The following is a 57,336-nucleotide window of genomic DNA, read 5'->3' as shown; positions in this document are numbered from 1 at the left end:
GTTGTAGGATTCCAGCGGATCACGCGGGTCAGGATTGGCCACGGTGGCACAGCCCGAAAGCAGCGCACCGGCCAACAGCAGCGCCGAACCGCCCAGCGCACGTGGCAAGCCCTGCTGCTTGGAGCCGGTGGGCAGGGTGGTTGTTTCAAAGTTCTTCATTTCTTGTCACCTGCCCCTGCGGGCTTACCGCCGTCTTCGGCTTTGCTGTAGAGAAACTGTCCAATGAGGTTTTCGAGCACCACGGCAGACTGGGTCGCGGTGACCATGTCGCCCGCAACAAGGTTCTTCTCGTCCGCCCCGGCCTCAATACCGATGTACTGCTCACCCAACAGGCCGCTGGTGAGAATCTTGAGTGAGCTGTCCTTCGGGAAAGCGTAGCGGTTTTCCATCGCCAGCGTCACCCGCGCCTGGTAGGTCTTGTCGTCGAACGTGATGGACTCCACACGCCCGACCACCACGCCCGCACCGCGCACCGCAGCCTGGGGCTTGAGCCCGCCGATGTTGTCAAAACGCGCCGTGATGCGGTAGCCGGACTGGAAATTCAGGCTCAGCAAATTGGCGGACTGGAGCGCCAGAAACACCAGCGCCACGGCCCCCAGCATCACGAACAGCCCAACCCAGAGATCGTTTTTGGAGCGTTGCATTGTTTATTTCCTCTTCACTGCCAGCATCGCCAGCCTCAGATACTGAACATCAGGGCCGTGAGGACGAAGTCGAGCCCCAGCACGGCCAGGCACGCCATCACCACGGTGCGCGTGGTGGCACGCGACACGCCCTCGGGCGTGGGCTTGGCAGTAAAGCCCTGCAGCAGTGCCACAAAGGTGACGGCAACACCGAACACCACGCTTTTGAGCACCCCATTGCCCACGTCTTTCCAAACGTCCACGCCGCCCTGCGTCTGGCTCCAGAAAGCGCCGGGATCGATGCCGATCATGAGCACGCCCACGCTCCAGCCACCAATCACCCCCACCGCACTGAACACCGCCGCCAGCAGGGGCATGGTGATCACGCCGGCCCAGAAGCGGGGCGCCAGAATGCGCTGGACGGGGTCCACCGCCATCATTTCCATCGCGCTGAGCTGCTCGCCAGCACGCATCAAACCAATCTCGGCCGTCAGCGACGTGCCCGCCCGCCCTGCAAACAGCAAGGCGGTGACCACGGGCCCCAGCTCCCGCACCAGCGACAGCGTGACCAGAAGACCCAGCGCTTCTGCTGAACCGTAGCGCTGCAGCGTGTAATACCCCTGCAGCCCCAGCACCAGCCCTACAAACAGGCCGGACACTGCGATGATGGCCAGCGAGTAGTTGCCCAGAAAATGCACCTGGTCGCGCACCAGCGAAGGCCGCATGAAGGTGGCACCCACCATCCGCACCAGCCGTACAAAAAGACGCGCGCCCATGCCAATGTCGGCCAGCTTTTGGCGCACGGCAAAACCGACATCGGAGGGGTTGTACCAGCTCACCGTGCACGCCCTCCCACAGGTCCGAAGTCCTGCACCTCGTCAGGGCCAGGGTAATGAAAGGGTACCGGACCTGTGGGCAAGGCATTGACAAACTGGTGGACCAGGGGGTCCGTGCTGGCACGCACCTCATCTGGCGTGCCCTGAGCAGCCACCACGCCAGCCCCGAGGATGATCACGTGGTCTGCCAGCCGGAAGGTTTCCTCCAGGTCGTGCGAGACCACGATGCTCGTGAGGCCCATTGCATCATTGAGCTGGCGGATCAGCTGCGCCGCCGTACCCAGGGAAATGGGGTCCAGCCCCGCAAAAGGCTCGTCATACATGACCAGCTCCGGGTCCAGCGCAATGGCACGGGCCAGAGCCACCCGCCGGGCCATTCCCCCCGAAATCTCGCTGGGCATGAGATCACGTGCGCCGCGCAGGCCCACGGCATGCAGTTTCATGAGGACCACGTCGCGGATCAGCGCTTCGGAAAGGTCGGTGTGCTCCCTGAGCGGAAAGGCCACATTCTCGAAAACACTCAGGTCAGTGAACAACGCCCCGAACTGGAACAGCATCCCCATCCGGCGACGGACGGCGTACAAGCCAGACGCATCAAGGCGACCCACGTCCTGCCCATCAAACAGGACTTCACCGCCCGAAGCCCGCTGCTGCCCCCCTATCAGGCGCAGCACCGTGGTCTTGCCCCCACCGGAGGCACCCATCAGCGCCGTGACCTTGCCACGCGGCACGGTCAGCGAAACGTCGCGCAGGATGTCGCGGTCTCCGTAGGAGAACGTGACATTGCGCAGTTCGGCAAGGAGGGAGGGGTCAGGCATGCAAAAAAGATTCAGGATTCCGGGTCATCAGTCACCACACAGTGATTCCTCGGGCCGCAGGAAGCCGCGATGGTAGCTCAAGATGCAAACATACATACATGTATGTTTGCATCTTGAAGCATCTGCATCATGAGATGGATGGTGGCTCAGACGCCATACAACCCCGGATTGACAGAACCCTCGATTGTGCCAATAAAGATGCGCAGACGTGGAAGGCGGGGCCATCCACCTGGACTGGCGGGCGCGCGCCGGGTCCAGTCGGTGGCCTCGCCCAATAATGCGTCCGCAGCCCCTCCCCTCCCAACTTCCAGCGGCATATCCACCGATCGCCTTACGCCCTGACCAACCCGCCATGAAAAACGGCGCCGCAGCGCCGTTTCGATTGCATGTTCCGCAGCCGATCAGCGTGGCAGATCTGAGTAGCCCATGAGGAACTCATCGACTGCACGCGCGGCCTGGCGGCCTTCGCGGATGGCCCAGACGACCAGCGACTGACCACGCCGAATGTCGCCAGCTGCGAACACCTTGGGCACGTTGGTGGCATAACCGCCATCGAAGTCGGTCGTGGCGCGGGCATTGCCCCGGGCATCCTTGTCCACGCCAAAAGCTTCCAGCACGGCAGCCACCGGGCTCACGAAGCCCATGGCCAGCAGCACCAGATCGGCCTTCAGGATCTTCTCAGACCCAGCCACCTCGACCATCTTGCCGTCCTTGAACTCCACGCGCACGGTCTTGAGGCCGGTGACCTTGCCCTTTTCGCCGATGAACTCCTTGGTGGAGATGGCGAACTCGCGCTCGCAGCCCTCTTCGTGGCTGGAGCTGGTGCGCAGCTTGATCGGCCAGTAAGGCCAGGTCAGCGGGCGGTTTTCCTCTTCGGGCGGCTGGGGCATCAACTCAAACTGGGTGACGCTCACGGCGCCATGGCGGTTGCTGGTACCCACGCAGTCGCTGCCGGTGTCGCCGCCACCAATCACAATGACGTGTTTGCCATCGGCGCGCAACTGGCCCTTGAGCTTGTCGCCCGCGTTGACCTTGTTCTGCTGCGGCAAGAACTCCATCGCGAAGTGGATGCCATCGAGATCACGGCCCGGCACGGGCAGATCGCGCGATTGCTCAGCGCCACCGGTCAGCAACACGGCATCGAACTCCTTGTTCAACTGCTCGGGCGTGACGGTTTCCTTGGCCCAGTTGGTGACCTTGGAATCTTTGCCCAGTCCGTCCTTGGCGGCGCCCACGAACACGCCGGTGCGAAACACCACGCCTTCGGCTTCCATCTGCTTGACGCGGCGGTCAATGTGCGACTTCTCCATCTTGAAGTCCGGAATGCCGTAACGCAGCAGCCCGCCCACACGGTCGTTCTTTTCAAACAGCGTGACGCTGTGGCCAGCGCGCGCGAGTTGCTGTGCTGCCGCCATACCTGCGGGGCCAGAGCCCACCACGGCCACCTTCTTGCCCGTTTTGTGCTTGGCAACGCGTGGCTGTACCCAGCCCTCCTCCCACGCACGGTCAATGATCGCGTGCTCGATGGACTTGATGCCCACGGCGTCGTCGTTCACATTGAGCACGCAGGCGGCCTCGCAGGGTGCGGGGCAGATGCGGCCGGTGAACTCGGGGAAGTTGTTGGTGCTGTGCAGCACCTCAATCGCGCTCTTCCAGTCCGCGTGGTACACCAAATCGTTGAAGTCCGGAATGATGTTGTTTACCGGGCAGCCGTTGTTGCAGAACGGCGTGCCGCAGTCCATGCAGCGCGCGCCTTGCACCTTGGCCTGGCTTTCATCCAGCCCGATGACAAATTCCTTGTAGTGCTTCAAGCGCTCGGGCACAGGCTTATAGCCCTCTTCGATGCGCTCGTATTCCATGAAGCCGGTAGTTTTTCCCATGACGATGTCCTTGTTTATGAATGCTGTGCGAAAGTGGGTGACGTCGCCTTACTTGGCGGGTGCCACTTCTTTTTTGGTAGCAGCTACCGCTGGTGTAGCGGACTCCTCCAGCACTTTTCGTTCATAAATTTCAGCCAACGCACGCTTGTACTCGGTCGGGAAGACCTTGACGAACTTGCTGCGCGATGCGGCCCAGTTGTCGAGCAGTTCGCGTGCGCGCTTGCTGCCCGTCCAGCGGTTGTGGTCTTCCAGCAGCTTCTTGAGCTGGGCTTCGTCGGTCTGTCCGTTGTGCCAGATCGAGCGTGGCACCGTGGCTTCCTGCTCGGTGGCGGGCAGGATGCGCTCCAGCGTCACCATGGACATGTTGCAGCGGGTGTCGAACTGACCGTCTTCGTCGTACACGTATGCCACGCCGCCGCTCATGCCCGCCGCAAAGTTGCGGCCGGTCTTGCCAAGCACCACCACGGTGCCCCCGGTCATGTATTCGCAACCGTGGTCGCCCGTGCCCTCTACCACTGCGGTGGCGCCCGATAGACGCACGGCGAAACGCTCACCGGCAACGCCGCTGAAGAAGGCTTCGCCCGTGGTGGCGCCGTACATCACGGTGTTGCCAACGATGGTATTGCGCACGGCGTCACCGCGGAAATCGATGCTGGGGCGCACGACCACGCGGCCTCCCGACAGACCCTTGCCCGTGTAGTCGTTGGCGTCGCCGATCAGGTACAGCGTGATGCCGCGCGTGAGGAACGCACCGAACGACTGGCCGCCCGTGCCTTCGAGCTGGATACGGATGCTATCGTCGGGCAGGCCTTCGGGGTGCACGCGGGTGACAGCGCCGGACAGCATGGCGCCGACCGAGCGGTTCACGTTGCGCGCCACCTCGATGAACTGCACGCGCTCGCCCTTTTCAATGGCGGGCTTGCTGCGCTCGATGAGCTTGCGGTCCAGCGTGTGCTCGATGTTGTGGTCCTGCACGTCCACGTGGAAGCGCGGCACATCGGCGGGCACGTTGGGCTGGGCGAACAGGCGGCTGAAGTCCAGGCCACGTGCCTTCCAGTGTTCCAGTCCCTGGCGCATGTCGAGCAGATCGGTGCGGCCGATCAGGTCGTCGAACTTGCGAATGCCCAGTTGGGCCATGATCTGGCGCACTTCTTCGGCGATGAAGAAGAAATAGTTCACCACGTGCTCGGGCTTGCCCGAGAACTTCTTGCGCAGTTCGGGGTCTTGGGTGGCCACGCCCACGGGGCAGGTGTTCAGGTGGCACTTGCGCATCATGATGCAACCTTCCACCACCAGCGGTGCCGTGGCAAAGCCGAACTCGTCAGCGCCCAGCAGTGCGCCGATGGCGACGTCGCGGCCGGTCTTCATCTGGCCGTCGGCCTGCACACGGATGCGGCCGCGCAGGCGGTTGAGCACCAGGGTCTGCTGGGTTTCGGCCAGGCCGATTTCCCACGGACCACCCGCGTGCTTGATGGACGACCAGGGCGAAGCGCCCGTGCCGCCGTCATGCCCCGCGATCACCACGTGATCGCTCTTGCACTTGGCCACGCCTGCGGCGATGGTGCCCACGCCCACTTCAGAGACCAGCTTGACGCTGATGCCAGCGTGTGGTGCCACGTTCTTCAGATCGTGGATCAGCTGGGCCAGATCCTCAATGGAGTAGATGTCGTGGTGCGGCGGGGGCGAGATCAAGCCCACGCCGGGCACGCTGTGGCGCAGCTTGCCGATGTAGTTGGAAACCTTGCCACCCGGCAGCTGACCACCCTCGCCGGGCTTGGCACCCTGGGCCATCTTGATCTGGATCTGGTCGGCCGACGACAGGTATTCGGCCGTGACACCAAAGCGGCCCGAGGCCACCTGCTTGATGCGGCTGCGCAGCGAGTCGCCGTCCTGCAGGGGCAGGTCGACCTCAACGTTCTCGGCACCAATCACGCTCTTGAGCGTATCGCCCTTCTTGATCGGGATGCCCTTGAGTTCGTTGCGGTAGCGTGCGGCGTCCTCACCACCTTCGCCGGTGTTGCTCTTGCCGCCGATGCGGTTCATGGCCACGGCGAGCGTGGCGTGGGCCTCGGTGGAGATGGAACCCAGCGACATGGCGCCCGTGGCGAAGCGCTTGACGATTTCCTTGGCGGGCTCGACTTCGTCGACCGGGATCGCCTTGGCGGGGTCGATCTTGAACTCGAACAGACCGCGCAGCGTCATGTGGCGCTTGCTCTGGTCGTTGATCAGCTGGGCGTATTCCTTGTACGTGTTCCAGTTATTGGCGCGCGTGCTGTGCTGCAGCTTGGCAATCGCATCGGGCGTCCACATGTGGTCTTCGCCCCGGGCGCGCCAGGCGTATTCGCCACCGGCGTCCAGCATGGTCTCGAGCACGGGGTCGTCACCAAACGCGGCCTTGTGCATGCGGATGGCCTCTTCGGCGATCTCGAACACTCCGATGCCTTCCACACGGCTGGCGGTGCCGGTGAAATACTTGCCCACGGTTTCCGTATTCAGGCCGATGGCCTCGAACAGCTGGGCGCCGCAGTAGCTCATGTAGGTGCTCACGCCCATCTTGGACATGATCTTGGACAGGCCCTTGCCGATGGCCTTGACGTAGTTGTAGATGGCCTTGTCGGCCGACAGGTCGCCGCCCAGGTCCTTGTGCATCTCGGCCAGGGTTTCCATGGCCAGGTAGGGGTGCACGGCCTCGGCACCGTAGCCAGCCAGCACGGCAAAGTGGTGCACTTCGCGCGCGGTGCCCGTCTCGACCACAAGGCCGGCCGTGGTGCGCAGGCCCGCTCCCACCAGGTGCTGGTGGATGGCGGACAACGCCAGCAGCGCAGGGATCGCCACCTGGCTAGCGCTCACGGCGCGGTCGCTCACGATCAGGATGTTGGCGCCGCCCTTGATGGCATCCACAGCCTGCGCGCACAACGAGGCGAGCTTGGCTTCCACCCCCTCACGGCCCCAGTTCAGTGGGTAGGTGATGTCGATGGTCACGCTCTTGAACTTGCCTTGCGTGTACTTTTCGATGTCGCGCAGCTTGGCCATGCCGGCAAAGTCGAGCACGGGCTGGCTCACTTCGAGCCGCATCGGCGGATTGACCTGGTTGATGTCCAGCAGGTTCGGCTTGGGTCCGATGAAGCTGTTGAGCGACATCACGATGGCTTCGCGGATCGGATCGATCGGCGGGTTCGTCACCTGGGCGAACAGCTGCTTGAAGTAGTTGTACAGCGGCTTGTTCTTGCCCGACAGCACAGCCAGCGGACTGTCATTGCCCATCGAGCCAATGCCCTCTTCACCATTCTTGGCCATGGGCGCCATCAGGAACTTGATGTCTTCCTGCGTGTAACCGAAGGCCTGCTGGCGGTCGAGCAGCGGCAGATCGGCAGGCTGCGGTGCGGCCACTTGCGCGCCCGCGTCAATGCTGTCGAGCTTGATCCGCAGGTTTTCGATCCACTGCTTGTAGGGCTTGGTGTTGACGATGTTGGCCTTCAGCTCTTCGTCGTCGATCATGCGGCCTTGTTCCAGGTCGATCAGGAACATCTTGCCGGGCTGCAGGCGCCACTTGCGCACGATCTTGTTCTCGGGCACCGGCAACACACCCGACTCGGAGCCCATGATGACCAGATCGTCATCGGTGATGCAGTAGCGCGAGGGGCGCAGGCCGTTGCGGTCCAGCGTAGCGCCGATCTGGCGTCCGTCGGTGAACACGATGGAGGCGGGGCCGTCCCAAGGCTCCAGCATGGCAGCGTGGTATTCATAGAAGGCGCGGCGGCGCTCGTCCATGGTGGTGTGCTGCTCCCAGGGCTCGGGGATCATCATCATCACGGCCTGGCTGATGGGGTAACCGGCCATGGTCAGCAGTTCGAGGCAGTTGTCGAACGTGGCGGTGTCGGACTGGTCGGCGAAGCTGATGGGGTAGAGCTTTTGCAGGTCGGCCGCGAGCACAGGCGAGGCCATTACGCCTTCGCGCGCCTTCATCCAGTTGTAGTTGCCCTTGACGGTGTTGATTTCACCGTTGTGCGCCACATAGCGGTAGGGGTGGGCCAGCGGCCACTCTGGAAAGGTGTTGGTGGAGAAACGCTGGTGCACCAGACCGATGGCCGAGACGCAGCGCTCGTCGGACAGGTCTTTGTAGTACACGCCCACCTGGTCGGCCAGCAGCAGGCCCTTGTAGACCACGGTGCGGCTGGACATGGAGGGAACGTAGTATTCCTTGCTGTGCTTGAGCTTGAGGGCCTGGATGTTGGCGCTGGCCGTCTTGCGGATCACGTACAGCTTGCGCTCCAGCGCGTCCTGCACGATCACGTCGTTGCCACGGCCGATGAATACCTGGCGCAGGATGGGCTCCTTCTTGCGCACGGTGGGGGACATGGGCATGTCCACATTGACCGGCACATCGCGCCAGCCCAGCAGTACCTGGCCTTCGGCCTTGATGGCGCGCTCCATCTCCTGCTCGCAGGCCAGACGCGAGGCGTGCTCCTTGGGCAGGAAAATCATGCCCACACCGTATTCGCCCGCTGCTGGCAAGGTTACGCCTTGCTTGGCCATCTCTTCGCGGTACAGCGCGTCAGGGATCTGGATCAGGATGCCGGCGCCGTCGCCCATCAGCGGGTCGGCACCCACCGCGCCACGGTGGTCGATGTTTTCCAGAATCTTCAGAGCCTGCGTCACGATGTCGTGGCGCTTGATGCCCTTGATGTGGGCCACAAACCCGAGGCCGCAGGCGTCGTGTTCGTTACCCGATGAATACAAACCGTGTTGTTGCAGATGCTGGATCTCGGCAGCCGTGGTCATGGCGCACTCCTATATTTTTCGCAGGGAGTGGAAGATTAGTGCATTGCAACATCTTTTGGCAAGAAAATTAATTAGGGTCAGATTCTTAATTTACGAATGAAAATTCAATTTCATTTTTTATTAGGGACGCATCAAATTTAATAGCAATTAACCCAACAACAGTAAGCGCCAATGCCATATTTATTCAGATGTTTTGCGAAGCGCCGGCCTACCGGCTTGTCCCTGGGTTACCCGGCGCGGTGTGTGCTTTTGCAACTCTTGAACAAATTCAGCGTCGCCCAGCGCCCAACCACTGAGTGCGGATGACGTCAGCACAGCCTGCTCCTGCGAGCCGATGCCCGCCTGCACCAGCGCGGCATACGCCGCCTCGCGCGCAAACGGCGTGTTGCCCAGCGCCCAGTACAAAGCATGCGGTGTGAGCAAACGGTCATGGCGCAGTCCCAGCCAATGGGCATGGCTGGACCACGGGTAGTCGCCAGGCTGCGCCACCTGCCCGGCCCGCACCGGGTTCAGATCAAGGTAGACCATGCAAGGCAGGAGATACCGCTCGGGCTGCAGCACCGTGGAACGATAGCGCCCCTCCCACAGGGTGCCCGTACGGGCGTGGCGCCGGTTGAAATACTGCACGTAGCGCCGCCCTACCGCCTGCATCATCTGCGGAAGGCCGTCAGCAGTAGTGGGCGTGGCCAGCAGATGAAAGTGGTTGTCCATCAGCACATAGGCATGCACAGCAACACCAAATTTCTGTGCATTGTCTGCCAGCAGCGAAAGCATGGTCTCGAAGTCTTCGCGGTCCGCGAAGATGCTTTGGCGGTTGTTTCCGCGCTGGATGACGTGGTGCAGATGACCCGGCAGGGTCAGGCGCGGCAGGCGGGCCATGGATGTGGATGGGAGCTAGGGGGAGGATGATCATAAATCCGTCCCCGATTTCTTCTCACCTCGGCAACAACGTATGGCGCGACGTCAGTCCTGCACCAATTCCACGGCAACCTGGGTATCGCGAGCCTCCGGCTTCAGACCAAAGCGAGCCCCCAGCGCCTTGTCAAGGCCAAACTCTTCCAGAATGGCGCGCAGGCGCTCCGAGGCGCTGCGCTTTTTCTGCCCCGTGTAGCGGGCAATGATCAGCTCATTCTTCATGCTGTGCTCCCAGCCGACCAGCTCTGTCACGGTGACCTGGTAGCCACTCGCCTCGAGGTACAGGCAGCGCAACACATTGGTGACCTGGCTGCCCAGTTCGCGCGTGTGCAGCGGGTGGCGCCACAGCTCGGCCAAGGGCGTGCGCGACAGCTGCAAGGCCTTGCCCTGCCGCAGGCAGGCGGCCATCTCAGCCTGGCAGCACGGCACCAGCACCATCGCCCGGGCCTGTTTCTGCAGGCCGAAAGCAATGGCATCGTCCGTGGCGGTGTCACAGGCATGCAGGGCGGTGACCACATCGATCCTGGCTGGCAATTCACCTACACCGGTGGATTCCGCCACCGACACATTCAGGAACGACATGCGTTCAAAGCCCAGCTTCTGCGCCAGCAGGCGGGATTTGTCCACCAGCTCGGCGCGCGTTTCCACCCCGTAGATGTGCCCGTGCCCCAGGGCCTTGAAGTACAGGTCGTACAGGATAAAACCCAGATACGACTTGCCCGCCCCATGGTCTGCGAGCGTCGGCCCCTGGTCGGTGGTGGCAAGCTCCGTGAGCAGCGGCTCGATGAAGTTGAACAGGTGGTAGACCTGCTTGAGCTTGCGCCGCGAGTCCTGATTCAGGCGTCCATCGCGCGTGAGGATGTGCAGTTCCTTGAGCAGTTCTATCGACTGGCCCGGCCGCAGTTCGGAAAGCTCCGCAGACTCGGCCTTGGAGGCGGCCGCCTTCGGGCGGGAAGCATGTGGCTGCTGCACGCGGGCTGCAGAGAGGTCTTTGGTCTTTCTCATCATCGAACGTCCTGGTTCGCTTCCGGCAGCGATGGCGTGCCAGCGCTGGGGCCCACATCCAGCGCAGACCAGCCCTGCATGCCCAATGCTTGCAGCACCTCAATATTTCGCTCAAAAATTGTTTCCGCCTCCGGAAACACCTCCACGGCGCGGTCGATGCTCTCCTCCCGCAGCAGATGCAGTGTGGGGTATGGCGAACGGTTGGTGCAATTGGTCACGTCATCCACATCGGTGCCCGCAAACTGAAACTGGGGGTGAAAACTCGCGATCTGCAGCGTGCCGTCGAGCTCCATGGCCTCCAGCAGTGCCTCCGCATCTCCCAGAAAATCGTTGAAATCAAGAAAATCCTGGAGGCAGTGAGGGAGTATCAGCAAGGTGGTGTCCCGCGTTTCGGCAGGGGTCGCCACCAGGGCAGACAGCTCACTGCGCAGAAGAGCCAGTACGTCCATCAAGTCTTCGGTCAGCGCGACCACGTAGTGAATCTGCCCTTTGACATGAACGCCCTTGGCAAAAGGGCACAGGTTGAGCCCGATCACAGCTCGCTCCAGCCAACGGACGGTGTTGCGAACGAACAAGTCGGCAGGCTCCGAAGAGGCCGCCGAGGCCGTAAAGGGGGGGGAGGAAGTCATGAAACGGGCGCACGGGGCGCGAAGAAGTGCGGGGTTGATTTTACCGGGCGCCCTGCCCACCCCCACAGCCGCTAGTCGAAAAGCCGCCGCCCCGTCAGGCGCTCATGCTCCCGCGCTGCAAACCGGTCTGTCATGCCCGCAATGAAATCCGCCACAGCCCTTGCCCGCAGCGGGCCGCAGTCCACAGAGGCCTGCTCGGCAAACGCCGCCTTCATTTCTTGGGGGGAGGCCGTGTACGCTACAAACAGGTCGCGCACGACCTCCTGCGCACGTCCCGTGGTCTCCATGACGCGTGGATGGCGGTACAGGTTTTTGAAGAGGAACTGCTTGAGCTCCAGCGAGCGCGCACGCATGGCATCGCCAAACATCACGAGCGACGGCGATTGGCGCACAGCCTGCACATCAGTGGGCGCGTGCCTGGCCAGTGCTGCCTGCGTGGCATCAATCACGTCATAAACCTGCGCGCTGAGCATGCGCCGTATGGCTTCAAACAACAGGCGCCGTTGCAGCAGCGGCTGCACAAGATCCGGGTACTCGGCCTGGGCCGCAGCGCGGTACTGGTCGAACAGGGGCACGTCCTGCAATTGCGCCAGCGTGATCAGCCCAGAGCGCACGCCGTCATCGATGTCGTGCGCGTTGTAGGCGATTTCATCGGCTAAGTTGCACAGCTGCGCCTCCAGGCTGGGCTGCTCCCGGCGCAAAAACCTTGCACCGACGCCACCGTGCTCTTCCCGCTCCAACTGCTGTGCGTGTTGCCTGGAACAGTGCTTGAGCACGCCTTCACGCGTCTCGAAGGTCAAGTTCAGTCCGTCGTACTGTGGATAACGCTCCTCCAGCTTGTCCACCACCCGCAAACTCTGCAGGTTGTGCTCAAAGCCCCCGTGCTCCGCCATGCACCCATGCAGCGCATCCTGGCCGGCATGTCCAAACGGCGTGTGGCCAAGATCGTGGGCCAACGAGATGGCTTCCACCAAGTCCTCGTTGATGCGCAGTGAGCGAGCGATGGACCGCCCCAATTGGGCGACCTCCAGCGAGTGCGTCAGGCGTGTGCGAAACAGGTCCCCTTCATGGTTGAGAAAGACCTGCGTCTTGTAGACCAATCGCCGAAATGCAGTGGAGTGCACGATCCGGTCTCGATCACGCTGGTATTCGGTCCGTGTGGGTGCCGGTGTTTCGGGGTAGCGCCGCCCCCTGGTCGCAGCAGGGTGGCAGGCGTACGGGGCCAGGTCAGAGATCGGAATCAAAATTGCCGCCAGCGCTTATCTATACAGCGCAAATAGCTATATTATTTATAGCAATTGGGGACAAGCACCTTCTAGGCACAACAGGCATCAATCACTTCGCGCACCAGGCTGTCCGGTGCAGCGCGCACTGCCGCCTTGCCCGGGCCATCGATCACGACAAATCGGATCTCACCGGCTTCGGATTTCTTATCGATGCGCATCAGTTCCAAATAACGGCCGGCATTGTCTGCGGCGTCCAGAATGGGCCCCTTGGTGGGCAACCCCGCGCGCTGGATCAGCAGATTCAGGCGGGCCACAAACTCGCCGTCCACCAAGCCAAGCCTGCGAGAAAGCTCTGCCGCCATCACCATGCCGGCACCAACACCCTCACCATGCAGCCACACGCCATAACCCATGCCAGCTTCAATGGCGTGCCCAAAGGTATGGCCAAAGTTGAGGATGGCACGAAGGCCCGTCTCTTTTTCATCCTGGCCGACAACCCAGGCCTTGATCTCGCAACTGCGCCGTACTGCGTGCGCCAGGGCGTCGCGGTCGTGCGCGATCAGGGCATCCATATTGCGTTCCAGCCAATCAAAGAAGGCCATGTCCGAGATTGGTCCGTATTTGATGACCTCTGCAAGACCGGCACTGAACTCACGCGCTGGCAACGTATCGAGCACCGCAAGGTCGCATACCACCAACTGCGGCTGGTAGAACGCGCCAATCATGTTCTTGCCCAAAGGGTGGTTGATGGCCGTCTTGCCGCCCACCGAAGAGTCCACTTGGGCCAGCAGCGTGGTGGGCACCTGCACAAAAGGCACACCCCGCATGTAGCTGGCTGCGCCAAAACCCGTCATGTCACCCACGACCCCGCCGCCCAGCGCAAAGATGGTTGTCTTGCGATCGCAACCATTGCTCAGCAGCGCATCAAAAATTAGCTGCAGGGTCTCCCAGTTCTTGAACTCCTCACCATCTGGCAGCTGCAGTTCATGAATCTGCGCATACCGGCCCGCCAGCGCTGCACGCAAAGCCGCTGCATAAAGGGGTGCGACCGTGGTATTACTCACAATCAGCGCCCTGCTTGCGCCGGGCAAGTCGGCATAGGAAGCGGCATTAGCCAAAAGGCCACCGCCAATGAGGATGTGATAGCTACGCTCACCCAGTTCAATGGAGACTTCTTGATCAATCTGGGACATGAAATATTCTTACAGGTTAAATCGCTAGAGGCACCGGCGCGTGAGCCGCGCTTACCCAATTTTGCCTTGGTTCAACGGCCAGCCCAATAAGCTGGAGACTTAAGCCGTTGAGACACAAGCCACGCCAGACTGCAAATTCTTAGTCGCCAGCTTGGTTGTTAGAGGGGATGCCCCTATCCCCATACCTAAGTACTCTTTTGAAGTGCCGAGAGCTGCTAAATGCCCAGCGAATCTTTGAACGCAGGCATTGGCCCGACGCATTTAGCGCAGCAACACCCTTTGCACCGTTCCTGATTGACTCTACGGACATAGACATACACACCATTTCCCAATAAGAAAACCCCGGCAAGCCGGGGTTAAGATTCGAAGGCACCTAGCAGCAAAGCACTGTCAGGCGCACTTCTAAGCAAGATGCAACTGTTCGGCTATGGGCAGATGTAGTCGACAGGGTCACCGCCGGGAGGAACAGATCCAGCACTCACGACAGTGATGCTAAACGTCCGCGTCACCTTCGACGCACCCTTTGTGGCAGTCACCAAGAATCTTTGTTCGCCACAGTTAGCCACCTTGGGTGTTCCATTGAGAACCCCGGCAGCACCGGTCGTGCCACTGGTCAGCCAAGAAGGCAGACTGGTGAAACTCCAAGTCACATCGCTTACCGAGGCAACAAACGAGTAGGTAAAACTATTACCAACAGGAATTGTTCCCAACGAGCAAACAGCGGTCGAGTTGCAATCGCCGATTGCAAAGTCTTCCGGCAACCCATTTACCAACTTCAGTTTAACAACAGCCGTTGCAGACCGCTTGTTCTTGTCTACCACAGTTACTGTGGCACGGTAATCACGCTCTTCTGCACTGGTGCTAGCCGTGCCACTCAGCATACCGGTGCTGGCGTCAATAGCCAAACCGGCAGGCAATCCAGTCGCCGACCAAACATAAGGCGGCAATCCCCCACTGACGGTCAGCAACGCCGTAAATGGAACCCCTTTGGTTACAGTGCCCAAATCTACATCGGCAAGTGTCGGCGCACTCGTCAGCGCCTCCAGCACTGATATTGGCTGAATCGATGTGATCGGGTCAATGATGCCGTTGCTCACATTGTTGTCAAAACGATCCGCCGTCAACTCCAGGAAAATTGCACCAGTTTCAGTGCTGCTAAGCAGAGAGAACGTTGCCACACCGCCGATGGACGGCAGTTGCAGAATGCTGCCACTCTGAGCACCAGAGACCAAACGCGCGCCCTGGGCTGCATCTGTGCCTGACAGAATGCGAACCTGCATGTTGGCCCCCGAGGCACTTGCTGTAGGCTGATTGGCATCATCCATCACAAACGCCTGTATTCCCATCTGATTCAGAAGGCCGTTAGCGTTGTTCTTGGTACCCAGGTAACCTGGAATCTGAGCTTCCATACGCACGCTAGCTGGCTTTCCGGTAGTACCGCCCACAGCAATCGTCACACTGGCAGATTTTTGCTGATTGTCACGTGGATCAGTCACAGAGCATGTAATACGCGCGGTTCCAGCCTGATCACCAGCATGAAAGTGGAATGAGTTTCCACCAGAATTCGCACCCAACGTGATATTTCGATAGGCATTCGGAATTCTTATTGTCCCGCCATTCCCATCATCAACTTCCGTTTCATGCTCTGGGTCGCCATCCAAATAATAAAGCGACCCAGAATCCAACCCACCAGCCACATTACAGCCAAAGATATCCTCTCCACCAGGTATCAGCACACTACCCTTGCGAGCCTCCACGTATAGGGATGTGGTATAGGGCCGGTATGCACCGATGCCAGGCATAGCGCCTGCAATATTCAATGGCAATTGTGTCTTCTCAGCCCGGAGCGTGATGCTGTAATTTTCCTGGGTCTCGCCCGAACCACCGCTACCGCCACCACCACATGCCGACAAGATTGCCGCTAACGCAAGGGTTAAAAATTTAGCATTTTTCAACATTGCTCATCCATTCAATATAAAAATTAGCGAACCGCAGCACGCTCAGTGAGAACCTTCGGTGTAATGAAAATCAACATTTCTTGCTTATTGGCCTGCTTAGTTTTTGTTTTAAACAAATTACCAACACCGGGAATGTCGCCCAAAAATGGTACCTTTGCCTCAGCATCATCCTCGAACAATTCAAAAATCCCACCAATTACGACCGTACCGCCATTTTCAACCAACACCTGGGTTTTAATATGCTTGGTATTAATAGCTCGCACATTCTGAAGAATTTCACCTGGGCTATCTTTGTTTACATCAAGATCCAAAATGATATTACCCTCTGGTGTTATTTGGGGCAGCACCTCTAGTTTCAAAACTGCCTTCTTAAACGCAATAACCGTTCCACCATTTGGAGCTGTTACAGGGTATGGAAACTCGGTTCCTTGCTCGATGGATGCTTTGGTTTGATCAGCTGTCACAACACGGGGGCTAGACACAATCTTGCCTTTACCGTCTGCCTCCATCGCAGATATCTCTAGATTCAAAAACCTGTTGGCCGCCGAGTTGAAAATCGATATAGCGAAGCTAGCCGGATCGAACCCACCTTGGGCTTGCGCAGGAAGATTAACAAAATTACCCAGCGTATTAGTAGCTCCACCAGCACCAGACGAAGCTACTGCATTGCTATAACTAGTACCAAACGCTAGGCTATTGCCACCACCGATGTTGTATCCACCAGTACCACCACGATTAGCACGCAAATCTGTTCCACCTAGTCGAACGCCCAAGGAGCGCCCAAACGTATCGGATGCCTCAACGATTCTCGCTTCAATCATCACTTGCCGGACTGCAACATCCAAGGTCGAGAGCAACTGACGCACTTCTTCCAGTTTACTTGCCGTGTCAGTAACAAAAAGCTGATTGGTTCGGGGTTCCGCAATAGCGCTTCCTCGCTCCGACAGGAATCTATTTGATGTGCCCCCCGATGTGCCACCGCTTGTGGCGGTCAGTTGAGCGACCATATCAACCGCTTTTGCATAATTCATTTGGAACGCTTGCGTCCGAAGCGGCTCCAGTTTTTGAATAGCTAACGCAGCCTCGTAGTCCTTCTTAGTCCTGTCATCAATTTCATCTTTAGGCGCAATCCACAAAACCGTGCCAGATTTACGCATTCCCAGGCCTTTGGCCTCCATTATGATTTGAAGCGCTTGATCCCAAGGCACATCTTTGAGACGCAATGTCAGCGAACCAGTGACCGTATCCGAGGTCACAATATTGAAATTGGTAAAATCAGCAATAACTTGCAGAAGTGACCGAACCTCAATATTTTGGAAATTCAGCGATAGCTTCTCCCCGCTATATCCAGGGCCTTGTGTTAGCTTGTTCAGGTCGACCTTCTTTTGCCGGATTTCAACTACGAACTGACTATCACTCTGATACGCGCTATGCTCCCAGTCACCAACAGGATCGATGTTCATGCGAACCCGATCACCTTGCTGAACGGTGGTAATAGCTTGCACTGGCGTGCCAAAATCACCCACATCCAAACGCCGACGCAGTCCTTCCGGCAATGCAGATTTGAGGAAATCCACCACCAAACCTTTTCCTTGCTGACGAATATCGACGCCCACCTGGCTTGAAGGAAGCATCACCACCACCCGCCCAGAGCCATCCGCGCCTCGCCTGAAGTCAACATCTTTCAGTGTCTGAATATCAGAATTAGCAGGATCAGCAAACACTGGAGCAGACGCGGCTTGAGCTGCTGAATTGGCAGACGGCACCGTCCCCAAAGAAATCAGTAGTGATTTCCCTTGAATTTCAGCCTGATAGGAGGTAGATTGCTTAAGATTCAGGACGATTCGGGACCGGTCACCGGCCTGCACCACGTTGACAGACTTAACGTTGCCCTGATTCACTTCAAAAACATTTTTTCCGGTCGCATTGGACGCTTCAGGAAAGTCCAAAGCAATGCGAGGAGGCGATTGGATGGAAAATCCTGTGGGCACAGACTTCAGTGGTTCAGAAAAATCAATACGGACCACATCTACACCGTTCTGGACGCTCCCCATTACAGATTGAACTACAACCTGCGCAAACACACTGATGGGTGTCAACACAGCAAATGTGAATCCCACTGCAATTTGACAAATCTTTGATGGATAAATTTTCAGATATTTCATTTCTTGTCCTCTTGCAGATCGAGGGAGGCCGCACGTTCAATCCAATCACCAGTCGCATCTTGAACAATTTCGCGCAACTGAATCGAATTTTCAGTAATTTTCGTTATTCGCCCGTAGTTTTGACCAATATAGTTCCCAACTCGCACTTGATAAAGTAACTTATCAACTTTCAATAGTGCAGTCGGCGCACCCTTTTTATCAAGACTGCCTACCATCGCCATTACATCCAGCGGATAAGACTCCAGAGGCTCCTTTCGTCTGGCCATCTCTGGGGCGATCAAAGCAGCGTTAGAGGCAGACTGAGTAGACTCCCGTCTCAGCGCCTGTGTTAACTTTATAGAGTTGAACGGCTCGACTCCTGAATCCATTGCATAGGTTTGGGGTAAAAATTGCTTGGGCTCAGTCAAAGGGGTTACTTTGGGTTTGGTTGTTGCCCGCAACTCCGACATCCACTGACGCAATTCGTCATCACCCGAGGAAACACAACCGGACAGACCAAGAGCAGCTACTATTAATGAAATCAGTCTATGTGACGTCATTTTTTGCCGCCCTTCTTCGCCACCTGCTTTTGAGCCTGAATTTCCTCAGAATCCAGGTACCTAAACGTGCGGGCTGTGGCCTCCATCGTTAACGTAGCCCCACCCTTCTCCTTGCCCAATGGGGCAATGGAAATATTGTTTAAAGTAACAATTCGGGACAGATGCGCGATATCAGATGCAAACGATCCCATATCGTGATATTTTCCAGTCACACGAATTTGAATAGGCAATTCAGCATAATACTCTTTAACCACCACTTGGCCTGGTCGAAACAAATCAAACTGCAAACTTCTTCCAAGCCCCGCCTGATTGATATCAGAGAGCAACGCTGCCATCTCGGCCTTGCTTGGCAGTTGCTTTTCCAGTTGAATAACGTACTGCTGGACCTGTTCTCGTTGACGCTTTAAAGCTTCCAAACTCACAGCTTTAGTCAATTTTGCTTGATAGTCTTGACGCAGGGTTTGTTCTTTAGCGATCTCTGTTTCAAGTTCGACTTCATACTCATTGATCTTGGCAAACCAGAGGACGGCAGCCACCGCAATAGAAATAAAAAGACATAGCAGAATCTTTGGGGCTACGGGCCACAAAGAGGGGTCTTTGGGATCCAAATTCCGAAACTGCCGAGAAACATTCTCCTGCAAGGCAGAGAAATCAATATCTTTTTTTGATTTTTTTGCCATATTTATTTCCCAATCGCGGCGCTAGCCGAGTCTTTGGCTTTTTGTGCTTCACCCGTACGCATCAAACGGAAGCGCAAATTGAACGTGGACACTCGCCGCTGGTCTCTAGACGACAAAGCAATATTGCTCGCCACAATTTCCACCAACTCCGGCTTCGACAGCCAAGGAGTGTTATCGGTCAAATTGCGAAGCATTTCAGAAACACGCTCATTGGATTGGGCAACCCCTTGCATAGCGATTACTTGCTCGGTTTGCTTAATGCTTGTCACATACGCACCTTCTGGTATCTGACGCACAAGCTCATTGAGCAAGTGAACAGGGAGATTTCGATCTGACTGAAGATCTTCCACGGCCTTCTGCCTAGCCCGCAAAGCCGCAATTTCGTCTTCTATGGTGGCAATTTCCTTGATTTGTCCTTCAAGGACCTTTATTTCACTCTGAAGAAAAGCATTTCGCTCTTGCTGGGCGGTGATCATCATTTGAAACCACCAATACACTGCCCCAGCGATTGCCAGACCAATCAGAAATGATGCAAACATCGTCGCCTGAAAGGCTTCCTTCCGACGTTTGCGCGCAGCTTCCCTGTGCGGAAGTAAATTGATCAGAATCACTGCAGGAACCTCCGCATGGCCAGACCGCACGAGGTCAGATAGGACGGCGCCTCACGCACCATTTTTTTCAAACGAACGGAACTTCCGATTTCCATACCGTCAAAAGGATTGACTGCGCTGCACGCAAAGCCGGTCTGCTGGGTAACAGCCTCTGTCAAGCCTGGCAGTGGCGCGGAGCCACCTGCAAGCATGATGTGATCAACACGGTTATGGGGTGTACTGGTGAAGAAAAACTGCAAAGCTCGGCCTATCTCCTGGGCCATGCTGTCTACAAACGGCCGCAGCACAGCCGATTGATAGTCTTCTGGGAGGTCACCATTTCGCTTTTTACTTTCCGCCTCTTCCACTGAGAAACCGTATTGACGGACGATCAATTGGGTCAGCTGCGCTCCTCCAAAAGCTTGGTCCCGGTCATAAAGAACTTCCTCGTTGCGGATAACCTGCATGCTGGTGGTAAGTGCTCCCACCTCAAAAAGCGCAACCATTGCGTCGACGCCTTTCTTGGGCAAGGCCTCAATGAGACGCCCCGCAGCCAATCGGGAGGCATGGGATTCAATGTCCACCACCACGGGCTTGAGGCCTGCAGCCTCTGCCAAACCCTGACGGTCTTGGACCTTCTCTCGCCGAGATGCGGCAATGAGAACATCGACATCCCCCGGCGCATTTTTGCTGGGGCCGATGACGCAGAAGTCCAAACTCACTTCGTCGAGCGAGAAAGGAATGTACTGATTGGCCTCTGACTCGACTTGAACCTCAAGCTCTTGTTCTGTCATGCCCCCTGGGAGCGTGATCTTCTTGGTGATGACGGCCGATGGCGGCAGTGCCAAAGCGACGTTCTTCGTGCGCGTTCCACTCTTTTTGACCAAGCGGCGCAGTGCGTCCGCAACTTCGTCGAATTTTTCGATGTTGCCATCCGTGATCCAGCCACGCTCCAGCGGTTCGATCGCGCAACGCTCCAGAACCAAGCCGCCTGCCTTATCGCGCCCAAGCTCCACCAGTTTGACACTGGAGGAACTGATGTCGATTCCCAGCAGCGGCGGAGACTGGCGACTGAACAAAGACCCCATTGAGCTCAAGATTGGTCCCCTGTAACTTGCCAAAATGAGGCAACAAAACTTAACACTTCACATGAATGCTATCAGTAAGATAGTTCTCCAGCAAAGATTTTTCCCCGCGTAACACTTGCGGAGCGTTGCCAAAAGCAGACGAATTTAGCCGCCCTTGCAACACCGTTTGGCAACGATGACGCACCTTTGGGCAGACGGGCACGGGCCGGGCATTGTGATTTTCAGTGGGGTGCAGCGGACATTTTTATAATGGGCCGTCTTACCCCTCCGGAGCGATATGCCGCCCTCTTCATCGAAGTCCTCTGACAAGCAGGACTCTCCTTCCGCTCCCTCCCGCCCCACTTGGCTCCGTTGGCTGGTGCGCGCCACTCTTTGGATGGTGGGCCTGGCGACTGCGGCCGCCGTGGGATTGGCTCTGACCATTGCAGTGGCGCTGGCGGTGGCCTATCCGAACCTGCCGGACATCTCTGATCTCGCTGACTATCGCCCCAAGTTGCCTTTGCGCGTTTACTCTGCCGAAGGCGCTTTGCTGGGCGAATTCGGCGAGGAGCGCCGCAACCTCACCCCCATTGGTGAAATCCCCAAAGTCATGAAGGACGCGGTATTGGCCATTGAAGATGCCCGCTTCTTCCAGCATGGCGGCGTTGACTACAAAGGCGTAATTCGCGCAGCCTTGGCTAATCTTGGCCGGGTAAAAAGCCAGGGCGCCTCTACTATCACAATGCAGGTGGCGCGGAATGTTTACCTCTCGTCAGAGAAAACATTTACACGCAAAATTTACGAAATCTTACTGACATTCAAACTCGAGCATTTACTGACCAAAGATCAGATTCTTGAGATTTACATGAATCAGATTTATTTGGGCAATCGCGCCTATGGATTCGCTGCGGCGTCAGAAGCCTATTTTGGCAAGCCCCTGAAATCGGTGTCCGTGGCTGAGGCGGCCATGCTTGCAGGTCTGCCCAAAGCGCCCTCTGCGTACAACCCCATCAGCAACCCCAAGCGGGCTCGCTCCAGGCAGCTTTACATCATTGAGCGCATGGAGGAAAACGGCTTCATCACCGCCGAGCAGGCGACAGATGCCAAGAAAGAAGAACTCAAGATCCGTACCGGCCCGGACAGTACCCGGATTCATGCAGAGTACGTGGCCGAGATGGCGCGCCAGCTGATCTTCACGCAGTATGGCAGCGAGGCCTACACACGCGGACTCAACGTCTACACGACACTTAACGCTGCGGAACAAGAGGCTGCGTACGCGGCGCTGCGCCGAGGCATCATGGACTACGAGCGGCGCCAGCAGTACCGAGGACCGGAAAAGTTTGTGGTGTTGCCGACGGCGGCCCAGGAGGTGGAAGACGCCATTGACGACGCGCTGGCCAACCACCCGGACAACGGCGACGTCCTTTCTGCCGTGGTTCTGGAGGCCTCGCCGCGCAAAATCGTTGCAGCCCGCGCGAACGGCGACACACTGGAAATCACCGGCGATGGACTTAAGCCCGCACAGTCCGGCCTGAGTGACAAGGCCGCGCCCAACATCAAGATCCGCCGTGGAGCAGTGATCCGGGTGGTGAAAACACCCAAGAACGCCTGGGAAATTACACAGCTGCCCGAAGTCGAAGGCGCCCTGGTGGCACTGGACCCGCGCACTGGAGCCATCCGGGCGCTGGTCGGCGGATTTGATTTCGACAAGAACAAGTTCAACCACGCCGCACAGGCATGGCGCCAACCCGGGTCGAGTTTCAAACCCTTCATCTACTCTGCGGCACTGGAGAAAGGGTTCACGCCCGCAACGGTCATCAACGACGCCCCTCTGTTCTTTGATGCAGGGGTGACCGGTGGCCAACCATGGGAGCCCAAGAACTACGATGGCAAGTACGACGGCCCCATGAGCATGCGCACGGGACTGGCCAAGTCCAAGAACATGATCTCGATCCGCATCTTGCAGGCCGTCGGGCCGAAGACCGCGCAGGAGTGGGTGTCCCGCTTTGGCTTCGATGCTGAAAAGCACCCGGCCTACCTCACCATGGCGTTGGGCGCGGGCTCCGTCACACCCCTGCAAATGGCTACGGCCTATTCCGTCTTTGCCAACGGCGGATACCGCGTGAACCCCTGGCTGATCACCAAGGTCACCGACCACAAGGGTCGCGTCATCTCTGAAACGACTCCGCCGGTCACCAGCGAACAACCGCGCGCCATTGATGCCCGCAACGCCTTCGTGATGAACAGCTTGCTGCAAGAGGTCACGCGCTCCGGTACCGCAGCGCGGGCGCAAGCGACTCTGAAGCGGCCAGACCTCTACGGAAAAACCGGGACCACCAACGATTCTGTGGACGCATGGTTTGCCGGATACCAACCCACGATCGCTGCAGTGACCTGGATTGGCTACGACACGCCGCGTAACCTGGGAAGCCGCGAAACAGGGGGTGGCCTCAGCTTGCCGGTATGGATCAATTTCATGGAACGTGCACTCAAGGGTGTTCCCGTCATGGAGCCCACGGTGCCCGCTGGCGTGGTCAATGTCGGCGGGGAATGGTTCTACGACGAGTACGCGCGCAACAGCGGTATTCCAAGTGTGGGTCTCGATGACCGATCCGCATCACCCGCTGTGGCTCCACAAGCGCCACCGCCCACCGAAGAGCGGAACCGCATCCTGGACCTGTTCCGCAACTGATGGTGTTTGCGGACGCTCTTCTATCTATCTGAGAGACGTGAGCCACCCAGGTGGGTGGCTCACGCTGAAAACTGCAGTGGCAAACCCGCTTGGGCGGCTGCGTCGCGGCTCAGGCACTCAAAGAACTCGCCAGCTCCTTTGGTGTCCTGCCAGGCTTGGCCGTCAAACCGGTAGTGGTAACCACCGGACCGCGCGGCCATCCACACCTCGTGCAGAGGTTTTTGCAGATTGATGACGATCTGGCTGCGGTTGGGGAACGTCAATGTCACCATGCCCCCGGAGCGCTGGGCGTCCACATCGGCATTGGTCGCATCGTTGATGCGATCGCAGCTGCGCTCGACGGCAAGCAGCAGTTTTTCGGCGTGGTCCATGAATTCGAGGTCGGTCATTACAATTTGCGCATGTTGATAGCTTCCCAAATTCTAGTCAGGACGCTTGTCCTTGCTGCCAGTGCGGCAGCCCTTGCAGGTTGCGGTCAACGGGGCCCCCTGTATTTGCCCAGCAGTCCGGCAGCTGCGCAGCGTGCGACCCTGCCTCAGACCTTGACCCCCGGCGTCGGTACCGCCAGCCCTGCGCAGCCCCCCGCAGCCGCAGCGTCAGCGCCGCGCTGAATAGCGGCAGAAGGACCGGTACAACGGTTCTGGCCACCAATACCACCAAGGCACTTGATTTCTATCAAGGACGTCTCAGAGGGTCAATCGTACAGTTCGTGCTTTATTGCACCGCAGGATGGCCATGGCCCTCGAACTCTACCGCGACAAGAACCATGCTTGTCTGATGTTCACCGACCTCATCGAAGAAGACGGTCAGGCCGTTCAGGCCAACCAGTTTCTGATCGTGGACGACGACACCGGCGCCATCATCGACCCCGGTGGCAACCTGGCCTTCAACGAGCTGTTCATGGGGATGACCAAGCACTTCCCACCGCACAAGCTGTCGTACCTGATCGCTTCGCATGCAGACCCAGACATCATTGCCTCGCTGGATCGCTGGATGACCAGCACCAAGGCCGACCTGGTGATCTCACGCGTCTGGGAACGTTTTGCGCCCCACTTCACCAAGGTAGGCAAGACGGAAAATCGCGTCATCGGTGTGCCCGACAGTGGCGGACATCTGCCCCTGGGCCGCCATGAACTGGTGCTGCTGCCTGCGCACTTCATGCACTCCGAGGGCAACTTTCACTTCTACGACCCGGTCAGCCGCATCCTGTTCACCGGCGACCTGGGGGTGTCGATGATGTCGGGCGCCGAGGCTCGTGTGCCAGTGACCGACCTCCACGCCCACATCCCGCGCATGGAGGGATTTCACCGCCGCTATATGGTGTCCAACAAGATCCTGCGGCTGTGGGTCCGCATGGCACGGCAACTGGATATCGCCATGCTGGTGCCACAGCATGGCGCGCCCATCATGGGCAAGCAGGCGATCAGCGATTTCTTCAGCTGGATCGAGAACCTCATGTGTGGCATCGACCTGTTTGACGATCGGGCCTACCAGATTCCCACCGGTTACATCGATCCTGTGACCCGGCAGATGCGCGCGGCACCGGCGCGGTAGCCACAGGTCTTGGAATTTCAGGCTAAATTTGCTGCTGGCGCTTTACCATCAAGCGCCAGCAGCTATTATTTATATAGCAAATAACTCCACAAGCACAGCGCTACGACGTGCGGGCGGCTTGGGATGCCTTGGCCCCCGCCGTACCCTGGGTTGGCCGACGCTTGCGCAGCCGGTGCCACAGCCGCCAGCCCAGCAAAGCTGACAAAACCGCCGCATACACCGCCACCTCGCCAAAATCATTCTTGCCAGCGCGCATCCAGAAGAAGTGCAGGATGGCCAGGCCCGCCACTGCGTATACGCTGCGGTGCAGCGCCTGCCAGCGCTTTGCGCCCAAAGCCTTGATCGCGCGGTTGAACGATGTGGCGGCAAGCAGCGTGAGCACCAGCAGCGCCAGAGACCCGACCAGGATGAAAGGCCGCTTGATGATGTCGCGCACGATGTCGGTCCCATCAAAACCCATGTCGAACCAGGCGTAGCTCAGCAGGTGCAGCAGGCCGTAGAAAAATACGAACAGGCCCAGCATGCGCCGAAAGCGCGCAAGCTGGGGCGTGGAAGTCACCACGCGCAGCGGCGTAACGGCCAGCACCAGACAGAGCGCGCGCAGCGTCCAGTCACCCGTGGCGCGGATCAGGGCCTCGGCCGGATTGGCGCCCAGCTGATTGGCCGCCGCAGCGTAGACCAGCCACGCCAACGGAAGCAGGCACAGTGCAAAGACCACGGGCTTGGCGGCAGGATGGAGGAAGAGTTTGCGCATGGTGATCCGCGCCCCTCTTCTGCCGCTTTACCTACACGTCAAGCGGAGAAAAAAGGCGAATGAAGATCAGTAGAACTTCTTGAGGTCCATGCCCGCGTACAGCTGCCCCACCTGGGCTTCATAGCCGTTGAACATGAGCGTCTTGCGCTTTTTGGCAAACAGGCCATCTTCGCCAATGCGTCGCTCGGTGGCTTGGCTCCAGCGAGGGTGGTCCACCTCAGGGTTCACGTTTGAGTAAAAGCCGTATTCCTGCTTGGCCGCCTTGTTCCATGCCGTGCCGGGTTCTTTCTCGACAAAGCGGATCTTGACAATGCTTTTGGCGCTCTTGAAGCCGTACTTCCACGGCACCACCAGGCGAACAGGCGCCCCGTTCTGGTTGGGCAGCACTTCGCCATACATGCCAAAAGCCAGCAGAGTGAGAGGGTTCATTGCCTCGTCCATGCGCAGGCCTTCCACATAGGGCCAGTCGAGCACGCGCGATCCGACAAAAGGCATGGTGGCCTTGTCGGCCAGCGTCACAAATTCCACATACTTGGCGCTGCCCTGGGGCTCCACACGCTTGATCAGTTCGGCCAGCGAATAACCCACCCAGGGGATGACCATGGACCAGCCTTCCACGCAGCGCAGGCGGTAGATGCGCTCCTCCTGTGCGCTGAGCTTGATCAGGTCTTCGATGCCGTATTTACCCGGCTTCTTGACCAGCCCTTCCACTTCCACCGTCCAGGGCGTGGTCTTGAGTGTGTGGGCATTGCGCGCGGGGTCGGCCTTGTCGGTGCCGAATTCGTAGAAGTTGTTGTAGGTGCTCGCGTCTTTGTAGTCAGTGAGCTTTTCCATCGTGACCGCACCCGCCACGGTGGACTTGGCACCCGCCAGCGCAGCCAGCTTGTTGGGCCGCACCACCTGCGCCTGCTGCGCCAGTGCCTCGCGGCCTGCCCAGGCCGCCATCGCGGCACCTGCAGCGCCGCCCGCCATGAGCTTGAGCATCTGGCGCCGGTCTTCGTAGACCGCGCGGGGTGTGATTTCGGAGGAGTGGGGGTGGTTGAAACCCGAATCGCGCGAAGGGATCAGCATGGAGAGGCTCCGGTCATGGTCTGGTGGAAACAGCTGCAGCAGTAGAGCAGCACAACTGTTAGTTCGTTCCCTAGACCACGCAGGTTACACCGAAGACGCAATAGTTGCCGGCCCCACCCCGATGCCCGACTGAGCCCTCACCCCATCACAGCGTGCCGTAGCTGTGCAAACCGCTCAGGAACATGTTCACCCCCAGAAACGCGAACGTGGTCACCGCCAGGCCCACCAGCGCCCACCAGGCCGACACGGTGCCGCGCAGCCCCTTCATCAGTCGCATGTGCAGCCAGGCGGCGTAGTTGAGCCAGACGATCAGCGCCCAGGTTTCCTTCGGGTCCCAGCTCCAGTAGCCGCCCCAGGCCTCGGCCGCCCACAGCGCGCCGAGCACGGTAGCAATGGTGAAGAACGCAAAGCCCACGGCGATGGACTTGTACATCACGTCGTCCAGGATCTCAAACGAGGGCAGGCGCGCCGCGATGCGCTTGCGGCCCAGCAGGATGCCAGCCACGATGAAAGCCGAAATGCCGAAGTACACCATCCAGTAGCTGCCACCGTTCTCGGTCGCACCTTGGCGAAACACGATAGGCTCGAAACACAGCACCACGCCCAGCAGCCACAGCGGCGCCAGCTTGTACCAGCGGGTTTCGGTGGCCTGCTGCTTGATGAGGTAGGCAAAGGCCACCATGGCGGCCAGCGCAAACGTGCCGTAGCCGATGAAGTTGGCGGGCACGTGCAGCTTCATCCACCAGCTCTTGAGGGCAGGCACCAGGGGCTGGATCTCGTGCGCTTCGCGCACCACGGTGTACCAGAGCAGGAAGCCCACGGCGGCACTGACTACCAACATCACGAACCCGCCCAGTGCACGCGTGTCGTACTGCTGTTCGTAGTACAGGTAGAACGCCGCCGTCATCCAGCAGAACAGCACGAACACCTCGTACAAATTACTCACAGGAATGTGGCCGATGTCCGGGCCGATGAGGTAGCTTTCGTACCAGCGCACCAGCGTGCCGATGAGCGCCATGGCCACAGCCACCCAGGCAATGCGCGAGCCCAGCATGCTCATGGTGCGCCCCTCGCCGCGGGAGAACATGCCCACCCAGTAAAAGATGGTGCTCATGAAGAACAGCATGCTCATCCACAGGATGGCAGATTGGCTCGACAGGAAATACTTGAGGCCGAACACCGTGTCGGCCCGCGCCAGACTACCCGCACCGTCTTGCTGGTACAGGCCGATAGCCAACAGCGCCACCGCAGCCACGATCAGCATCAGCGCGCGCAAGGGGCGCCAGAACCAGCCCAGCCAGATCGTGCACGGAATGGCACCCAGCAAAATACCTTTCTCGTAGACGTCCATGAAGGCGCCGTAGCGCTGCAACGCATACAGCCCGCCCACGGCCACGATGGCGGCAAACAGCCAGTCGAACCAGTTGCGGCGGGCAAAAAAACCCTCGTTCAGGGTGATCGTGGTGGCCGTGGAGGAAGAAGTCGCGGTATTCATGCGGTGCCTTCGCGGGGCGATGCCCCGATCAGTTTTTGTGCGAGCTGGACAAACTCCTGGTCGCCGTCCATGGTCTTGCGGTTGGTGGACAGGGCCATGGTGGCGTGGGTACGCCCGTCCTGCGGCGCCACCCAGACCCAGACGCGTCGTTCGCGCACGTAGAGCATGGCAAAAACGCCCAGGATCAGCAAGGCACATCCCAGATAGACAACATTCTTGCCAGGGGCTCGCGCCACCTGGAAAACACTGGCCTGGACCTGGGTGAAGTCCTTGAGTTCAAACGCCAGCGGTGCGGGGTAGATCTGCGCGTCGCTGAGCGAGAGCACGGCCTGCGTCATGAAGCCCTGCGTCTGGTCGTCCTGCGGAAGCGGCGGCAGGCCCGCACGCTGGCGCGACAACTGCGCCACCTCGAACAACGTGCCGTTCAAAATGCGCACCAGCACCTCACCCGCCCGCGCGCGCTCGGCCTCGGGCACGTTGGCCTCCATGAAGTCCGACACCGCCTGCAGGCCACCAGTGGGCTTGCCATCGACCATGCCCTGGCCCGCGAACAGGGCCAAGGCCCGCAGTGCAGACTGCTGCAGCTGCTCGGCCAGATCCGGGCGCGAGGTGTCGATGGCCTGCGCCACATAGCGGCGCACGGCCTGCTCGCGCGCCGAGGGGTCGGCCAGGGTGGCCTTCATGCGAACGAAGCCGTCCATGCTGCCCTTGTCATCGGCTGGCACCCGCAGGTACCGGAATGGCTCTGCAGGGGTTTCGCGCACGCCCAGCAGAAACACCGGCACGCCATCGCCCGTGTCCACAGGCAGCATGTAGTTGTGGAACTCACGCGCCTGGCCCGCTGCGTCCCGAAGCTTGTAGCTCACGCTCGGGCCCACGTTGCGCAGTTCTTTTTTGGTGACGGTCTTGTTGGCAGCGCCCAGGCGGGATTCCACCGACTCGCGCAGGTCCACCTTGCGCACATCCACACCGCTGCCACCGGGGCCTGCACCCCCGAAGTTCTCGACATTGATGGTACGCAGTGCTGTGAACTCCAGCGTCAGCGTCTCGCTGCCCGGGCCGCCACCGTTGTTGGTCAGCTGGGTGGAATTGCCGACCACTCCTTCGACCTCAATGGGCTTGGCGCCTGCCACCATGGGCACGCCGCGCAGCTTGAGGTGCGAGCCGCCGTCGTCAAAACTCGACTGGTAGATCTCGATGCCTTTGTAGCTGGCCGGGTGGTTCACCTCCACACGCGCCGGCGTCTTCTCGCCCGTGGCCTTGTCGTGGATGATGATCTCGCTGGCAAACAGCTTGGGCATGCCGGTGGAGTAGTGCTCCACGATGAACTTCTTGAGTTCGATGGCAAACGGCAAGTCCTGAAGCAGCACGCCGTCGGACTGATTCAGGATGGCCGTGCTCGATTGTGTGCCCTCAGCCACCAGCAGGTTGCCCCGAAAGGTGGGGTTGCGCTCGGAAAGCCGGTGCTCGGGCTTCACATCGGCAATCAGGCCGCCGCCTTGGTACGGTGTCTTGCCCCCCAGCAACATCTGGGCGCGCACGATGAGATCGCCGTCCAGCAGACCGCCCACACACACCAGCACGATGGCGCTGTGCGCGGCGATGTAGCCCAGCTTGTTGGCAGCACCCGCCTTGGCCGCCACCATCCAGCCAGTGCCGGGGCCAGAGGTGGTGTCGCGCTGCTGCAGGCGCACCTTCCATCCGCCACCGGCCAGCAGGGTGCCAATGCGGCGCGCCTCGACCTCGGCAGAACCGCTAAGCGTTGCCTCGGCCTTGTGGTGAAAAGCCTTCAGGCTTTGTTCGCGGATGTTTTCCTTGTAGACCTTGAGGTCGATGAGGATCTTGGGTGTATTGCGGGCGATGCACAGCGATGTGCTGATCACCAGAAACGCCAGGATCAGCAAGAACCACCAGGCGCTGTAGACCGCATTGAGCTGGATGGCGCCAAACAACTCCGCCCAGAAGGGACCGAATTGGTTGACGTAGTTGACCGCCGGCTCGTGCTGCTTGAGCACCGTGCCGATCACCGAGGCAATGCAGATCACCGTCAGCAGCGAGATCGCGAACCGCATGGAGGACAGCAGCTCGATCCCGGCGCGCCAGGCCTGGGAACCAGACTGGATGCGAAGGCCTTGGGTGTTATCGGACATGGATGAAAAAGAAAGGAGACGGCGAGGAGGCGCGAGAGAAGGAAAGAAAAAGGGCGGGACCATCTGTGCGATGGGCCCGCCCGTTTTGGGATTGTTATTGGCGGTAGGTTCCGTGCAACCCGGTCTAGCGGGCCACAAGATTGACGAAAATCAAGTCAATCAGCGCAGGCCAGCGATGTAGTCCGCCACGGCCTTGATTTCCTTGTCGTTCAGCTTGGCCGCCACCTGCGTCATCTGGGTGCTGTTGGCACGCGAGCCATCGCGGAAGGTGTTGAGCTGGGCCACGGTGTAATCAGCGTGCTGACCCGACAGCCGGGGGTACTGGGCGGGGATGCCTGCGCCATTGGGGCTGTGGCAGCCAGCGCAGGCAGCGATCTGGCGGTCGGCAATACCGCCACGGTAGATGCGCTCACCCAGGGAGACCAGGTTCTTGTCCTTGGCGAAGCCGGGTTTGGCCGCCTTGGAAGCCACCCAGTACGAAATGTTCTTCATGTCCTCGTCCGACAGCGCGGTGGCGAAGCCCTTCATGATGGCGTTGTTGCGCTTGCCGGACTTGAATTCCTGCAACTGCTTGACCAGGTATTCGGGGTGTTGCTGCGACAGCTTGGGGTTGGCCGCAATGGCCGAATTGCCATCGGCGCCGTGGCAGGCAGCACACACTGCGGTGTAGCTGGCCTCGCCTTTGACGAGATCCGGCTTGGCCGCTTTGGGGGCATCGCCCGCCGCATAGGCCGAAAAAACAGGTGCTGCCAGTGCGGCAGCCGTCAGCAAAGAGGCGAGCAACTTCATATCGAGGGTCTGTGTTTATGTGCGCAAAACCTCGCGATTCTACAATGAGGCTCCCAAGCCTCCCAATATTCCATGACGACCTCTTCCACCGCGCCAGTTGCTGGCTCCCTTCCGCCCGCTCCCGACGCCAAGATCGCCATGGGCTGGATGCACACCGCCAGGTTTCTGACCACGGCCGCCCAGCTGCACCACCTGCCGCCCATCCATGTGCCCGAGATCGCTTTTGTGGGCCGCTCCAACGCGGGCAAATCCACCTGCATCAACACGCTCACGCAGCAAAAGCAGCTGGCCTTCGCCTCCAAACGGCCCGGGCGCACGCAGCACATCAACCTTTTCTCACTGGGCAAGCACGGCGCGACCGATGCGGTGCTGGCGGATCTGCCCGGCTACGGCTACGCGAAGGTGTCGCGGTCCGACAAGGTGCGTTGGCAGCAGGTGATGGTCAATTACCTGGTGAGCCGCCCTGGACTCACCGGCATCGTCTTGCTGTGTGACCCCCGGCTCGGATTGACCGAGCTGGACGAGGCCTTGCTTGAAGTGCTGCGACCACGGGTCGAAGAAGGCCTGAAATTCCTGATCGTGCTGACCAAGGCGGACAAGCTCACACGCTCGGAGCAAGCCAAGATCCTGTCGATTACGCGACTGAACGCGGCCGGCGGAGAGGTGATGATGTTCTCGGCCCTCAAGAAACAAGGCGTGGACGAGGTGGCACAGCTGCTGTGGCAGTGGGCGCACCCGGTGCAAGCCTCGGGCGACGCAGCCCCTGCCCCCGCCGTTGAGCCCCCAGAGCTCGGTGATTCTGAGGATATTCAGTCAAATTAGGCCCTAGCGCTTATCCATCAAGCGCTATTAGCTATTAGATGCATAGCGCCATGATCCAGACCGTCTCCGCTCCCCTGCCCCACGGAACCACCCTGCACTGCCGCGTAAGCGGCGTGGCGGGCCGCCCAGTGCTGCTGTTTTTGCACGGCTTCCCCGAGGGTGCCTTCATCTGGGATGAGCTGCTGCTGCACTTTTCCCGCCCCGAAAACGGTGGCTACCACTGCGTGGCGCCCTACCTGCGCGGGTTTGGCCCCTCCAGCAGCCCCGCCGAAGTGGATGCCTACCGTGCCAAGCATCTGGTGCAGGACCTTGTGGCGCTGATTGCCCACGAATGCCCCGGCGGCGCGCTGGAATGCCTGGTGGCGCACGACTGGGGCGGCGCCGTGGCCTGGAACCTGGCCAATCAGCAGCCGCAGCTCATGAAGCGGCTGGCCATCATCAACTCCCCCCACCCTGGCGCCTTTGTGCGAGAGTTGGCACACAACGCTGCGCAGCAGGCGGGCAGCCAGTACATGCACTTCCTGTGCAGGCCTGATGCCGAGGCCCTGCTGGCCGAGGACGACTTTCGCCGCCTGTTCGCTTTTTTCAACGCCCCAGACGGCAGCGCCCCCGCGTGGCTGACCGAGAGCGTGCGCGCCCAGTACCGCGCGCTGTGGCAGCAGGGCCTGACGGGTGCCTGCAACTACTACCGCGCCAGCCCCCTGCGCCCACCCCGCGATGGTGACCCGGGCGCGCAGGCCATCACCCTGCCCGAATCCATGTTGACGGTGACGGTGCCCACGCTGGTCCTGTGGGGCATGGACGACCCGGCCCTGCTGCCCGGCCTGCTCGACGGCCTGCCGGACTGGGTGCCGCAGCTGCAGCTGCGGCAGGTGGAGAAGGCCTCGCACTGGATCGTGCACGAGCACCCCGAGCGCGTGGCCCTGGAACTGCAGCGATTTTTGCAATCAAAATGATAGCCACCAGCGCTTGACAGATAGGCGCAAGATGCTGATTTGACTCAAATTTTCAGGCGTAAAAAGACGGTTCGCCTTCGGGCCGTGTCTTGAAACGCTTGTGCACCCAGTAGTACTGCTCGGGCATGGTGTTGATGACGGCCTGCAGCTCGTGGTTCATGCGCAGGGTGTCGGCCTCGGCATCGTCGGTGGGGTAATTCGCCCAGGCGGGCGACACCTCGGCCACGTAGCCTGTGGGCGTCATGCGCGAATACACACCCACCACCTTGGCGCGCCCCAGCCGCGCAAACCGCGACAGCGACGGGATGGTGGCCGCCGTCACGCCATAGAACGGCACAAACACCGAATCATTGCGCCCGTAGTCCATGTCGGGCAGCAGGTACAGCAGGCCGCCCTTGCGCAGGTTGGCGATGATGGGTTTGACGCCGTCCGAGCGGTTGAGCATGCGCACGTCACCAAAGCGCTGGCGCCCGGCCATGAACCAGCCATCCACCGCCGGATCGGGATGGGTGGCAAAAATGGACGTGAACGCTCGGCCCGAATGCAGCGGCAGCGCCAGGCCACCCGCATCCATGCCATAGAAGTGCGGCGCAAACAGTATGGTGGGCGTGTCGCCGTCGAGCTCGTGCACGGCACCTCTGAGTTGCACGCGCCGCTCGACCACCTCGCGGGGCGCGGCCCAGAGCCAGCTGCGGTCCAGCCAGGTCTGGCAGAACACCACAAAACTGGCGCGCGCCACGGCGCGGCGGCGCGCCTCGGTCCAGTCCGGGAAACACAACTCCAGGTTGCGCAGCGCCACCTTGCGCCGGGGCGCCACCAGCACAAAGGCCACCTGCCCCAGCAGCCACCCCATGCCGCGCAGCACAGGCAGCGGCAGGTGCGCCAGCACCCGCATGAACCACACACCCAGGCGGCCGGTCATACCGCAGCTCCCGCAGCAGGCGCTGCCTCGGCGCGCGGCTGCTTGTAGCGGGCATAGCCCCACAGGTATTGCTCGGGGCACTGGCGGATAAGGTGTTCCATGGCCTGGTTGATCTGCACAACGGCAACGTCCAACTGGTCCGACAGCGGTTGCGCCAGCGGCTCGAAATGGGTGACAAAACCACGGCCCCAGGACAGCCGCTCGCAGCGCACCAGCACCACGGCAGCACCCGTCTGCTGCGCCAGGCGCACGGCCAGGGTCATGGTGTAGGCATCGCGGCCAAAAAACGGCGCCCAAAGGCCCTGCCCGTCCGGAGGGACCTGGTCGGGCAGCAGGCCCACGGCCTCACCCCGCCGCAGGGCCTTGATCATCTGGCGCACACCCGCCAGCGTGGTGGGCACGGCCAGCATGCCGGGCCGGTTGCGTGCGGTCTCCATCACCTTGGCCAGCCAGGCCTGGCGCGCGGGGCGGTACAGCACGGTGATGGGGCCGCGCTCCGCGCTCCAGCGCCGGGCCGCCGCCTGGGCCGACAGCTCGAAGCACCCCTGGTGCGGCGTGAGGTACAAAATGCCGCGCCCGGCCGCATACGCCTGCTCCACACAGGCCTCGCCTTCGATGCGGCAGGGCAGTGGCGCCCCCAGCCACAGGCGCGGCAGCTCGGCCACCATGCGGCCGGCATGGGCCACAGCGGCACGCACGTCGCCCAACGAATACCCTGCCAGGGCCGAATTGGCCAGAAAGCGACGCCGGTACGTGGGCGACGCACAAAACGCAATCCACCCCATGGCCGCGCCCATGATGTGCAGCAACCACAGTGGAAATACGGAAAAGAATCGAAAGACGACTGGCATTAAAATGACGGGGTCGCTGAGTTAAATGAGCAACTTGCAGGGCGACGTTAAAAAAATCTGCTAAAGCGTTCGCCAGATCTCCTTCGGGGTGAGGGCAACGCCCCAAATGCCGGAACACAGGAGTTTATTCAAATGGCGAACGACTTTCTCTTTACCTCGGAATCCGTCTCCGAAGGCCACCCCGACAAGGTGGCCGATCAGATCTCGGACGCGATTCTCGATGCGATCTTCAAGCAGGACCCCCGCAGCCGCGTGGCGGCCGAAACGCTGACCAACACCGGCCTCGTCGTGCTGGCGGGCGAAATCACCACCAACGCCCACGTGGACTACATCCAGGTGGCGCGCGACACCATCAAGCGCATCGGATACGACAACACCGACTACGGCATCGACTACAAGGGTTGCGCCGTGCTCGTGGCCTATGACAAGCAGTCCAACGACATCGCCCAGGGCGTGGACCACGCGAGCGACGACCACCTGAACACCGGCGCCGGCGACCAGGGCCTGATGTTCGGCTACGCCTGCGACGAAACGCCCGAGCTGATGCCCGCGCCCATCTACTACGCGCACCGCCTCGTCGAGCGCCAGGCCCAGCTGCGCAAGGACGGCCGCCTGCCGTTCCTGCGCCCCGACGCCAAGTCGCAAGTCACGATGCGCTACGTGGACGGCAAGCCCCACAGCATCGACACCGTGGTCCTCTCCACCCAGCACCACCCCGACCAGAGCGAAACGCAGACCAAGATGAAGGCTTCGTTCACCGAAGCCATCATCGAAGAGATCATCAAGCCCGTGCTGCCCAAGGAATGGCTGCAAAACACCCGCTACCTGATCAACCCCACGGGCCGTTTTGTCATCGGCGGCCCGCAGGGTGACTGTGGCCTGACCGGCCGCAAGATCATCGTGGACACCTACGGCGGTGCCTGCCCCCACGGCGGCGGCGCCTTCAGCGGCAAAGACCCAACGAAGGTGGACCGCTCGGCAGCCTACGCTGCCCGCTATGTGGCCAAGAACATCGTGGCCGCAGGCCTGGCGCGCCAGTGCCAGATCCAGGTGGCGTACGCCATTGGTGTGGCCGAGCCGATGAACATCACGGTGTACACCGAAGGTACGGGCGTGGTGCCAGACGACCGTCTGGCCGCACTGGTGCGCGAACATTTCGACCTGCGCCCCAAGGGCATCATCCAGATGCTGGACCTGCTGCGTCCCATCTATGAGAAGACCGCAGCCTACGGCCACTTCGGCCGCGAAGAGCCCGAATTCAGCTGGGAGAAGACCGATAAAGCTGCTGCGCTGCGCGCTGCAGCCGGGCTGTAAAGCCCGCCGCGCGGTAGCGCGGTTTTCGGTCTGCGGGCGAAGCTCATATCGCGTCAGCGATGTGAGCGCAGACCAAAAGACCGTCAGAGCCGCCCCACCTCCCAAGCCGCAACGCTCCGCGTTGCGGCTTTTCTTTTTGGCGCTTCACCACCGCCCGCCAGCGGCCCTCTCCTACACCCACCGCCCGCCCGCACTGACGGCGCTGCCGACGGCCCCTCGGTATCGTTCCTGCACACCCTTTCGCAGCCCCGCGCTGCCTGAACATCCACTGCAAGGAGCGACCACCATGCTGAAGTACGCCATCATTTTTGCCCTGATCTCCCTGGTCGCCGGTGCCCTGGGATTCAGCGGAGTCGCCGCAGGCGCGGCGGGCATCGCCAAGGTCCTGTTTGTGCTGTTCCTGGTGATTGCCGTGGTGTTTGTGGTGCTGGCCGTCATCGGCGTGGGTGCCGCGCGCAAGGTACTCAAGTAGCCCAGCGCACCTTTGTCACAGCCCCACATTCCCCACACAGCCGCACCATGACCGACACCACCAATATCTTTGAAGCCCTGCGCGAGAGCCACGAACGCCAACGAGCGCTGTACACCGCACTCACCGACACCAGCGGAGACACCCCTGAGCGGCGAGAGCTGTTTGACCAGCTCAAGCAGGAACTGACGGCCCATGAACGGGCTGAGGAACGGCATTTTTATATTCCGCTGATGGCGCACGACGCGGGCATCGACCTGTCCCGCCACGCCATTTCAGAGCACCACCAGCTCGATGAACTGCTGGAGTCACTGGAAGAGGCAGATCCGGCCACCCCCAGCTGGCTGCCGCTGGCCAAGAAACTGGCGGAGAAGGTGGAACACCACCTCAAGGAAGAAGAACACCGCTTCTTCCAGATGGCCGGCAAGCTGCTGACGGAGAAGCAAAAAACCGCGCTGGCGGCGGACTACCGGGCTGACTATGAGGAGGCCAAGGCCGCCATGGCCTGAGCGTGCCGGGCTCGGCCCGGAGACACGCAAGGGGTCATACGGACTCTTCGGCCTGCACCACGCAGTTGCGACCGCTGGACTTGGCCTTGTACAGCGCCGTGTCCGCGCGCTTGATCAGGGCGTGGCTGTCTTCCTTGTGGTCCCAGGTGGCCACGCCAAAACTGGCGCTGACATGGCCCACCGCGTCGAACGGCACGCCTGCAATGCGCGCGCGCACTGCCTCGGCCATGGCCATGGCGGCATCCACCGGGGTTTCCTTGAGCAGGATGATGAACTCCTCGCCCCCGAAACGCGCAGCGCAGTCGGACGACCGCAGAAGTTCGCGCACGCGCAGCGCCGTGCTCTTGAGCACCACATCGCCCGAGTCATGCCCAAAGGTATCGTTGATGCGTTTGAAAAAGTCGATGTCAAACATCACCACCGACAGACTGCCCTTCTTGATGCGGGTGTCGGCCATCTCGGTCTCCAGCCTCTCAAAGAAGCGGCGGCGGTTGACCAGGTCCGTCAGGAAGTCCTTGGTGGCCAGGTCTTCCAGCTTGCGGTTGAGCCGCGCCATGGGCTCGATCACCAGCGACGACAGCGACAGATTGAGCCCGACGAAAAGCAGCACAAAACTACCCACCAGCGCCGCCATCACCGTGTTGAAGGTCTGACGCGCCTTCTCCAGCGGGAAGTACATCGGCACCTTCACCACCTGGATGCCCACCGTCTCGTTCATGCCCCAGCCAAAGCCGTTCTTGTCGCCATAGACCTTGAGCATGGTGGGCGGCGCCACGGCCGGTGTGCTGTGACAGGCCATGCATTGCGCCTGCTTGATGGTGATGGGGCGGGCCACGTACATGGCGCGGTGCATGCCCTCGCCCACCTCGCCGGTGACCTCTTTCTTGAGGTCGGCCCGGCCTTCGCGGAAGTCGCTGATGATGCGCTCCTCCCACTCGTTGGCACGGTCGCGCAGGTTGGTGGGGTTGAGCACCGCCTCCTTGTACTCATAGCCCGGAAACCGGTTCTGCAGGCGGCGCAGGGTTTCGGTGGCCGCGTAGGCAGGCACCGTCTGTGGCAGGAATTTCTCGGCCAGCGTCACATCCAGGTGGGGCTTGACCAGCTCTGTCGTGTAGTCGCGGATCGCCATGGCCGCGTGCATCATGATCTGCGAGTTGTGCTGCACCTCCTCGATGGCAGACTGCTGCAGAAAGCGGTGTACATAAACTCCCGCACCCGCCGCTGCCACCAGCAGCACGGCCGCCAGCACCAGGTTGAATTTGAGCCGCAAAGACATGGATTTCCCTCAGGTGCCAGCGTTGTGCCGGCTTGTTGTTGGTGGTGCAACGGCAGCCATCCTGGCCCGCGCGACGCACCCACCGTTCGTGGGACACAAAGTTTGCGTTTGTGCCAGATTTCCGTGCGGCGGTCCAATAGTTTGTGCGCTAAGCCCGCGCTACAGCCCGCGCGCGCTCAGCGACAGATTGCGCCGGTAGGCCGGGCGTACCCGGTACAGCTGCGCGGGGCGGTGGGCGCCGCCGCCTTGCAGCGCTCCCGGCACCGGCTCCAGCATGGCCAACTCGTCCATCTTGCGGCGAAAACTCACCTTGTTGACCGGCTCGCCCAGCACCGCCTCGTACACAGCCTGCAACTGCGGCAGCGTGAACGGCTCGGCACACAGGTGCACGGGCATGGACGAATACTGGCTTTTGCTGCGCACGCGGGCCACGGCGGCATCGACCATGGCACGGTGGTCAAAAGGCAGCGCAGGCAATTCGGCCACGGGTACCAGCGTTAGCGGTGCCTGCGCCAGCACCTCAGGCGGCACCAGGGCACAGTAAGCGACGGCCAGCGACCAGCCCCGGGGATCGCGCACCGGGCCGGAGAAGGTGGCCAACTGCTCCAGGTACGGGCTCTGCAAGCCCGCCTTGTCGCGCAGCACCCGGGCTGCGCTGGCCTGGGCATCGGAATCTTCTTGCGCATGGATGTAGCCACCCGGCAGCGCCAGAGCCCCGGCAAACGGCGCGCGCTCACGGCGCAACAGGGCCACTTGCAACACCCCTTGCTGCAAGGTCAGCAACACCACATCGACGGTACAGATCACAGTGGGCAAGGCGGATTCGTTCATGCGCCGAGTTTGTCACAAGCATAAACAAACCGGAACCCAGATCGAGAACCACATTCCCTAGAGCAAATTCTTTGAGACCACTACGAAACAAGTGCTTTCAACTTAGTTAGTTTATTTTTTTTACTAACAAGCTTACACTGCATCCAACAACCCAGGAGAAGACCATGCCCCGCAACATCCAGCTGCTGGTGATTGACCCGCAAAACGACTTTTGCGACCTGCCCATGGCCTGGCAACCCACCGATGTACTGACCGGCCAACGCACCGCACCCGCCCTGCCTGTGCCGGGTGCCCATGCCGACATGCAGCGCCTGGCCCAGTTCATCCGCAACCAGGGAGACCAGCTTGATGGGATCACCGTTACGCTCGATTCGCACCAGCGCTTTGATATCGCCCACCCTGGCTTCTGGCAGACCGGCGCGGGTGCCGATGTGGCGCCCTTCACCCCCATCACCGCCGCCCAGGTGCGCGCAGGCGACTACACACCGCGCGATACCACGGCCCTCCCCCGCACCCTGGGGTATCTGGACGCACTCGAAGCCCAGGGCCGCTATACGCTGATGGTGTGGCCGGTGCACTGCGAGGTGGGCAGCTGGGGCCATGGCGTGCACGCCGATGTACTGGCCGCTTGCGGGGCCTGGCAGCTCCAGCACCAGCGCGCGGTGCGCAATGTGTTCAAGGGCACCAACCCCTGGACGGAGCACTACAGCGCCATCGAGGCCGAGGTGCCCGATGCGGACGACGAAGGCACCGCACTCAACACCGCCCTGCTGCAGTCGCTGGGCCAGGCCGATGTGCTGCTGGTCGCGGGCGAGGCCAGCAGCCACTGCGTGCGATCAACCACCGAGCACATCGTGCAGCACCTGCCCCGCCTGGTGCCGGGCTGGCAGGCGAGCCGCATCGTGCTGCTGACCGACGGCATGAGCCCCGTGGGCGGGTTCGAGGCGCAGCACCAGGCATTTCTGCAGGTCATGCGGGCAGCCGGTGCGCATCTCGCCAATATGAATGAAATCAGGCTCTAGCGCTTATCTATCAAGTGCTAGCAGCTACCAATTTTGGAGCAACACCATGAACCCCGTCATCACCAGCCTGCTCGACACCGACCTCTACAAGTTCACGATGTGGCAGGCCCTGCTGCACCGCCACCCACAAACACAAAGCGAATACCGCTTTGTGTGCCGCAACACCCCAGCCTACCCGCTGGCCGAGCTGCTGCCCGAGGTGAACGCTGCGCTGGACCACCTGTGCAGCCTGCGCTTCACGCCCGAAGAGCTGGCCTATGTGGGCAGCCTGCGCTACATCAAGAGCGACTTCGTGGACTTTCTGCGCATCTTCCAGTTCCAGCGCAGCTTCATCAGCGCCTGGGCCGAAGGCGAGCAACTGCACATCGTGGCGCGTGGCCCGCAGGTGCATGTGATGGGCTTCGAGATCTTTGTGCTGGCCATCGTCAACGAGCTGTACTTCCGCCGTTTTGACGCGGCCCAGGCCCTCGCCAGCGGCCGCGCACGGCTGACCGCCAAGGTGTTGCAGCTGCAGGCCCTGGCGCAACAGGCCACGCTGCGCCACCCGTTCGAGCTGTTCGACTTTGGCCTGCGCCGCCGCTACAGCGGGGCCTGGCAGCGCGAGGTGGTGCAGACCTTTGCCACACAAACACCGCAGTGGTTCAAGGGCACCAGCAACGTGCTGCTGGCGCGCGACCTGGGCCTAGTGCCCATCGGCACCATGGCGCACGAATACCTGCAGACCTACCAGGCGCTGGGCGTGCGGCTGCGCGACTTTCAAAAGGCCGCGCTCGAAGACTGGGTGCAGGAGTACCGGGGCGACCTGGGCATTGCGCTGACCGACACCGTGGGCATGGACGCCTTTCTGGCCGACTTCGACCTGTACTTCGCCAAGCTGTTCGACGGCCTGCGGCACGACTCAGGCGACCCGGTGGCCTGGGGCGAAAAAGCCCTAGCGCACTACACCCGGCTGCGCATCGACGCACACACCAAGCGGCTGGTGTTCTCGGACGGCCTCGACCTGGAACGCGCCCTCATGCTGTACCGCCACTTTGGCGACCGCACACAGCTCGGCTTTGGCATTGGAACGAATCTCACCAACGACATGGGCGACGCACCGGAGATGCGACCGCTCAACATCGTGATGAAGCTGGTGCGCGCCAACGGACAACCTGTGGCGAAACTCTCAGACACGCCCGGCAAGACGCTGTGCGACGATGAAACCTACCTGGCCTACTTGCGTCAGGTTTTCAACGTGAAGGACTGACACCATGCTCCGCATCACCCTTGCCCAGCTCAACTTCACTGTCGGCGACATCGAAGGCAACGTGGCCCGCATGGTGGCCGCCGCGCAGCAGGCGGCGCGCGAACAGGCCGACCTCGTCGTGTTCAGCGAGCTGTCGCTGTGCGGCTACTACCCCGGCGACATGCTGGAGGAAACCGGCTTTCAGCAACGCATCGAGGCCGGTATCTCCGCGTTACAACAGGCCTCTGCTGAATTACCCCAGCTGCACTGGGTGTTGGGCGCGCCCACACCCGCGCGCGGCCCCGGCAAGCGCTTGCACAACAGCCTGCTGGTACTGCAAGGCGGGGCTGTGCGCCTGCAATACGCCAAGCAGCTGCTGCCCACGTACAACATCTTTGACGAGCGCCGCCACTTCGAGCCCGGACCAGACGTGGCCAAGGTGCTGCGCATCGGCAGCACGCAGGTGGGCCTGCTGATCTGCGAAGACGGCTGGAACGACCACGGCGCCGACTACGCCACCAACCCTTTCGAGCGCATGCGCGACGCCGCGCCCGACCTGGTGGTGAGCATCAACGCCAGTCCCAGCCACACCGGCAAACGCGAGCAGCGTCACCAGATCTTTGCCGACGCCGCGCGCCGCCACGGCCTGCCGATCCTGTACGTGAACCAGATCGGTGGGCACGACCAGGTGGTGTACGACGGTGCATCGTTCGCGGCCGAGCCCGATGCGGGTGTCGTCTTTGAAGCGCAGCGGTTTGTGGAAGACGTGTGCACGCTGCAGTTCGACAACGGGCATTTTCTGAGCGCGGAAGGCGCACGCCCCGCCCCCGTGCCCGCACAGGGTCTGCCCACCATGGACTTCTACCGCCAGCAGATCGTGCTGGGCCTGCGCGACTACGCACGGCGCTGCGGCTTTACGCAGGTGGTGGTGGGCAGCTCGGGCGGCATCGACAGCGCGCTGACGCTCGCCTTGGCCGTGGAAGCGCTGGGTGCGGACAACGTGGTCGGCATCACCATGCCCTCGCGCTACTCCAGCAGCGGCTCGGTCGATGACTCGGTGGCGCTGTGCCACAACCTGGGCGTGCAGCTCTTCACACACCCGATTGCCGAGCTGGTGGCGAGCTACGCGCAGCAGTTCGAGGCCAGCTTTTGCAAGCCGTTGGTGGGCCTGCCGCTCGAAAATTTGCAGGCGCGCATTCGCGGAACGGTGCTGATGGAATACTCCAACGCCTTTGGACACCTGCTGCTGACCACGGGCAACAAGAGTGAAATCTCGGTGGGCTACTGCACGCTGTATGGGGACACCAACGGCGGCCTGGGCTTGATTGGCGACCTCTACAAGACAGAGGTGTTTGCCCTTTCACGCCACGTCAACGAACACGCCGGGCGCGAGCTGATCCCGCAGGCCATCATCGACAAGGAACCCTCGGCCGAACTGGCACCCGGCCAGCGCGATGTGGACAGCCTGCCACCCTACCCCGTGCTCGACGAAGTGCTCAAGCTGCTCATCGAAGGCGACCGCCTTTCTGCCGCGGAGCACGCGGCGGCCCAGAATTTTGTCGCCCAGCTGCAAACCGACGACGCGGGCCGCGCCCTGGTGCAACGCGTGCGCATGATGGTGGCGCGCAACGAATACAAGCGCCGTCAGGCCCCGCCCATCGTGCGCGTGCGGGCACGGGCCTTTGGCAGTGGGCGGCAGATGCCTATTGCTGCGCGGTATGTGTAATACGGCTCCAGGGTAAAATTACTACCAAAAAGATAGCTGCTAGCGCTTTACAGATAAGCGCTAGCGACCAAAAACACTTAAAAATCACCCGATAACGACTGGAGACACATGGTCGATACCGCCATCTACATCGGGCGTTTTGAACCCGTGCACAACGGCCACATGGCGCTGCTGCAGCGCGCGCTCGACAGCGCGCAGCAGGTCATCGTGGTGGTGGGCTCGGCCTGGCAGGCGCGCTCGCCCAAGAACCCCTTCACCTGGCAAGAACGCGAGGCCATGCTGCGCAATGCGCTGCCCGAGGCCGACCGCAGCCGCATGGTGGTGCTGCCCATGCGCGACTACTACAACGAGGCGGTCTGGGTGCAGGCTGTGCGCCAGGGCGTGGCGCGGCTGACGACACCCGGTGCGCGGATCGGTCTGGTGGGCCACTTCAAGGACGCCACCAGCGGCTACCTGAGCGCGTTCCCGGGCTGGGAGCTGATCCATGTGGAGCGCCAGGGCCCCATCGACGCCACCGCCATCCGCGACGCCTGGTTTGGCGCCACACCCGACACGGTGCAGTCTGCTCTCGCCCCCCTGGCCGACCAGATGCCTGCCAGCACCCTGGCCACGCTGACCGAGTTTGCGCAGACCCCGCACTACCTGGCGCTGCAGCAGGAGTGGCAGATGCTGCGCGGCTACCGCCAGGCCTGGGCCGCCGCGCCCTACCCACCCGTCTTCGTGACGGTGGACGCGGTGCTGCGCTGCCAGGACCATGTGCTGCTGATCCGCCGCGCACACGCACCCGGCAAGGGCCAGCTGGCCGTGCCCGGTGGCTTCATCGAACAGCGCGAAACGGTGTGGCAGTCCTGCCTGCGCGAACTGGTGGAAGAAACCCACTGCCACCTGCCCGAGGCCACCATGCGCGCCGCGCTGCAGTCCGTGGCCGTGTTCGACCACCCCGACCGCAGCCAGCGTGGCCGCACCATCACGCATGCGCACTACTTTGATTTGGGAGATGCGCAGTTTCCAAACGTGCAAGCAGACGACGACGCGCTGCAGGTGCAGTGGACACGCATCGACCAGCTGGCGGGGATGGAAGAGGAATTCTTTGAAGACCACTTCCACATGCTGGACCACTTTTTAGGGCTGACGGAGCTGCACTGACAACGTGCAGCCAGACTTCAAGTAAAAACAGCCGCCAGCGCTTTTCCATCAAGCGTCGACAGCTACTATTTAAATAGCATCAAGTCCCAGCCCTCTCCAGCATGGCATGCAGCAGCACGTTGCAGCCCGCCTCGATGTGCTCGGGTTTGGCGTCCTCGATCTCGTTGTGGCTGATACCGTCCTTGCAGGGGATGAAGATCATGCCGCTGGGTGCGAGCTTGGCCATGTACACCGCATCGTGCCCCGCACCCGAGACAGCGGGCATGTGGCTGTAGCCCAGCTTGGCGGCTGCGCGGCCCACGGCTTCCACACATTCGGGCTGGAAGAGCTGTGCGGGGTAGCTCGATACCATCTCGATGTGCACTTGCACGCCGTGTTCTTTGGCCACTTGCTCGGCACGGGCCTTGACCTCTGCGGCCATGGCGTCCACCAGCGCATCGGTGCTGTTGCGCAGGTCGATGCTGAACTTGACCCGGCCGGGGATGACGTTGCGGCTGTTGGGGAACACTTGCACCATGCCCACGGTGCCGCGCCCGTGCGGCGGGTGGCGGTGGGCGGCAGCGACTACGTCTTGCATGATGCGCGTGGCGGCCAGCATCGCGTCCTTGCGCAGGGCCATGGGGGTGGGGCCTGCGTGGGCTTCCATGCCGGTCACGGTGCAGTCGAACCAGCGGATGCCGAGCACGCCGCTGACCACGCCGATGGTCTTGTCGTTGTCTTCCAGCACCGGGCCTTGTTCGATGTGGGTTTCAAAGTACGCGCCGATGGGGTGGTCGCCGGGCTCCTGCTCGCCGATGTAGCCGATGCGCTCGAGTTCGCCTTTCACCGTCTTGCCTTCGGTGTCGGTGGCGGCGTAGGCGTGCTCCAGCGTGAAGGCTTTGGCAAACACGCCCGAGCCCATCATCACGGGCACAAAGCGGCTGCCTTCTTCATTGGTCCAGAAGGCGACTTCGATAGGGGCCTCGGTCTCGATGCCGTGGTCATTCAGCGTTCGCACGACTTCGATGCCGGCGAGCACGCCGTAGTTGCCGTCGAACTTCCCGCCCGTGGGCTGGGTGTCGATGTGGCTGCCGGTCATGATGGGTGGCAGGCTGTTGTTGCGCCCGGGGCGGCGCATGAAGCCGTTGCCGATCTTGTCGATGGTGACGGTCATGCCCGCTTCGCGCGCCCAGCGGGTCACGAGGTCACGACCCTGCTTGTCCAGATCGGTGAGGGTCAAGCGGCACACGCCGCCCTTGGGGGTGGCGCCGATCTGCGCCAGCTCCATGAGCGACGCCCACAGGCGATCGCCGTTGATGCGCAGGTTCTCGATGTCGGTCTTCACTTTGGTGTCCATGGTGTTCTCCGGATGCATTGCAGCAGTCAGCGCACAACGGCGGTAGGGGCCAGGTCCTGCGCACGCTTTTGCACGGCCTGGAAGTTGGCGCCAAACGCAGGGCGCTTGATGTAGCGGCCCTTGCCTTGTTCAGCCCGCAGGTCGCCGTTGGCAAACACCACGCGGCCCTGGCTCACAGTGTGGCTGGGGATGCCGCGCACGGTGCGGCCTTCAAATATGTTGAAGTCGCCCTTGCTGAACTGGGTTTGGGCCGAGAAGGTCTTGGTGCCCTCGGGGTCCCACAGCACCAGGTCGGCATCGGCACCTTCGCCGATGAAGCCCTTGCGCGGGTAGATGTTGAACAGCTTGGCCGCGTTGGCCGAGGTGATGGCCACGAACTCGCTGGGCGTGAGGCGGCCGGTGTTCACGCCACCATCCCACAGCGCGGCCATGCGCTCTTCCACGCCGCCGGTGCCGTTGGGGATCTTGGCGAAGTTCTCCTTGCCCATGGCCTTTTGCGCGGCGCAGAAGGTGCAGTGGTCCGTTGCCGTGGTGTGCAGCTGGCCCGACTGCAGGCCGCGCCACAGCGCCTCCTGGTGACCCTTGGGGCGGAAGGGCGGGCTCATCACATAGGCGGCGGCCTTGGCAAAGTCGGGGTCGCGGTACACGCTGTCATCCACCAGCAGGTGGCCGGCCAGCACCTCGCCGTACACGCGCTGGCCGCGCGCGCGGGCGCGGGCAATGGCGTCGGCCGACTCCATGCAGCTCACATGCACCACGTAGATGGGAACGCCCAGCACGTCGGCAATGGCAATGGCGCGGTTGGCGGCCTCAGCCTCCACCATGGGTGGGCGCGACAGCGGGTGGCCTTCGGGGCCGGTGATGCCCATCTTGGCGACCTCTTGCTGCAGCAGGTAGACCAGCTCGCCGTTTTCGGCGTGCACCGTGGGCATGGCGCCCAGCTCCAGCGCGCGCTTGAAGCTGTTCACCAGGGTTTCGTCGTCGCACATGATGGCGTTCTTATAGGCCATGAAGTGCTTGAAGCTGTTTACGCCCTCGTCCTGCACCAGCGTGCCCATGTCGGCGCGCACCTGCTCGCTCCACCAGGTGATGGCGACGTGAAACGAATAGTCGGCGGCCGACTTCTCCGCCCAGCCGCGCCACTTGCGGTAGGCGTCCATCAGCGGCTCCTGCGGGTCGGGGATCACGAAGTCGATGATGCTCGTGGTGCCGCCGGCCAGCGCAGCCGCCGTGCCGGTGAAGAAGTCGTCCATGGTGACGGTGCCCATGAACGGCAGCTGCATGTGGGTGTGCGGGTCGATGCCACCGGGCAGCACGTACTGGCCGCTGGCGTCCAGCGTCTGCGCGCCTGCGGGGGCCTGCGCCGCAGCCCCATTCCCCACGGCCACGATGCGGCCATCGACGCACAACACATCGGCGCGCTGTTCACGGTCGGCGTTGACCACGGTACCACCGCGGATCACAAGGGCTTGGGTCATGGGGGGTCTCCTTCAAGGATGCGGATCAGATCAAAAAAGGCCCTGCACTGGCACCAGGCCCAGGCAGGGCCAAGGGGTCACTTCTTCTTGGCAGTCAGGTAGTAGTAGGTGCCGGCCACGGCCAGGCTGAAAAACCAGCCAAAGTCAAACAGCGCGAGCAGCAGGCCGGGCACAGCCGCCTTGTCGATCACGCCCGACACAGCCAGGTAGCCCGGCAGGCAGGGCAGCACGCCCAGCGCAAAGGCGATCAGCGCCTGCACGTTCCAGCCATTGCTGTACTCGTATTCGCCGCCACGGCGGTACAGGTCGTCCACCTTCAGCTCGCTCTTGCGCACGAGGTAGTAGTCCACCAGCAGGATGCCCGCGATGGCGCCCAGCAGCGTGCCGTAGCCGCCCAGCCAGGTGAACAGGTAGCCGCCCGAGGTGGCCAGCAGCTTCCAGGGCATGAACACCAGACCAATCAGCGCGGCAATCAGGCCACCCATGCGGAAGCTGATCTTGGACGGTGCGACCTGGCTGAAGTCGTACGAAGGCGACACGAGGTTGGCGGCCACGTTGGTGGTCAGGTTGGCCAGCAGGATCACCAGCAGGCCCACGCCCGCAGCCACGCTGCCCATTTGCGTGAGCAGGCCGTCGGGGAACAACTGTGCCTTGCCATACAGGATGGCCGATGCCGAGAAACCAATCACACCCACCATGGAGAACAGTGCCATGGGAATCGGCAGGCCGATGGCTTGGCCCATGACCTGGTCCTTTTGCGACTTGGCAAAGCGCGTGAAGTCCGGGATGTTGAGCGCAAGCGTAGCCCAGAAGCCGACCAGGCCCGTCAGCGCCGCCCAGGTCTTGGGGCCACCCTCGACCACCTTGGCAGGCAGGTTGAAAAGCTGGCCCGAAGGCACCTTCATCATCAGCACCACGACGAGCACGATGGACGCAATGATCATCAGCGGCGCGGCGATCACTTCGAGCTTGCGGATGGACTCTGGGCCCTTCCAGATGAAGTAGATGTGCACTGCCCAGAACGCGAGGAAACACATGAACTGCGAGGTGCTGATGGTCTGCCCCTCGGCCGGGCCCGCGAGCCCCATGCCCAGGATGTTCAGGAAGCCATGCAGCGCCAGCGCGCCGAAATAGCAGTTGATGGAGAACCAGCCACACGCCACCAGGCCCCGCAGCACAGCGGGCAGGTTGGCGCCTTTGACGCCGAACGAAGCACGTGCCAGCACGGGGAACGGCACACCATATTTGGGCCCCACGCGGCCGATCAGCACCATGGGCACGAGCACGATGCAGTTGGCCAGGAACACCAGCCACACCGCCATCTGCCAGGTGAAACCCTGGTCCAGCATGGAGCTGGCCATGGTGTAGGTGGGCACACACACGACCATGCCCACCCAAAGTGCGGCGAAGTCTTTCCAGGTCCAGTGTCGCTGCGCGGCGGTGGTGGGGAGCAGATCTTCATTGGCGAGCGTGTTGGAGGCTCCGCCGGGCATTAGCCCCGCCACGTGGGCAGCGCTGCCGGTACTGTTGGTCATGCCTGTACTCCTGTCAAAGACGTCGTTGGGGTTGCACACAACCCGCCGTCTGTTTCAGCGCCCTCACGCTGGCAGATGGCGGGCAAAGGGAAGCGAGCGATGCTAGAGATCACGCAAGAACTGCACCAGATGCAGTGCAGCATGCGTTGCAAATCAGCACCACAACGGGTGCTGTCACAACGCCTTGCAGGGTCTGTGGCACACGCTCGCAGGGGCACATATCAAGCTGCGGCAGACACGCGCTGCGGGTTGTTGGGGTGCGTGGTCCAGTTGGCGTATTCGCCCGTCACATTCTTGCCTGTGCGCACATCAACTTCGCCCGGCTCCAGCGCACGCATGGTGATGCACTCAGGCACGGGGCAGATCGACACACAGAGGTTGCAGCCCACGCATTCGGCCTCGTTGATCTCGAACTTGCGCACGCCACCCTCTTTGGTGAAGGTGATGGCCTGGTGCGAGGTGTCTTCGCACACCACATGGCAGCGGCCGCACTGGATGCAGGCGTCCTGGTTGATGACGGCTTTTTCAATGTGGTTGAGGTTGAGGTTCTTCCAGTCCTTGACCGTGGGCACGGCCTGGCCTTTGAAGTCGTCGAGCGTGGCGTAGCCGTGCTCGTCCATGAAGTTGGACAGGCCGTCGCACATGTCCTGCACGATCTTGAAGCCGTACACCATGGCCGCCGTGCACACCTGCACCGTGCCGCAGCCCAGCGCAATGTATTCGGCCGCATCGCGCCAGGTGGTGATGCCGCCAATGCCGCTGATGGGCAGGCTCGCCGTCTGCGCGTCACGCGCGATCTCGGCCACCATGTTCAGCGCAATGGGCTTGACGGCCGGGCCGCAGTAGCCGCCGTGCGAACCCCAGCCGTCGGTGCTCGGGCTCATCACCATGCGGTCCAGGTCCACACCCATGATGGAGTTGATGGTGTTGATGAGCGACACGGCATCCGCCCCGCCCGCCTTGGCCGCACGTGCGGGCTGGCGCACGTCGGTGATATTGGGCGTGAGCTTCACGATCACGGGCAGCTTGCTGTAGTGTTTGCACCAGGCCGTGACCATCTGGATGTACTCAGGCACCTGGCCCACGGCCGCGCCCATGCCGCGCTCGCTCATGCCGTGGGGGCAGCCGAAGTTGAGTTCAATGCCATCGGCGCCGGTGTCTTCCACGAGCGGCAGGATGCTCTTCCAGCTCTGCTCCTCGCACGGCACCATCAGCGAGACGATCATGGCGCGATCCGGCCAGTTGCGTTTGACGCGCTTGATCTCTTCGAGGTTGGTGTGCAGCGGCCGGTCAGTGATCAGCTCGATGTTGTTCAGGCCGATCACACGGCGGTCTTGCGACATCAGCGTGGAGTAACGCGGGCCGTTGACATTGACCACCGGTGGGTCTTCGCCAAGCGTCTTCCACACCACGCCGCCCCAGCCTGCCTCGAAGGCGCGGGTGACGTTGATCTCTTTGTCGGTGGGTGGTGCGGAGGCGAGCCAGAAGGGGTTGGGGCTCTGGATGCCCAGGAAATTGCTGCGAATGTCTGCCATGGGTTGCTCCCGTGAAAACTTGGTGGAAGGGGTTCAGGCCATCAGTGCGGCGTGGATGGAGACAGCGGCGACCTTGCCGTGCTCCACCGCTTCCACTGTGAGGTCGCGGCCGCCCACGCGGCAGTCGCCACCGGCCCACACACGCGCCAGGCTGGTCTGGCCTTCGGCATCGGTGGCGATGCGCCCGCCCTCCAGCGCAATGCTTTTGCCCACAGGCTCGGCCACAAAGGTCTGGCCGATGGCCTTGAGCACCATGTCGGCATCGAGCGTGAAGGTCTCGCCGGTTTCCACCAGCTTGCCGCCGCTCAGCGCCGTGGCGGCAAAACGCACACCCTTCACTGCACCGTTTTCGCTCAGCACCTCTTTCGGTGCGGCCCAGTGGCGGATGGTCACGCCGTTCGTCTGCGCCCATTGCTGTTCCACGGCCGATGCCGACATGGCCTCTGCGCCCCGGCGGTAGACGATGGTTACTTCTTCGGCGCCCAGCTTGCGCGACTGCACGGCGGCATCCACCGCTGTCATGCCGCCACCAATCACCACCACCCGGCGGCCCACGGGCAGGGTCGAGAGGTCGGTGCTCTGGCGCAGCTCGGCGATGAAGTCCACCGCATTGCGCAGGCCTGTGGCCGTGGGCTCGGCCACGCCCAGCGCGTTCACCCCCTGCAGGCCCAGGCCCAGGAACACCGCGTCGTACGCGCCCAGCAGGCTGTCGAGCGTGATGTCACGGCCCAGCTGCTGGCCCGTGCGCACCTCGATGCCGCCGATGGACAGCAACCACTCCACCTCCTTCTGCGCAAAGTTGTTGGTGGTTTTGTAGCTGGCGAGGCCGTATTCATTGAGGCCGCCCAGCTTTGGGCGTGCCTCGAACAGCACCACGTCATGGCCGCGCACAGCCAGGCCATGCGCGCAGGCCAGGCCCGCCGGCCCTGCGCCCACCACGGCCACGCGCTTGCCGGCGGCGGCTGCGCGCTGGAACAGGGGTGCACCGGGTTTTTCAAAAAATGCGTCAGTCGCATAGCGCTGCAGCGAGCCGATCTCCACCGGCTTGTCTTCGTTGGTGTTGCGCACGCAGGCCTGCTCGCACAGCACTTCGGTGGGGCACACGCGGGCGCACATTCCGCCCAGCGGGTTGGCCTCCAAGATGGCACGGGCAGCACCCCGGTTGTTGTCCTGCGCAATGCGGTGGATGAACGAGGGGATGTCGATGCCCGTGGGGCAGGCCGTGGCGCAGGGGGCGTCGTGGCAGTAGTAGCAGCGTTCGGCCTCGATCAGGGCCTGGGGGCGGGTGAGCGGCGGGTGCGCGTCGCTGAAGTTGGAGGCGTAGTCGGCCAGGTTCAGGCGTGCGGCATGAATGCCGCAGGCACGGCTTGCGGGTGTGTCCATCAGGTTTCCTCCGAGAGGGTGAGGGTGGGGGTCTGGGCGCAGGCCATGCAGGCGCTCCAACGCGCCCGTGCCACGCAGCGCTGGCTGCGCATGCGGCTGGGGCCAGCCAATGCAGCGCAGGCGCAGGTGCCTGTGCTTGCAAACTTCGGAGGTTTCATCGTGGGCCTCGCTGTAGGATTCAGGTGCCCGCGGCTTTGGCGCAGCGGTGCCCTGTGTGGTGGGTCAATTTACCAACCCGTAAAAATTTACCAATTGGTAAAATCCCTAGAGCAAACCCCGTGCCAGCCAAATCGCCACAAATCCCCGTCTCACGCCAGCGAAATGCCAGTTTTTGGCCCCTGGCTTGTTCCACAATGGTGCGATGACCGACGCCCGCCCGTCCCCCGCAGACACCGCCCCCCGCGCTCCCAGGACAACGCGCGCCACCTCCAGCGACGAGACAACGCCCCGCGCGCCCACCGCCTCGCGCTTGCTCAAGGAACAGGGCATCCTCACTGAGGCCGAGAACCACTTTGCGCAGTTCGGCTTTGAGGGCGCCTCGCTGGAAAACATCGCTGCCGCCATCGGCATCAGCCGCCACAACCTGCTGTATTACTTTCCGAGCAAAGAGGCGCTTTACCAGCGCGTGCTCGACGACGTGCTCACCCAGTGGCTGGCCGGGATGGAAGACTTGTCGCACAGCGACGACCCCCAGCAGGCGCTGCGGCGCTATATCCGCGCCAAGCTGCAGTATTCGCGCACGCGCCCCCAGGGCGCCAAGGTCTTCACCAAAGAGGTGATTGCCGGTGCACCACGTTATGGCAACGCCATCATCGAGCGCGTGGCGCCGCTGCTCAAGACCGAGGTGCGCACCTTCGAACGCTGGGCCCGAGAAGGCCGCATCGCCAAGGTCAACTTCACGCACCTGATGTTCATCATCTGGTCGGTCACGCAGGCCTATGCGGAGCAGGAGGCCCAGTTCGCCCTGCTGCTGGGCAAACCGGCACTGACAGAACGCGACTACGAAAAGGCCGAGGAGCTGATCGTGCGCATGGTGCTCAGCGCGCTGGCGCCCGAGAACCCCCTCTGAAGCAGCCACCAACGCTACTATATTGATAGCTAATTGCGCCTTATAGATAAGCGCTAGAGCCGATTTTTATCTGTAATTTGCGCATCCGATCTTGCGCCGCATGGTGAGCAACACGACGGGCATGGGCGGTACCGCCCCCGCCTTGCCACTGCCCTACCCCTGCTTTTGCTGCCACAGCACATCCAGCACATGCTGGGTGGCCCGCTCGACTGGCCCTGCACGGTGCGCGATACCCAGCGGCCGCCACAGGCGGGGCTGCAGCGGCAGCATGCGGATGCGAGGGTCCCGTGGCACGGAGGTGGAAGCCTCTTGCGGCAGCAGCGTTGCACCATAGCCTGCCGCCACCAGGCTTTTGATGGCGTCGTTGTAGTTCAGCTGGATTCGCGCCTTGGGGTGTTCGCCGGCTTGCGCAAACCACTCGCCCGTCAGCCGTGACAGGCTGGTGCCATCGTCGTTGAGGATCAGCGGCTGGCTCGCCAGCCAGCCGGGAGTGACCCGCGCGGGCGAAGGCCAGGTGGACGGCACAAACGCCATGACTGGGTCGCGCCGCCACGGCAGCACCGCCACACCGCGCAGGGCTGCCTGTGGCAGGGCCACCAGGCCCACATCCAGCACACCATTGGCCAGCAGCGACATGGTTTCGTGCGAAGTGAGCACGGCCACCTGCACGTCGATGCCGGGGTGGTGCTGGCCCAGCGCCTCCAGGGCCTGGGGCAGCAGGTGCGCAATGGCCCCCGTGGAGGCGCCCAGGCGCACACGCCCCGCCAGCCCCTGCACCTGGCGTTGCACCAGGTCCATCGCTTCATCCGCGTCCGCCAGCAAGCGCCGGGCACGTTCGACCAGCACCTCACCCACGGCGGACGGACGCACCTCGCCCCGCTTGCGCACCAGCAATGGCGCACCGATGTGGGCCTCCAGGTCCGCGATGTGCAGGCTCACCGTGGGCGGCGCCAGGTGCAGCGTGCGCGCGGCTTCTGCGAAGGAGCCCAGGTCGGCAATGGTGACCAGGGTGCGCAGCCGGTCGAGATTGAGTTCGCGCATGACGTTCAGTAAACCTGATCCTGATGTTTGTGAAATTCAATTTTTCAAAGTTTAGACCGGGACCGAAGATTCCACATCCCCCCCCATTGCAGGAACCCGCCCCATGACCACCCCACCCCTTGTCTTCATCGATGGCGACCAAGGCACCACCGGTTTGCAGATCCACGAACGCCTGCGTGGCCGCACGGATCTGCAGCTGCTGACCCTGCCCGCGGCCGAACGCAAGAACGCCACCCGCCGCGCCGAGGCCATCAACAGCTGCGATATCGCCATCCTGTGCCTGCCCGATGCCCCTGCCCGCGAAGCAGCCGCCTCCATCGTCAACCCCGCCGTGCGCGTGATCGACGCCAGCTCGGCGCACCGCACGGACCCGCAGTGGGTGTATGGCTTTCCAGAGATGGGCGCTGCCCAGGCCGCGCGCATTGCTGGCGCCAAGCGGGTCAGCAACCCAGGCTGCTACCCCACGGGCGCCATCGCCCTGCTGCGGCCCCTGGTGCAGGCGGGGCTCGTGCCCGCTGACCTTCCCACCACCATCCACGCGGTGTCGGGGTATTCGGGCGGCGGACGGGCTCGCGTGGACGAACATGAAGGCCCCAACGCAGCCAATGCCCCGGCCTTCCAGCTCTACGGCCTGGGTCTGGAACACAAACACACCCCGGAAATCGCCCTGCATGCCGGGCTGTCGCAACGCCCGTTTTTTCTTCCGGCCTATGGTTCGTTCCGCCAGGGGATTGCGCTCACCATTGCGCTGCATCTGCGCCAGCTGCCCGCAGGCACCACCGGTGAGCGTTTGCACGCTTGCCTGGCCCAGCACTTTCTCGGTGCGGACCATGTTGAAGTCCTGGGCCTGGCGCAAGCGCAAGACACCCAGCACCTGGACCCGCAGGCCCTCAACGGCACCAACCAGCTGCAGTTGGGCGTTTTCAGCAACGCCCGCCATGGCCAGGTGCTGCTGACTGCCGTGTTCGACAACCTGGGCAAGGGGGCATCAGGGGCGGCTGTTCAGAACCTGGATTTGATGATCGGACGGGGCCCACAGAAATCCCAACCGTAACCGCCCTCCGGAGACAAGACAGACATATGCGGTCACGCCCAAAGCGGCCGGCACTACAAACCACCGCAGCGCGCTCCATCTAACGGCTCTCTTCTGCGACATTTTTCACGATTTGAGACGTTTTTTGGTCTGCTAAACTGGTTCGGTCTACCGTCCCACCTGGGCTCTGGCCCTCCTCCAAACGCCCTTCCATGGCCCAATCCGGCAAAGCCCCCTACTTTTTCGCCCTGGTTTTGGTATTGGCTGTACTGGGCGTGTATGTGCCAGGACTGAACAACGAGCTGCTGTTTGACGACATACGGCTCACGGAAGGCTCCATCTTTAGTGGCTATGGCAGCCTGCTCGACCTCAAGGCGCGCATGGTCTCGTACGGCAGCTTCGTCTGGGTGGACCAGATCGCAGGCGCTGGCTGGTGGAAGCAACGCATCGTCAACATTGCCTTGCACCTGGGTGTGGTGGCTGCCATGTATGCGTTCTTCAAAGCGCTGATGGCCAGCACCCGTTTCCCGCAGGACATGGAGGACCAGGCGCACTTTGCCGCATCGCAAAGGGCTGCATTGCAGGTTGGGGTGGCATTGTTTGCACTCCACCCCATGGCGGTTTACGCGGTGGGCTACCTGATCCAACGATCCATCCTCATGGCAACCCTGTTTGCCGTGCTCGCATGCTGGGCCTTTGTGCGTGGGCTGCAAACCAAGCGAATGGTCTGGTACGCAGGCGCACTGCTGGCCTATCTGCTGGCCATGTTGTCCAAAGAGCATGCTGTGATGACCGCCGCCCTGACCATTCCTATCTACATCCACATACGGCGCCCCAGCTGGAAGAGCATTGCCGTCGTGTTGGGTGCTGCACTTTTGCTGATGGGCGTGGCCACTGCCGCACTGCTGCACTTTCGCGGCGACTTGATTGGTCAGCTCTTTGATGCGCAATCTGTGGCCTTTGCGCAGCAGCTCGAAGCGCTTCGCCCGGGCATTACGCAGCAGATTTTTCCCCTGAGCATCCTGAATCAAGCAGGGCTCTTCTTTGCATACGGGCTGCTCTGGATCGTGCCCTATGTTGGCTGGATGTCTATCGACCTGCGTCCCGCCTTTCCGCTGGGCTTTGCATCGTCCTGGCACTTGGCTGGCGCGGTGGCATATCTGGCGCTCTTTGCAGGGGCCGCGTGGCTGCTGCTTCGTCGCACAGGCGCATTGAGTCTTGCTGCCGTACTCCTTCTTTTTCCACTTTTGTGGTTTGCCACGGAGTTCATCACCGTCTGGGTGCAGGACCCTTTTGTGCTTTATCGCAGCTACCTGTGGGCAGTGGCGCTTCCTGGCTTGCTGGCGATTGTGCTCACCGGTTTCAAGCCCAAAGCAATCTATGCCTTGGGCGCTGTGCTGGGGTTGGTGTTTGGGGCGCTGGCCTTGGAGCGCAACCTTTCTTTGAGCGACGAAGTCGCCGCATGGACCGATGCCGCCGAGAAGATTGATGTCAAAGCCCCCGCCAATGCCGTTGGGCGCAGCCGCCCTTTTCTGAATCTGGGGGCCTACTACCTGCGCAAAGGCATGACAGACCAAGCGCAGTGGAACCTGTCTACTGCGGCAGCCCTTGGAGACCTGGGCGAACTGGGACGCAGTGCACGCTTTAACGCGGGCGTGGTTCTGCAGCTCAAGAAAAAGCACGCGGAAGCACTTCAGGCTTTTGCCGCGGCAGAGGCGCAGGGGTACGCAGAGCCCGCCCTGTATTACCACCGAGGCGAATCCCAAGCAGCGCTGGGGCAACTTGCACCCGCGCTGGAGAGCTTCCACACTGCCGTGGTCAAGGCTGAAAAAGATCCTCAACTGCAGAGTACGGTACCCACAGTGCGCATACGACTGGTGGAGACCGCGATGGCCCTGCAAAGGTATGACGAGGCCATCAGCGGGTTTAAGGTGCTGCTGCAGACAAACCCCAAAGATCCGCGCCTGCTGCTCGGCCTTGGCATGGCACGGGTGGGCAAAGGCGAAACCAAGGCAGCCATTGAGGTGTTTGATCAACTCATTGCCACCAACCCCGGCGCCCCGGTCTACTACGGCCGCGCCATCGCCCACCACCGGGCGGGCCATCAGGCAGCAAGCTTGAGCGACATCGATCAGGCCATCAAGCTGGACCCTAGGAACCCGCAGTACAACCAGATGCGCGCCATCATCGCTGCCCCAAAGAAGTAGCGACAGGCAGGCTGTGACTTTGCGCGTATTACACATTGGCAAGTTTTATCCCCCACACCGAGGGGGGATGGAAGTGTTTCTTGCCGACCTGATTCAAGAGCAGCGGCGCCAGGGCCTGGATGTCCATGCATTGGTGCACGGCGATCCCCTGCCCGATGATCCCGTCTGGTTGCAGCGGGTGCCTGTGCAGTTCAGCGTGATCTACGCACCCATCGCACTGGGATTTCGAAGAGCCCTGG

50 protein-coding genes (2 of these 50 running past the window's edge) are annotated in these 57,336 nt (G+C 61.6%); 16 read left to right on the top strand and 34 right to left on the bottom strand.

Translation table 11 applies throughout. From position 1 onward, the window contains the following. From ACSQ22_RS17270 to ACSQ22_RS17190, 17 genes are all read right to left on the bottom strand, one after another. A protein-coding gene (locus ACSQ22_RS17270; protein ID WP_436131038.1) for an MlaA family lipoprotein crosses the window boundary here: on the bottom strand, positions 1–159 show its start. 636 nt of this gene lie to the left of the window's left edge; 159 of the gene's 795 nt are visible here — the first part of the coding sequence; its start codon is at positions 157–159; its stop codon lies beyond the left edge, outside the window. Continuing rightward, positions 156–644: an outer membrane lipid asymmetry maintenance protein MlaD gene (mlaD, locus tag ACSQ22_RS17265; protein WP_121507448.1), complete on the bottom strand. Its 489-nt coding sequence runs from the start codon at positions 642–644 to the stop codon at positions 156–158. Before mlaD ends, ACSQ22_RS17270 begins: the two co-directional genes overlap by 4 nt. A 35-nt stretch (positions 645–679) precedes the next feature. Next, a complete protein-coding gene (mlaE, locus tag ACSQ22_RS17260) occupies positions 680–1,462 on the bottom strand; it encodes a lipid asymmetry maintenance ABC transporter permease subunit MlaE (RefSeq protein ID WP_055399256.1) in 783 nt (260 codons plus the stop codon). Next, complete coding sequence (locus ACSQ22_RS17255) at positions 1,459–2,277, bottom strand: ABC transporter ATP-binding protein (RefSeq protein WP_121422427.1); 819 nt, start codon at positions 2,275–2,277, stop codon at positions 1,459–1,461. The genes mlaE and ACSQ22_RS17255 overlap by 4 nt, the downstream gene beginning before the upstream one ends. A gap of 401 nt (positions 2,278–2,678) precedes the next feature. Then, positions 2,679–4,157, bottom strand: a complete 1,479-nt coding sequence (locus ACSQ22_RS17250) for a glutamate synthase subunit beta (RefSeq protein ID WP_176888461.1) — start codon at positions 4,155–4,157, stop codon at positions 2,679–2,681. A 48-nt stretch (positions 4,158–4,205) separates the two neighbouring features. Beyond that, positions 4,206–8,939 carry a glutamate synthase-related protein gene (locus tag ACSQ22_RS17245; protein ID WP_436131037.1) on the bottom strand — a complete coding sequence of 1,578 codons (4,734 nt, stop codon included), beginning with the start codon at positions 8,937–8,939 and terminating at the stop codon, positions 4,206–4,208. 180 nt (positions 8,940–9,119) lie between these two features. Then, the gene (locus ACSQ22_RS17240; protein WP_436131036.1) at positions 9,120–9,818 is read right to left on the bottom strand and encodes a transposase; all 699 of its coding nucleotides are present in this window, start codon (positions 9,816–9,818) and stop codon (positions 9,120–9,122) included. A gap of 84 nt (positions 9,819–9,902) precedes the next feature. Then, a complete protein-coding gene (locus ACSQ22_RS17235; RefSeq protein ID WP_436131035.1) occupies positions 9,903–10,859 on the bottom strand; it encodes a class I SAM-dependent methyltransferase in 957 nt (318 codons plus the stop codon). Continuing rightward, on the bottom strand, positions 10,859–11,488 hold the full coding sequence (locus ACSQ22_RS17230) for a DUF1415 domain-containing protein (protein ID WP_436131034.1): 630 nt from the start codon (positions 11,486–11,488) through the stop codon (positions 10,859–10,861). Before ACSQ22_RS17230 ends, ACSQ22_RS17235 begins: the two co-directional genes overlap by 1 nt. A gap of 71 nt (positions 11,489–11,559) precedes the next feature. Then, entirely contained in the window at positions 11,560–12,729 is a 1,170-nt protein-coding gene (locus tag ACSQ22_RS17225; RefSeq protein ID WP_436131076.1) for a deoxyguanosinetriphosphate triphosphohydrolase, read from the bottom strand. A gap of 74 nt (positions 12,730–12,803) precedes the next feature. Further along, positions 12,804–13,907, bottom strand: a complete 1,104-nt coding sequence (gene aroB / locus ACSQ22_RS17220; protein WP_436131033.1) for a 3-dehydroquinate synthase — start codon at positions 13,905–13,907, stop codon at positions 12,804–12,806. Between the two features lie 425 nt (positions 13,908–14,332). Continuing rightward, entirely contained in the window at positions 14,333–15,865 is a 1,533-nt protein-coding gene (locus ACSQ22_RS17215) for a putative Ig domain-containing protein (RefSeq protein ID WP_436131032.1), read from the bottom strand. 23 nt (positions 15,866–15,888) lie between these two features. Then, a complete protein-coding gene (gene pilQ, locus ACSQ22_RS17210) occupies positions 15,889–18,030 on the bottom strand; it encodes a type IV pilus secretin PilQ (RefSeq protein WP_436131031.1) in 2,142 nt (713 codons plus the stop codon). After that, positions 18,027–18,569 carry a pilus assembly protein PilP gene (locus ACSQ22_RS17205; protein WP_436131030.1) on the bottom strand — a complete coding sequence of 181 codons (543 nt, stop codon included), beginning with the start codon at positions 18,567–18,569 and terminating at the stop codon, positions 18,027–18,029. Before ACSQ22_RS17205 ends, pilQ begins: the two co-directional genes overlap by 4 nt. Then, positions 18,566–19,249 carry a type 4a pilus biogenesis protein PilO gene (locus tag ACSQ22_RS17200; protein WP_436131029.1) on the bottom strand — a complete coding sequence of 228 codons (684 nt, stop codon included), beginning with the start codon at positions 19,247–19,249 and terminating at the stop codon, positions 18,566–18,568. The genes ACSQ22_RS17205 and ACSQ22_RS17200 overlap by 4 nt, the downstream gene beginning before the upstream one ends. Before the next feature lie 2 nt (positions 19,250–19,251). Beyond that, complete coding sequence (locus tag ACSQ22_RS17195) at positions 19,252–19,860, bottom strand: PilN domain-containing protein (RefSeq protein ID WP_436131028.1); 609 nt, start codon at positions 19,858–19,860, stop codon at positions 19,252–19,254. After that, positions 19,857–20,936: a pilus assembly protein PilM gene (locus ACSQ22_RS17190; RefSeq protein ID WP_055399276.1), complete on the bottom strand. Its 1,080-nt coding sequence runs from the start codon at positions 20,934–20,936 to the stop codon at positions 19,857–19,859. Before ACSQ22_RS17190 ends, ACSQ22_RS17195 begins: the two co-directional genes overlap by 4 nt. Positions 20,937–21,204: 268 nt before the next feature. On the opposite strand from ACSQ22_RS17190, the gene ACSQ22_RS17185 reads away from it, so the two are divergent. After that, complete coding sequence (locus tag ACSQ22_RS17185) at positions 21,205–23,598, top strand: penicillin-binding protein 1A (protein WP_436131027.1); 2,394 nt, start codon at positions 21,205–21,207, stop codon at positions 23,596–23,598. A 59-nt stretch (positions 23,599–23,657) separates the two neighbouring features. On the opposite strand, the gene cyaY is transcribed toward ACSQ22_RS17185, so the two are convergent. Then, a complete protein-coding gene (gene cyaY / locus ACSQ22_RS17180) occupies positions 23,658–23,987 on the bottom strand; it encodes an iron donor protein CyaY (protein ID WP_436131026.1) in 330 nt (109 codons plus the stop codon). Positions 23,988–23,999: 12 nt separating this feature from the next. On the opposite strand from cyaY, the gene lptM reads away from it, so the two are divergent. Together lptM and ACSQ22_RS17170 are read left to right on the top strand one after the other, a co-directional pair. Next, a complete protein-coding gene (gene lptM / locus ACSQ22_RS17175) occupies positions 24,000–24,209 on the top strand; it encodes an LPS translocon maturation chaperone LptM (RefSeq protein WP_436131025.1) in 210 nt (69 codons plus the stop codon). Between the two features lie 124 nt (positions 24,210–24,333). Then, a complete protein-coding gene (locus ACSQ22_RS17170; RefSeq protein ID WP_228898818.1) occupies positions 24,334–25,152 on the top strand; it encodes an MBL fold metallo-hydrolase in 819 nt (272 codons plus the stop codon). A gap of 100 nt (positions 25,153–25,252) precedes the next feature. Here the strand turns inward: ACSQ22_RS17170 and ACSQ22_RS17165 are convergent, their stop codons facing one another. From ACSQ22_RS17165 to ACSQ22_RS17145, 5 genes are all read right to left on the bottom strand, one after another. Next, complete coding sequence (locus ACSQ22_RS17165; protein WP_218298731.1) at positions 25,253–25,906, bottom strand: sulfite oxidase heme-binding subunit YedZ; 654 nt, start codon at positions 25,904–25,906, stop codon at positions 25,253–25,255. A 66-nt stretch (positions 25,907–25,972) separates the two neighbouring features. Beyond that, complete coding sequence (msrP, locus tag ACSQ22_RS17160) at positions 25,973–26,977, bottom strand: protein-methionine-sulfoxide reductase catalytic subunit MsrP (protein WP_055399284.1); 1,005 nt, start codon at positions 26,975–26,977, stop codon at positions 25,973–25,975. Positions 26,978–27,122: 145 nt separating this feature from the next. After that, a complete protein-coding gene (ccsB, locus tag ACSQ22_RS17155; RefSeq protein ID WP_121507460.1) occupies positions 27,123–28,472 on the bottom strand; it encodes a c-type cytochrome biogenesis protein CcsB in 1,350 nt (449 codons plus the stop codon). Further along, positions 28,469–30,622, bottom strand: coding sequence for a cytochrome c biogenesis protein ResB (locus tag ACSQ22_RS17150; protein ID WP_121422410.1), 2,154 nt, complete (start codon positions 30,620–30,622; stop codon positions 28,469–28,471). Before ACSQ22_RS17150 ends, ccsB begins: the two co-directional genes overlap by 4 nt. A gap of 159 nt (positions 30,623–30,781) precedes the next feature. Then, entirely contained in the window at positions 30,782–31,411 is a 630-nt protein-coding gene (locus ACSQ22_RS17145; protein ID WP_055399289.1) for a c-type cytochrome, read from the bottom strand. A gap of 72 nt (positions 31,412–31,483) precedes the next feature. Between ACSQ22_RS17145 and yihA the strand changes: the two genes are divergently transcribed. Next, the gene (gene yihA, locus ACSQ22_RS17140; protein ID WP_121422409.1) at positions 31,484–32,233 is read left to right on the top strand and encodes a ribosome biogenesis GTP-binding protein YihA/YsxC; all 750 of its coding nucleotides are present in this window, start codon (positions 31,484–31,486) and stop codon (positions 32,231–32,233) included. A gap of 50 nt (positions 32,234–32,283) precedes the next feature. Further along, the gene (locus ACSQ22_RS17135) at positions 32,284–33,189 is read left to right on the top strand and encodes an alpha/beta fold hydrolase (RefSeq protein ID WP_436131024.1); all 906 of its coding nucleotides are present in this window, start codon (positions 32,284–32,286) and stop codon (positions 33,187–33,189) included. A gap of 52 nt (positions 33,190–33,241) precedes the next feature. Here ACSQ22_RS17135 and ACSQ22_RS17130 read toward each other — a convergent pair whose 3' ends face one another. Beyond that, complete coding sequence (locus ACSQ22_RS17130) at positions 33,242–34,111, bottom strand: lysophospholipid acyltransferase family protein (RefSeq protein WP_055399296.1); 870 nt, start codon at positions 34,109–34,111, stop codon at positions 33,242–33,244. After that, positions 34,108–34,962: a lysophospholipid acyltransferase family protein gene (locus ACSQ22_RS17125; RefSeq protein ID WP_121422406.1), complete on the bottom strand. Its 855-nt coding sequence runs from the start codon at positions 34,960–34,962 to the stop codon at positions 34,108–34,110. Before ACSQ22_RS17125 ends, ACSQ22_RS17130 begins: the two co-directional genes overlap by 4 nt. A gap of 132 nt (positions 34,963–35,094) precedes the next feature. Between ACSQ22_RS17125 and metK the strand changes: the two genes are divergently transcribed. The 3 genes from metK (at position 35,095) to ACSQ22_RS17110 (ending at position 37,254) form a co-directional block, all read left to right on the top strand. Continuing rightward, complete coding sequence (metK, locus tag ACSQ22_RS17120; protein ID WP_436131023.1) at positions 35,095–36,276, top strand: methionine adenosyltransferase; 1,182 nt, start codon at positions 35,095–35,097, stop codon at positions 36,274–36,276. Between the two features lie 286 nt (positions 36,277–36,562). After that, entirely contained in the window at positions 36,563–36,748 is a 186-nt protein-coding gene (locus ACSQ22_RS17115; protein WP_055399302.1) for a DUF1328 domain-containing protein, read from the top strand. A 47-nt stretch (positions 36,749–36,795) separates the two neighbouring features. Beyond that, a complete protein-coding gene (locus ACSQ22_RS17110) occupies positions 36,796–37,254 on the top strand; it encodes a hemerythrin domain-containing protein (protein ID WP_055399304.1) in 459 nt (152 codons plus the stop codon). A 34-nt stretch (positions 37,255–37,288) separates the two neighbouring features. Here the strand turns inward: ACSQ22_RS17110 and ACSQ22_RS17105 are convergent, their stop codons facing one another. Together ACSQ22_RS17105 and ACSQ22_RS17100 are read right to left on the bottom strand one after the other, a co-directional pair. After that, positions 37,289–38,530, bottom strand: a complete 1,242-nt coding sequence (locus ACSQ22_RS17105) for a diguanylate cyclase (RefSeq protein ID WP_055399306.1) — start codon at positions 38,528–38,530, stop codon at positions 37,289–37,291. 159 nt (positions 38,531–38,689) lie between these two features. Continuing rightward, positions 38,690–39,361: an NUDIX hydrolase gene (locus tag ACSQ22_RS17100; protein WP_436131022.1), complete on the bottom strand. Its 672-nt coding sequence runs from the start codon at positions 39,359–39,361 to the stop codon at positions 38,690–38,692. A gap of 164 nt (positions 39,362–39,525) precedes the next feature. Between ACSQ22_RS17100 and ACSQ22_RS17095 the strand changes: the two genes are divergently transcribed. The 4 genes from ACSQ22_RS17095 to ACSQ22_RS17080 all read left to right on the top strand — a co-directional run bounded on the left by ACSQ22_RS17095 (position 39,526) and on the right by ACSQ22_RS17080 (position 44,480). Further along, positions 39,526–40,383: a cysteine hydrolase gene (locus tag ACSQ22_RS17095; RefSeq protein ID WP_436131021.1), complete on the top strand. Its 858-nt coding sequence runs from the start codon at positions 39,526–39,528 to the stop codon at positions 40,381–40,383. Between the two features lie 46 nt (positions 40,384–40,429). Beyond that, positions 40,430–41,629 carry a nicotinate phosphoribosyltransferase gene (gene pncB / locus ACSQ22_RS17090; RefSeq protein ID WP_436131020.1) on the top strand — a complete coding sequence of 400 codons (1,200 nt, stop codon included), beginning with the start codon at positions 40,430–40,432 and terminating at the stop codon, positions 41,627–41,629. Between the two features lie 4 nt (positions 41,630–41,633). After that, on the top strand, positions 41,634–43,334 hold the full coding sequence (locus ACSQ22_RS17085) for an NAD+ synthase (protein WP_436131019.1): 1,701 nt from the start codon (positions 41,634–41,636) through the stop codon (positions 43,332–43,334). Between the two features lie 108 nt (positions 43,335–43,442). After that, positions 43,443–44,480 (top strand): bifunctional nicotinamide-nucleotide adenylyltransferase/Nudix hydroxylase, encoded by a 1,038-nt coding sequence (locus tag ACSQ22_RS17080; RefSeq protein WP_121507465.1) that lies wholly within the window; start codon positions 43,443–43,445, stop codon positions 44,478–44,480. Between the two features lie 79 nt (positions 44,481–44,559). On the opposite strand, the gene ACSQ22_RS17075 is transcribed toward ACSQ22_RS17080, so the two are convergent. The 6 genes from ACSQ22_RS17075 to ACSQ22_RS17050 all read right to left on the bottom strand — a co-directional run bounded on the left by ACSQ22_RS17075 (position 44,560) and on the right by ACSQ22_RS17050 (position 51,905). Next, complete coding sequence (locus ACSQ22_RS17075; RefSeq protein ID WP_436131018.1) at positions 44,560–45,816, bottom strand: Zn-dependent hydrolase; 1,257 nt, start codon at positions 45,814–45,816, stop codon at positions 44,560–44,562. Positions 45,817–45,842: 26 nt separating this feature from the next. After that, positions 45,843–47,294, bottom strand: a complete 1,452-nt coding sequence (gene hydA, locus ACSQ22_RS17070; RefSeq protein ID WP_436131017.1) for a dihydropyrimidinase — start codon at positions 47,292–47,294, stop codon at positions 45,843–45,845. 77 nt (positions 47,295–47,371) lie between these two features. Beyond that, positions 47,372–48,829, bottom strand: a complete 1,458-nt coding sequence (locus tag ACSQ22_RS17065) for an NCS1 family nucleobase:cation symporter-1 (protein WP_121507475.1) — start codon at positions 48,827–48,829, stop codon at positions 47,372–47,374. Positions 48,830–49,050: 221 nt separating this feature from the next. Further along, entirely contained in the window at positions 49,051–50,364 is a 1,314-nt protein-coding gene (preA, locus tag ACSQ22_RS17060; protein ID WP_436131016.1) for an NAD-dependent dihydropyrimidine dehydrogenase subunit PreA, read from the bottom strand. Positions 50,365–50,397: 33 nt separating this feature from the next. Beyond that, positions 50,398–51,747 (bottom strand): NAD(P)-dependent oxidoreductase, encoded by a 1,350-nt coding sequence (locus tag ACSQ22_RS17055; protein ID WP_436131015.1) that lies wholly within the window; start codon positions 51,745–51,747, stop codon positions 50,398–50,400. Continuing rightward, entirely contained in the window at positions 51,747–51,905 is a 159-nt protein-coding gene (locus ACSQ22_RS17050) for a hypothetical protein (RefSeq protein ID WP_436131014.1), read from the bottom strand. The genes ACSQ22_RS17055 and ACSQ22_RS17050 overlap by 1 nt, the downstream gene beginning before the upstream one ends. A 203-nt stretch (positions 51,906–52,108) precedes the next feature. Between ACSQ22_RS17050 and ACSQ22_RS17045 the strand changes: the two genes are divergently transcribed. Then, positions 52,109–52,816 (top strand): TetR/AcrR family transcriptional regulator, encoded by a 708-nt coding sequence (locus ACSQ22_RS17045; RefSeq protein ID WP_176888401.1) that lies wholly within the window; start codon positions 52,109–52,111, stop codon positions 52,814–52,816. Positions 52,817–52,969: 153 nt separating this feature from the next. Here the strand turns inward: ACSQ22_RS17045 and ACSQ22_RS17040 are convergent, their stop codons facing one another. After that, complete coding sequence (locus ACSQ22_RS17040; RefSeq protein ID WP_436131013.1) at positions 52,970–53,857, bottom strand: LysR family transcriptional regulator; 888 nt, start codon at positions 53,855–53,857, stop codon at positions 52,970–52,972. A 103-nt stretch (positions 53,858–53,960) separates the two neighbouring features. On the opposite strand from ACSQ22_RS17040, the gene argC reads away from it, so the two are divergent. From argC to ACSQ22_RS17025, 3 genes are all read left to right on the top strand, one after another. Continuing rightward, positions 53,961–54,911, top strand: coding sequence for an N-acetyl-gamma-glutamyl-phosphate reductase (gene argC / locus ACSQ22_RS17035; RefSeq protein ID WP_436131012.1), 951 nt, complete (start codon positions 53,961–53,963; stop codon positions 54,909–54,911). Between the two features lie 191 nt (positions 54,912–55,102). Continuing rightward, positions 55,103–57,097: a tetratricopeptide repeat protein gene (locus ACSQ22_RS17030; RefSeq protein ID WP_436131011.1), complete on the top strand. Its 1,995-nt coding sequence runs from the start codon at positions 55,103–55,105 to the stop codon at positions 57,095–57,097. Positions 57,098–57,164: 67 nt separating this feature from the next. Next, on the top strand, positions 57,165–57,336 hold the beginning of the coding sequence (locus ACSQ22_RS17025) for a glycosyltransferase (protein ID WP_121507481.1). It continues 1,637 nt past the right edge of the window; 172 of the gene's 1,809 nt are visible here — the first part of the coding sequence; its start codon is at positions 57,165–57,167; the stop codon falls past the right edge of the window.

This window comes from Acidovorax sp. LjRoot38 (assembly GCF_964252975.1).
GTDB classification, from domain to species: Bacteria; Pseudomonadota; Gammaproteobacteria; order Burkholderiales; family Burkholderiaceae_C; genus Acidovorax; species Acidovorax facilis.
This window is presented reverse-complemented; position numbering and strand designations above follow the sequence as displayed.

Coding starts and splice junctions, on each gene's coding strand:
- ACSQ22_RS17250 (WP_176888461.1), bottom strand. CDS start 4,157: ATGGGAAAAACTACCGGCTTCATGGAATACGAGCGCATCGAAGAGGGC.
- ACSQ22_RS17125 (WP_121422406.1), bottom strand. CDS start 34,962: ATGCCAGTCGTCTTTCGATTCTTTTCCGTATTTCCACTGTGGTTGCTG.
- ACSQ22_RS17105 (WP_055399306.1), bottom strand. CDS start 38,530: ATGTCTTTGCGGCTCAAATTCAACCTGGTGCTGGCGGCCGTGCTGCTG.
- ACSQ22_RS17110 (WP_055399304.1), top strand. CDS start 36,796: ATGACCGACACCACCAATATCTTTGAAGCCCTGCGCGAGAGCCACGAA.
- ACSQ22_RS17085 (WP_436131019.1), top strand. CDS start 41,634: ATGCTCCGCATCACCCTTGCCCAGCTCAACTTCACTGTCGGCGACATC.
- ACSQ22_RS17150 (WP_121422410.1), bottom strand. CDS start 30,622: ATGTCCGATAACACCCAAGGCCTTCGCATCCAGTCTGGTTCCCAGGCC.
- ACSQ22_RS17240 (WP_436131036.1), bottom strand. CDS start 9,818: ATGGCCCGCCTGCCGCGCCTGACCCTGCCGGGTCATCTGCACCACGTC.
- ACSQ22_RS17075 (WP_436131018.1), bottom strand. CDS start 45,816: ATGGACACCAAAGTGAAGACCGACATCGAGAACCTGCGCATCAACGGC.
- ACSQ22_RS17030 (WP_436131011.1), top strand. CDS start 55,103: ATGGCCCAATCCGGCAAAGCCCCCTACTTTTTCGCCCTGGTTTTGGTA.
- ACSQ22_RS17200 (WP_436131029.1), bottom strand. CDS start 19,249: ATGGCAAAAAAATCAAAAAAAGATATTGATTTCTCTGCCTTGCAGGAG.
- ccsB (WP_121507460.1), bottom strand. CDS start 28,472: ATGAATACCGCGACTTCTTCCTCCACGGCCACCACGATCACCCTGAAC.
- ACSQ22_RS17245 (WP_436131037.1), bottom strand. CDS start 8,939: ATGACCACGGCTGCCGAGATCCAGCATCTGCAACAACACGGTTTGTAT.
- msrP (WP_055399284.1), bottom strand. CDS start 26,977: ATGCTGATCCCTTCGCGCGATTCGGGTTTCAACCACCCCCACTCCTCC.
- lptM (WP_436131025.1), top strand. CDS start 24,000: ATGTTGATAGCTTCCCAAATTCTAGTCAGGACGCTTGTCCTTGCTGCC.
- pilQ (WP_436131031.1), bottom strand. CDS start 18,030: ATGAAATATCTGAAAATTTATCCATCAAAGATTTGTCAAATTGCAGTG.
- ACSQ22_RS17230 (WP_436131034.1), bottom strand. CDS start 11,488: ATGACTTCCTCCCCCCCCTTTACGGCCTCGGCGGCCTCTTCGGAGCCT.
- ACSQ22_RS17145 (WP_055399289.1), bottom strand. CDS start 31,411: ATGAAGTTGCTCGCCTCTTTGCTGACGGCTGCCGCACTGGCAGCACCT.
- ACSQ22_RS17055 (WP_436131015.1), bottom strand. CDS start 51,747: ATGGACACACCCGCAAGCCGTGCCTGCGGCATTCATGCCGCACGCCTG.
- cyaY (WP_436131026.1), bottom strand. CDS start 23,987: ATGACCGACCTCGAATTCATGGACCACGCCGAAAAACTGCTGCTTGCC.
- mlaD (WP_121507448.1), bottom strand. CDS start 644: ATGCAACGCTCCAAAAACGATCTCTGGGTTGGGCTGTTCGTGATGCTG.
- ACSQ22_RS17185 (WP_436131027.1), top strand. CDS start 21,205: ATGCCGCCCTCTTCATCGAAGTCCTCTGACAAGCAGGACTCTCCTTCC.
- ACSQ22_RS17135 (WP_436131024.1), top strand. CDS start 32,284: ATGATCCAGACCGTCTCCGCTCCCCTGCCCCACGGAACCACCCTGCAC.
- ACSQ22_RS17100 (WP_436131022.1), bottom strand. CDS start 39,361: ATGAACGAATCCGCCTTGCCCACTGTGATCTGTACCGTCGATGTGGTG.
- ACSQ22_RS17170 (WP_228898818.1), top strand. CDS start 24,334: ATGGCCCTCGAACTCTACCGCGACAAGAACCATGCTTGTCTGATGTTC.
- ACSQ22_RS17045 (WP_176888401.1), top strand. CDS start 52,109: ATGACCGACGCCCGCCCGTCCCCCGCAGACACCGCCCCCCGCGCTCCC.
- ACSQ22_RS17050 (WP_436131014.1), bottom strand. CDS start 51,905: ATGAAACCTCCGAAGTTTGCAAGCACAGGCACCTGCGCCTGCGCTGCA.
- ACSQ22_RS17235 (WP_436131035.1), bottom strand. CDS start 10,859: ATGAGAAAGACCAAAGACCTCTCTGCAGCCCGCGTGCAGCAGCCACAT.
- argC (WP_436131012.1), top strand. CDS start 53,961: ATGACCACCCCACCCCTTGTCTTCATCGATGGCGACCAAGGCACCACC.
- ACSQ22_RS17065 (WP_121507475.1), bottom strand. CDS start 48,829: ATGACCAACAGTACCGGCAGCGCTGCCCACGTGGCGGGGCTAATGCCC.
- ACSQ22_RS17215 (WP_436131032.1), bottom strand. CDS start 15,865: ATGTTGAAAAATGCTAAATTTTTAACCCTTGCGTTAGCGGCAATCTTG.
- ACSQ22_RS17205 (WP_436131030.1), bottom strand. CDS start 18,569: ATGACGTCACATAGACTGATTTCATTAATAGTAGCTGCTCTTGGTCTG.
- ACSQ22_RS17080 (WP_121507465.1), top strand. CDS start 43,443: ATGGTCGATACCGCCATCTACATCGGGCGTTTTGAACCCGTGCACAAC.
- metK (WP_436131023.1), top strand. CDS start 35,095: ATGGCGAACGACTTTCTCTTTACCTCGGAATCCGTCTCCGAAGGCCAC.
- aroB (WP_436131033.1), bottom strand. CDS start 13,907: ATGTCCCAGATTGATCAAGAAGTCTCCATTGAACTGGGTGAGCGTAGC.
- preA (WP_436131016.1), bottom strand. CDS start 50,364: ATGGCAGACATTCGCAGCAATTTCCTGGGCATCCAGAGCCCCAACCCC.
- hydA (WP_436131017.1), bottom strand. CDS start 47,294: ATGACCCAAGCCCTTGTGATCCGCGGTGGTACCGTGGTCAACGCCGAC.
- pncB (WP_436131020.1), top strand. CDS start 40,430: ATGAACCCCGTCATCACCAGCCTGCTCGACACCGACCTCTACAAGTTC.
- ACSQ22_RS17165 (WP_218298731.1), bottom strand. CDS start 25,906: ATGCGCAAACTCTTCCTCCATCCTGCCGCCAAGCCCGTGGTCTTTGCA.
- ACSQ22_RS17115 (WP_055399302.1), top strand. CDS start 36,563: ATGCTGAAGTACGCCATCATTTTTGCCCTGATCTCCCTGGTCGCCGGT.
- ACSQ22_RS17095 (WP_436131021.1), top strand. CDS start 39,526: ATGCCCCGCAACATCCAGCTGCTGGTGATTGACCCGCAAAACGACTTT.
- ACSQ22_RS17040 (WP_436131013.1), bottom strand. CDS start 53,857: ATGCGCGAACTCAATCTCGACCGGCTGCGCACCCTGGTCACCATTGCC.
- ACSQ22_RS17255 (WP_121422427.1), bottom strand. CDS start 2,277: ATGCCTGACCCCTCCCTCCTTGCCGAACTGCGCAATGTCACGTTCTCC.
- ACSQ22_RS17130 (WP_055399296.1), bottom strand. CDS start 34,111: ATGACCGGCCGCCTGGGTGTGTGGTTCATGCGGGTGCTGGCGCACCTG.
- yihA (WP_121422409.1), top strand. CDS start 31,484: ATGACGACCTCTTCCACCGCGCCAGTTGCTGGCTCCCTTCCGCCCGCT.